Annotated in this window: 46 protein-coding genes, 6 pseudogenes and 1 riboswitch; of the genes and pseudogenes, 27 read left to right on the plus strand and 25 right to left on the minus strand. The window is 41.7% G+C overall.

The window, feature by feature from the left end; translation table 11 throughout:
- Positions 1–196 precede the first annotated feature (196 nt).
- The 5 genes and pseudogenes from V7K21_RS14195 (at position 197) to V7K21_RS14215 (ending at position 6,182) form a co-directional block, all read left to right on the plus strand.
- Positions 197–1,840 (plus strand): AAA-like domain-containing protein, encoded by a 1,644-nt coding sequence (locus tag V7K21_RS14195; protein ID WP_335175223.1) that lies wholly within the window; start codon positions 197–199, stop codon positions 1,838–1,840.
- Between the two features lie 560 nt (positions 1,841–2,400).
- Positions 2,401–3,408, plus strand: a complete 1,008-nt coding sequence (locus V7K21_RS14200; protein ID WP_335175225.1) for a YihY/virulence factor BrkB family protein — start codon at positions 2,401–2,403, stop codon at positions 3,406–3,408.
- A 165-nt stretch (positions 3,409–3,573) separates the two neighbouring features.
- Positions 3,574–4,125: pseudogene (locus V7K21_RS14205) on the plus strand (DUF421 domain-containing protein).
- Between the two features lie 40 nt (positions 4,126–4,165).
- Complete coding sequence (purB, locus tag V7K21_RS14210) at positions 4,166–5,461, plus strand: adenylosuccinate lyase (protein WP_335175227.1); 1,296 nt, start codon at positions 4,166–4,168, stop codon at positions 5,459–5,461.
- Positions 5,462–5,642: 181 nt separating this feature from the next.
- Positions 5,643–6,182: a DUF4126 domain-containing protein gene (locus V7K21_RS14215; protein ID WP_335175229.1), complete on the plus strand. Its 540-nt coding sequence runs from the start codon at positions 5,643–5,645 to the stop codon at positions 6,180–6,182.
- A 282-nt stretch (positions 6,183–6,464) separates the two neighbouring features.
- Here V7K21_RS14215 and hemH read toward each other — a convergent pair whose 3' ends face one another.
- Positions 6,465–7,631, minus strand: coding sequence for a ferrochelatase (gene hemH / locus V7K21_RS14220; protein ID WP_335175231.1), 1,167 nt, complete (start codon positions 7,629–7,631; stop codon positions 6,465–6,467).
- 96 nt (positions 7,632–7,727) lie between these two features.
- Here hemH and V7K21_RS14225 point away from each other — a divergent pair, with 96 nt between their 5' ends.
- The 4 genes and pseudogenes from V7K21_RS14225 (at position 7,728) to V7K21_RS14240 (ending at position 10,657) form a co-directional block, all read left to right on the plus strand.
- Positions 7,728–8,351 carry a class I SAM-dependent methyltransferase gene (locus V7K21_RS14225; RefSeq protein ID WP_335175233.1) on the plus strand — a complete coding sequence of 208 codons (624 nt, stop codon included), beginning with the start codon at positions 7,728–7,730 and terminating at the stop codon, positions 8,349–8,351.
- 270 nt (positions 8,352–8,621) lie between these two features.
- Positions 8,622–9,139 (plus strand): annotated as a pseudogene (locus tag V7K21_RS14230) (hypothetical protein).
- Positions 9,140–9,142: 3 nt separating this feature from the next.
- Positions 9,143–9,658, plus strand: coding sequence for a hypothetical protein (locus tag V7K21_RS14235; protein ID WP_335175235.1), 516 nt, complete (start codon positions 9,143–9,145; stop codon positions 9,656–9,658).
- 168 nt (positions 9,659–9,826) lie between these two features.
- Positions 9,827–10,657, plus strand: a complete 831-nt coding sequence (locus V7K21_RS14240) for a dienelactone hydrolase family protein (RefSeq protein ID WP_335175237.1) — start codon at positions 9,827–9,829, stop codon at positions 10,655–10,657.
- Positions 10,658–10,725: 68 nt separating this feature from the next.
- Here the strand turns inward: V7K21_RS14240 and V7K21_RS14245 are convergent, their stop codons facing one another.
- Positions 10,726–13,842 carry an MFS transporter gene (locus V7K21_RS14245; protein WP_335175239.1) on the minus strand — a complete coding sequence of 1,039 codons (3,117 nt, stop codon included), beginning with the start codon at positions 13,840–13,842 and terminating at the stop codon, positions 10,726–10,728.
- A gap of 422 nt (positions 13,843–14,264) precedes the next feature.
- Positions 14,265–14,411 carry a hypothetical protein gene (locus tag V7K21_RS14250; RefSeq protein WP_335175305.1) on the minus strand — a complete coding sequence of 49 codons (147 nt, stop codon included), beginning with the start codon at positions 14,409–14,411 and terminating at the stop codon, positions 14,265–14,267.
- Between V7K21_RS14250 and V7K21_RS14255 the strand changes: the two are divergent.
- From V7K21_RS14255 to V7K21_RS14275, 5 genes and pseudogenes are all read left to right on the plus strand, one after another.
- Positions 14,348–14,527 (plus strand): annotated as a pseudogene (locus V7K21_RS14255) (high light inducible protein). The gene V7K21_RS14250 and the pseudogene V7K21_RS14255 overlap by 64 nt on opposite strands.
- 45 nt (positions 14,528–14,572) lie before the next feature.
- Complete coding sequence (locus V7K21_RS14260; protein WP_334794158.1) at positions 14,573–14,785, plus strand: high light inducible protein; 213 nt, start codon at positions 14,573–14,575, stop codon at positions 14,783–14,785.
- 45 nt (positions 14,786–14,830) lie between these two features.
- Positions 14,831–15,043 carry a high light inducible protein gene (locus tag V7K21_RS14265; RefSeq protein ID WP_335175242.1) on the plus strand — a complete coding sequence of 71 codons (213 nt, stop codon included), beginning with the start codon at positions 14,831–14,833 and terminating at the stop codon, positions 15,041–15,043.
- A 45-nt stretch (positions 15,044–15,088) separates the two neighbouring features.
- Positions 15,089–15,301 carry a high light inducible protein gene (locus V7K21_RS14270; protein WP_335175244.1) on the plus strand — a complete coding sequence of 71 codons (213 nt, stop codon included), beginning with the start codon at positions 15,089–15,091 and terminating at the stop codon, positions 15,299–15,301.
- An 88-nt stretch (positions 15,302–15,389) separates the two neighbouring features.
- Entirely contained in the window at positions 15,390–15,512 is a 123-nt protein-coding gene (locus tag V7K21_RS14275) for a hypothetical protein (RefSeq protein ID WP_335175246.1), read from the plus strand.
- A 90-nt stretch (positions 15,513–15,602) separates the two neighbouring features.
- Here V7K21_RS14275 and V7K21_RS14280 read toward each other — a convergent pair whose 3' ends face one another.
- From V7K21_RS14280 to V7K21_RS14290, 3 genes and pseudogenes are all read right to left on the minus strand, one after another.
- Positions 15,603–16,223, minus strand: coding sequence for a universal stress protein (locus V7K21_RS14280; RefSeq protein ID WP_335175301.1), 621 nt, complete (start codon positions 16,221–16,223; stop codon positions 15,603–15,605).
- Positions 16,224–16,423: 200 nt separating this feature from the next.
- A riboswitch (cyclic di-AMP (ydaO/yuaA leader) is annotated at positions 16,424–16,538 on the minus strand.
- A gap of 47 nt (positions 16,539–16,585) precedes the next feature.
- Positions 16,586–17,461, minus strand: a pseudogene (locus V7K21_RS14285) (nitrate ABC transporter ATP-binding protein).
- Between the two features lie 53 nt (positions 17,462–17,514).
- A pseudogene (locus V7K21_RS14290) lies at positions 17,515–18,079 on the minus strand (ABC transporter substrate-binding protein).
- 138 nt (positions 18,080–18,217) lie between these two features.
- Between V7K21_RS14290 and V7K21_RS14295 the strand changes: the two are divergent.
- Positions 18,218–19,408 (plus strand): sensor histidine kinase, encoded by a 1,191-nt coding sequence (locus V7K21_RS14295; protein ID WP_335175248.1) that lies wholly within the window; start codon positions 18,218–18,220, stop codon positions 19,406–19,408.
- 58 nt (positions 19,409–19,466) lie between these two features.
- Here the strand turns inward: V7K21_RS14295 and rnc are convergent, their stop codons facing one another.
- From rnc to V7K21_RS14325, 5 genes are all read right to left on the minus strand, one after another.
- Entirely contained in the window at positions 19,467–20,153 is a 687-nt protein-coding gene (gene rnc, locus V7K21_RS14300) for a ribonuclease III (RefSeq protein ID WP_335175250.1), read from the minus strand.
- Between the two features lie 299 nt (positions 20,154–20,452).
- On the minus strand, positions 20,453–20,824 hold the full coding sequence (locus V7K21_RS14305; protein WP_335175252.1) for an acyl carrier protein: 372 nt from the start codon (positions 20,822–20,824) through the stop codon (positions 20,453–20,455).
- 736 nt (positions 20,825–21,560) lie between these two features.
- Positions 21,561–21,893, minus strand: a complete 333-nt coding sequence (locus V7K21_RS14315) for a GlcG/HbpS family heme-binding protein (RefSeq protein WP_335175254.1) — start codon at positions 21,891–21,893, stop codon at positions 21,561–21,563.
- Between the two features lie 108 nt (positions 21,894–22,001).
- Positions 22,002–23,102 (minus strand): LLM class flavin-dependent oxidoreductase, encoded by a 1,101-nt coding sequence (locus V7K21_RS14320; RefSeq protein WP_335175256.1) that lies wholly within the window; start codon positions 23,100–23,102, stop codon positions 22,002–22,004.
- Between the two features lie 192 nt (positions 23,103–23,294).
- Positions 23,295–24,077: a class II aldolase/adducin family protein gene (locus V7K21_RS14325; protein ID WP_335175258.1), complete on the minus strand. Its 783-nt coding sequence runs from the start codon at positions 24,075–24,077 to the stop codon at positions 23,295–23,297.
- A gap of 698 nt (positions 24,078–24,775) precedes the next feature.
- On the opposite strand from V7K21_RS14325, the gene V7K21_RS14330 reads away from it, so the two are divergent.
- On the plus strand, positions 24,776–27,283 hold the full coding sequence (locus tag V7K21_RS14330; RefSeq protein WP_335175260.1) for a BsuBI/PstI family type II restriction endonuclease: 2,508 nt from the start codon (positions 24,776–24,778) through the stop codon (positions 27,281–27,283).
- Positions 27,284–27,407: 124 nt separating this feature from the next.
- On the opposite strand, the gene V7K21_RS14335 is transcribed toward V7K21_RS14330, so the two are convergent.
- Positions 27,408–29,252 carry a tetratricopeptide repeat protein gene (locus tag V7K21_RS14335; RefSeq protein WP_335175262.1) on the minus strand — a complete coding sequence of 615 codons (1,845 nt, stop codon included), beginning with the start codon at positions 29,250–29,252 and terminating at the stop codon, positions 27,408–27,410.
- A gap of 643 nt (positions 29,253–29,895) precedes the next feature.
- Here V7K21_RS14335 and V7K21_RS14340 point away from each other — a divergent pair.
- Positions 29,896–32,295, plus strand: a complete 2,400-nt coding sequence (locus V7K21_RS14340) for an FAD-dependent oxidoreductase (protein WP_335175264.1) — start codon at positions 29,896–29,898, stop codon at positions 32,293–32,295.
- A gap of 253 nt (positions 32,296–32,548) precedes the next feature.
- Here V7K21_RS14340 and V7K21_RS14345 read toward each other — a convergent pair.
- Positions 32,549–32,997, minus strand: a pseudogene (locus V7K21_RS14345) (PAS domain-containing protein).
- A 219-nt stretch (positions 32,998–33,216) separates the two neighbouring features.
- Complete coding sequence (locus V7K21_RS14350) at positions 33,217–33,450, minus strand: Nif11-like leader peptide family natural product precursor (protein WP_335175266.1); 234 nt, start codon at positions 33,448–33,450, stop codon at positions 33,217–33,219.
- Positions 33,451–33,901: 451 nt separating this feature from the next.
- On the opposite strand from V7K21_RS14350, the gene rplU reads away from it, so the two are divergent.
- The 4 genes from rplU to V7K21_RS14375 all read left to right on the plus strand — a co-directional run bounded on the left by rplU (position 33,902) and on the right by V7K21_RS14375 (position 36,531).
- On the plus strand, positions 33,902–34,309 hold the full coding sequence (gene rplU / locus V7K21_RS14355) for a 50S ribosomal protein L21 (protein WP_273763262.1): 408 nt from the start codon (positions 33,902–33,904) through the stop codon (positions 34,307–34,309).
- A 30-nt stretch (positions 34,310–34,339) separates the two neighbouring features.
- On the plus strand, positions 34,340–34,636 hold the full coding sequence (gene rpmA, locus V7K21_RS14360; RefSeq protein ID WP_335175268.1) for a 50S ribosomal protein L27: 297 nt from the start codon (positions 34,340–34,342) through the stop codon (positions 34,634–34,636).
- Positions 34,637–35,144: 508 nt separating this feature from the next.
- Entirely contained in the window at positions 35,145–35,861 is a 717-nt protein-coding gene (locus V7K21_RS14370; protein WP_335175270.1) for a molybdopterin-dependent oxidoreductase, read from the plus strand.
- 376 nt (positions 35,862–36,237) lie between these two features.
- Positions 36,238–36,531: a hypothetical protein gene (locus tag V7K21_RS14375; protein WP_335175272.1), complete on the plus strand. Its 294-nt coding sequence runs from the start codon at positions 36,238–36,240 to the stop codon at positions 36,529–36,531.
- 239 nt (positions 36,532–36,770) lie between these two features.
- Here the strand turns inward: V7K21_RS14375 and V7K21_RS14380 are convergent, their stop codons facing one another.
- The 4 genes from V7K21_RS14380 to V7K21_RS14395 form a co-directional block, all read right to left on the minus strand.
- Positions 36,771–37,460, minus strand: a complete 690-nt coding sequence (locus V7K21_RS14380; RefSeq protein ID WP_335175274.1) for a tetratricopeptide repeat protein — start codon at positions 37,458–37,460, stop codon at positions 36,771–36,773.
- 39 nt (positions 37,461–37,499) lie between these two features.
- Entirely contained in the window at positions 37,500–39,161 is a 1,662-nt protein-coding gene (locus V7K21_RS14385; RefSeq protein WP_335175276.1) for an NB-ARC domain-containing protein, read from the minus strand.
- Positions 39,162–39,315: 154 nt separating this feature from the next.
- The gene (locus tag V7K21_RS14390) at positions 39,316–40,491 is read right to left on the minus strand and encodes a hypothetical protein (protein ID WP_335175278.1); all 1,176 of its coding nucleotides are present in this window, start codon (positions 40,489–40,491) and stop codon (positions 39,316–39,318) included.
- Positions 40,492–40,727: 236 nt separating this feature from the next.
- Positions 40,728–41,159, minus strand: a complete 432-nt coding sequence (locus V7K21_RS14395; protein WP_442948883.1) for a hypothetical protein — start codon at positions 41,157–41,159, stop codon at positions 40,728–40,730.
- Between the two features lie 458 nt (positions 41,160–41,617).
- Here V7K21_RS14395 and V7K21_RS14400 point away from each other — a divergent pair, with 458 nt between their 5' ends.
- Positions 41,618–42,184, plus strand: coding sequence for a PadR family transcriptional regulator (locus tag V7K21_RS14400; protein ID WP_335175282.1), 567 nt, complete (start codon positions 41,618–41,620; stop codon positions 42,182–42,184).
- 139 nt (positions 42,185–42,323) lie between these two features.
- Here the strand turns inward: V7K21_RS14400 and V7K21_RS14405 are convergent, their stop codons facing one another.
- The 3 genes from V7K21_RS14405 to V7K21_RS14415 form a co-directional block, all read right to left on the minus strand.
- On the minus strand, positions 42,324–43,028 hold the full coding sequence (locus V7K21_RS14405) for a CAP domain-containing protein (RefSeq protein WP_335175284.1): 705 nt from the start codon (positions 43,026–43,028) through the stop codon (positions 42,324–42,326).
- A gap of 349 nt (positions 43,029–43,377) precedes the next feature.
- A complete protein-coding gene (locus V7K21_RS14410; protein WP_335175286.1) occupies positions 43,378–44,079 on the minus strand; it encodes a CAP domain-containing protein in 702 nt (233 codons plus the stop codon).
- A 308-nt stretch (positions 44,080–44,387) separates the two neighbouring features.
- Positions 44,388–45,515, minus strand: coding sequence for an acyltransferase family protein (locus tag V7K21_RS14415; protein WP_335175288.1), 1,128 nt, complete (start codon positions 45,513–45,515; stop codon positions 44,388–44,390).
- Positions 45,516–45,632: 117 nt separating this feature from the next.
- On the opposite strand from V7K21_RS14415, the gene V7K21_RS14420 reads away from it, so the two are divergent.
- Entirely contained in the window at positions 45,633–46,094 is a 462-nt protein-coding gene (locus V7K21_RS14420; RefSeq protein WP_335175290.1) for a peroxiredoxin, read from the plus strand.
- Positions 46,095–46,173: 79 nt separating this feature from the next.
- Here the strand turns inward: V7K21_RS14420 and hpf are convergent, their stop codons facing one another.
- Entirely contained in the window at positions 46,174–46,824 is a 651-nt protein-coding gene (gene hpf, locus V7K21_RS14425) for a ribosome hibernation-promoting factor, HPF/YfiA family (protein WP_335175292.1), read from the minus strand.
- Positions 46,825–47,416: 592 nt separating this feature from the next.
- Here hpf and lipB point away from each other — a divergent pair.
- The gene (gene lipB / locus V7K21_RS14430; protein WP_335175294.1) at positions 47,417–48,151 is read left to right on the plus strand and encodes a lipoyl(octanoyl) transferase LipB; all 735 of its coding nucleotides are present in this window, start codon (positions 47,417–47,419) and stop codon (positions 48,149–48,151) included.
- 183 nt (positions 48,152–48,334) lie between these two features.
- Entirely contained in the window at positions 48,335–48,535 is a 201-nt protein-coding gene (locus V7K21_RS14435) for a hypothetical protein (protein ID WP_273763239.1), read from the plus strand.
- Positions 48,536–48,613: 78 nt separating this feature from the next.
- Here V7K21_RS14435 and V7K21_RS14440 read toward each other — a convergent pair whose 3' ends face one another.
- The gene (locus tag V7K21_RS14440) at positions 48,614–49,369 is read right to left on the minus strand and encodes an amino acid ABC transporter ATP-binding protein (RefSeq protein ID WP_335175296.1); all 756 of its coding nucleotides are present in this window, start codon (positions 49,367–49,369) and stop codon (positions 48,614–48,616) included.
- Between the two features lie 262 nt (positions 49,370–49,631).
- On the opposite strand from V7K21_RS14440, the gene V7K21_RS14445 reads away from it, so the two are divergent.
- Positions 49,632–51,149 carry an ABC transporter permease subunit gene (locus V7K21_RS14445; protein ID WP_335175297.1) on the plus strand — a complete coding sequence of 506 codons (1,518 nt, stop codon included), beginning with the start codon at positions 49,632–49,634 and terminating at the stop codon, positions 51,147–51,149.
- Between the two features lie 171 nt (positions 51,150–51,320).
- On the opposite strand, the gene V7K21_RS14450 is transcribed toward V7K21_RS14445, so the two are convergent.
- Both V7K21_RS14450 and V7K21_RS14455 read right to left on the minus strand, forming a co-directional pair.
- On the minus strand, positions 51,321–52,220 hold the full coding sequence (locus tag V7K21_RS14450) for an alpha/beta fold hydrolase (RefSeq protein WP_335175299.1): 900 nt from the start codon (positions 52,218–52,220) through the stop codon (positions 51,321–51,323).
- Positions 52,221–52,360: 140 nt separating this feature from the next.
- Complete coding sequence (locus tag V7K21_RS14455; RefSeq protein ID WP_442948884.1) at positions 52,361–52,531, minus strand: LysR family transcriptional regulator; 171 nt, start codon at positions 52,529–52,531, stop codon at positions 52,361–52,363.
- Between the two features lie 563 nt (positions 52,532–53,094).
- Between V7K21_RS14455 and V7K21_RS14460 the strand changes: the two genes are divergently transcribed.
- A complete protein-coding gene (locus V7K21_RS14460) occupies positions 53,095–53,982 on the plus strand; it encodes a lipid kinase (RefSeq protein ID WP_335175303.1) in 888 nt (295 codons plus the stop codon).
- Positions 53,983–54,051: the final 69 nt, after the last annotated feature.

Here is a 54,051-nt window from a genome sequence, read left to right on the forward strand (position 1 = left end):
CATTGGGAGACCTCAAGCTTTGGTTTCGTTACCTTTATCTTGTGGTTTCCCTTTCTTTTTTGCTACCCCTTCTCACTCACATAAGGCGTACTATAGGAGATATCACTTTCATAAATGGTCGTATCATCGTTGAAAGTTGCGCTGTGATCTTGGCATAAAAAATATAGAATACCAATTATTAATCCACTTAGAGCGTATGAACCGCCAAAAGATTTTAATTCTAACTGCGAATCCTACCAATACCCAACCATTACGTTTAAGTGAAGAAGTCCGAGAAATTAAAAGTGCTTGGGAACGCTCATTAAAACGAGAACAATTTGAAATTCTCGTTGAAGAAGCTGTACGTCCCAAAGAATTACGCCGTGCTTTGTTAACTCATAAACCCCAGATACTTCATTTTTCTGGACATGGTAGCCGTGAACAGGGATTAGCTTTAATGGGAGATTCAGGGAAAGCTGTGTTAGTTACACCTGATGCACTCTCACGTTTTTTTAAAGCTTTAAAAGAGATTTTTACTATAGAAACTGTTTTACTCAATGCTTGTTATTCAGAAGTACAAGCTGAAGGCATTTATCCATATATTAATTATATTATAGGTATGAATACAGCAATAGGAGACGAAGCAGCTACACAATTTTCTATTGGTTTTTACGATACCCTTTTTAATGGAGAATCTATTGAAAATGCCTTTGTTTTGGGTTGCAATGCCATAGAGTTAGAAAACATACCCGAACATTTAACACCTATTTTTTGGAAAAATAGCCTCATCTCAGCCTCTATCAACCCACAGCCTCAAAGTGAAACTAAAGTTATTTTTGATAATAAAATTATTTTTGAGAATATTGATAGTCAAGTTCCCCTTAATTCTCCCTTTTGTATCGAGCGTCCAGAAGTGGAAATTAAATGTTATGAATCTATCCTCCAACCAGGGGCATTAATCCGCATCAAAGCTCCGCGCAAGATGGGCAAAACTTCCTTAATGAGTCGCATCCTCCACCATGCTAAAAAACAAGGCTATTGCACAGCTTTTTTGAATTTATGGAGTAAAGAAAATCTCACAGACCTTAATACGTTTTTACAGGGATTTTGTGTAATTCTGAGTGAAGAATTAGGAGTAGAAGAACAAATAGATAAATATTGGAATAACCGCTTAAGTAGTCAAAGAAACTGCACTAATTATTTTAAAAAATATTTATTAAAAGCTATTGAAAATCCCCTAGTATTAGGCTTAGATGATATTGACCAGATTTTTCCTTATACTGAGATTGCCCAAGAATTCTTTGCCTTACTCCGAGTTTGGCATGAAAATGGGGCAAACGAAGAAGTTTGGCAAAAATTACGCTTAGTAATTGCTCATTCTCAAGAAGTTTATATTTACCTAAAAGTGAATCAATCCCCTTTTAATGTGGGTTTATCTATCGAAATAGGAGAATTTAACTCTACACAAATAAAAGAATTAATCCAACGACATGGATTAAATTGGTCAGAAGCAGAAATCGAACAATTAAAGGGAATGATTGATGGTCATCCTTATTTATTAAGAACTGCTCTTTATCAAATTGCTAAGGGTAATTTAACCTTAGAACAATTTCTAAAAATTGCGCCAACTGACGAAGAATTATTTGGGGATTTTTTATATCACTATCTTTTGCTTTTGGAAGATGATAATTTGTTGAAAACAGCAATGCAACAAGTAATTAATAGTGATGTTCCCATTAAATTAGATTCAAGACAAGCTTTTAAATTACGCAGCATGGGACTAATTAAATCCAAAGGCAATGAAGTCCAATCCCTTTGTAATTTATATCGCCTTTATTTTCAAGAACGCCTAGCGGAATGATTACAGGTCGTGGGATAAAATCTGTTTACAGGTTTTGACTATGAGCTTACTTGGGGGTGCAGAAGAACCAATATTCCTAAGCAATAAGCATCACTCACATAATCAGTCGTTTTCTGCAAAGCGATCGCGACTCACGACCAATTGCCCCAAAAACCCCTTGTTGTTAACACGAGGGGAATTTTAGACTGAAGTACATAAATACCAATTATGACAAATAGTCGCATCTTTGATGTAGACATTAAACTTGTCCGAAAATTGAAAAAGCATTCTTTGCCTAGCTTAAAGATAGTTGAAGTATGATAGACCAAAGGTAGACGCTCAAACCTCAATCGTACCATTTTTTTGTACCAAAATTTATATCTCAGACAGGTCTATTGTCTACCAAAAATGTTTACCAAAAAGCAAATGATTTATAGATATTGCCGTCAAGCAAATTATCGACTCTACTAAATTCCTCCTTCAGGACGCTACACAAACTCCCTTGGGTGGATGCCGTTACTTCAGAAATAAGTATCAAATATATCATGAAGTAAGCGACATCTTCTAAGGAGACTGATTGGATGAATTTACAGGCGATTTGGAAGTTATTACAAGAGACATTCAAAGAATGGAGTGAGGATAAAGCTTCACGGTTAGCGGCAGCGTTAGCTTACTACACAATTTTTTCCATTGCACCGTTACTAATTATTGTAATTGCGATCGCAGGGGTAGTATTTGGAGAAGACGCAGCAAGGGGTCAAATCGTTGGACAAATTCAAGGTTTAGTCGGTAAAGATGGGGCACAATTTATCCAAACAGCCATTCAGAATGCTAATAAACCACAGACAGGAGCGATCGCTTCCATTATTAGTGTTGTAGTTTTGTTAGTGGGTGCTACTGGTTTATTTACCGAGTTGCAAGATTCCCTCAACACGATTTGGGAAGTGAAAGCGAAACCCGGACGCGGCGTAAATAATATGATTCGCCTACGCTTTTTGTCCTTTGCAATGGTGATCGGGATTGGCTTTCTACTTTTAGTTTCTCTGGTAATTAGTACGGGGTTAGCAGCATTAGTAAAATACTTTGGCAACATCCTACCCGGTGTTGATTTCCTCTGGCGAATAGTTAACTTTGCTTTATCTTTTTCGAGCACTACAGCACTATTTGGGTTAATTTTTAAAGTTCTGCCTGATGTCAAAATTACTTGGAATGATGTTTTTATTGGATCTGTTATTACCTCATTTTTGTTCTCTATCGGTAGGTTTTTATTAGGACAATATCTAGGTAATGGCAGTTTTGGTTCAACCTACGGTGCTGCCGGTTCACTGGTGGTGCTTTTAGCTTGGGTTAACTATGCTGCACAGATTCTTTTCTTCGGTGCAGAGTTTACCCAAGTTTATGCCCGAAGGTACGGAAGCGGTATAGTCCCAACAAAGGATGCTATACCTCTGTCTGATAACACTAAAGATAATGGCACAAATACAACGGGACGATCATCCACTAATAAAAAGCCATCTTCTAACTTGATTAACCGCTTATTCCAGTCTTTTAAAAAGCCCAAACGCTTAAAAAATAGAAGAAAAGATTAGCGATTTTAATCTCGCAATATTGGAATTTTATATTTGTAAATCTGATACATCTTGAAGGATTAAACCTTTAAGAAAAATCAGGTTTATGAAATAAGACCACAGATAAATAACCTGATCCTGGATTTTTTCCAGAAATCTATTGAGAAAGGAAGAAAATCAGTGCTAATGGAAAAATGGTTTTTTATCAATTGGCAGTCAATCTTTGTTCCTAGCATTAGCGTCTTGGAGTTGATTATCCGTGGATCGCTGGTATATTTAGCACTATTTTCAGTGCTACGTTTCCTTCCTAGTCGACAACTAGGAACACTAGGAATAAGTGATTTACTAGTAGTTGTGCTATTTGCTGAAGCTGCCCAAAACGCTATGGCAAGTAATTATACATCGATTACTGAGGGCGCTATTCTAGTAGGAACTGTGATTTTTTGGAGCTATTTGCTGAATTGGTTAGGCTAAAAAATACCTCAGTTCCAACGTTTTATGAATCAGCCACCGCTGCTACTGGTAAAAAATGGTTGGATGATTCAGCGTCATTTGCAACGAGAGTTAATTACAGAGGATGAGTTGATGAGCAAGTTACGTCAGCAAGGTGTGGAATTTTTAGCAGATGTGAAGTTTGCATATATAGAGGCTGACGGTAGGATTAGTATCATCACCTTTGATTCAAAAACTCGTTCTGTCCCTGAGCAAAAAGCAGCACTAAAAAGTGATCTACATTAATTAAACTGTAAAATATGACGGTTGTATTCTATGCCTAACTGTGATTGAGCGTTATACTTTGCCCGAAATGGCTAATCTGTGGAGTGAAGCCTATAAGCTAAAAACTTGGCTGCAAGTCGAAATTGCTGTTTGTGAGGCTCAAGCTGAACTGGGTTACATTCCATCTCAGGCGGTTGAGGAAATTAAAGCCAAGGCAGATTTTGACCCGAAACGAGTGCTGGAAATTGAGGCTGTAGTCCGCCACGATGTCATCGCTTTCTTGACAAATGTCAATGAATATGTAGGTGATGCCGGACGCTACATTCATCTGGGTTTAACCAGTTCGGATGTTTTGGATACAGCTTTAGCACTGCAATTGGTTGCCAGCCTGGATATATTATTGCAACGTCTGGAAGATTTGATTCAAGTAATTCGCCAAAAAGCACAAGAACATCGTCATACAGTGATGGCTGGTCGATCGCATGGTATCCACGCTGAACCGATTACTTTTGGTTTCAAGCTAGCTGGCTGGTTAGCAGAAGTGTTGCGACACCAAGAACGCTTGAGAATTCTTCACCAAACTATTGCCGTGGGTAAGATTTCTGGTGCAGTAGGAACCTATGCTAACGTTGAACCGCGTGTAGAAGCGATCGCTTGTGAAAAACTCGGACTCAAACCCGATACGGCCTCAACACAAGTTATTTCCCGCGATCGCCACGCTGACTATGTGCAACAATTAGCTTTGGTAGCGGCATCCATCGAACGTTTTGCTGTAGAAATTCGCAATCTGCAAAAAACAGACGTTCTGGAAGTTGAAGAATTCTTCGCCAAAGGTCAAAAAGGTTCCTCGGCGATGCCACATAAGCGTAATCCCATCCGTTCGGAACGGCTGACAGGAATGGCACGACTTGTCAGAAGTCATGCAGGTGCAGCCTTGGAAAACGTGGCTCTCTGGCATGAAAGGGACATTTCCCACAGTTCTGTAGAACGGGTAATTTTGCCAGATGCTTGCACTTTGACGCACTTTATGTTGATAGAAATAACCGACTTGGTAAAAAACCTATTGGTCTATCCTGAGAACATGGAACGAAATCTCAACTCTTATGGTGGCGTTGTGTTCAGCCAAAAAGTACTACTTGCCTTGATAGACAAGGGAAGCAGCCGTGAAGAAGCTTATGCGATCGTTCAAGAAAACGCTCATGCTGCTTGGAATAAGCCAGAAGGCAATTTTCACGAATTAATTAGCAAAGACTCCCGTGTTACCCAAAAGTTGTCCCCAGCAGAAATTGAGGTGAGTTTTGACCCCCAACAGCATCTCCTGCATTTAGAAGAGGTTTACCAAAGGTTGGGTATTTAGCTTTAATTGCTAATGGGCATGGAAAATTAACCAATCCCCCATGCCCCATGCCCTATGCCCAATCTCAACGAATAAATGTATTGCGTAAGTCGTAAAAATTTTAGTTCAGTGCTGGAATTATTAGTAGCAGTGGGTAGTATAAACAACAAATACTCACTCACCTAGCACTCTGAGTGCCCTAATGATTGAAATCCTAGCCATACTTTCTGCCTCTGCGGCAGCAGGAATGAGAATAGGTACACCTCTGCTGATTATCGGACTGTTGCAGGGTAGTAACTTATGGTCACAAGTTCCAATTTTATCTCACATTTCTCCACCAATCTTATTAGGCTGCCTCAGCTGTTGGTCTTTAATTGAATTATTAGCCTCAAAAAAGCTATGGGGGCAAAGATTGCTACAACTGGTTGAATTATTCATGTCTCCCGTCGTTGGAGCAATTATGGGTTTAGGAGTAGCTTCTGCAACAGCAACGCCAAACTGGCTGATTGCCTTAATTGGGGGTTTGTTAGCTTTAGTACTCCAGCTAGTTCAAGTTGGTTGGTTTTATCGGTTACGCGGCTTACCCTTGTGGGCAGTCTTTCTTCAAGATACCTTGTGTGTAGCTCTAGTACTTTTTGCCTTTGGTGCTCCCTCGCAAGGAGGATTAATTGCTTTAATGCTGCTCTGGTTTGCAGTTCGTAGCGCGAAGCAGTGGTATGACTGGTATTGGCAGAAAAGTTAGGAGTTCAAAGTGAGAAGTTAGGAATGAAGATAAAAGTTAAGAGTGAAAAGTTAGGGAGAAAAACTTAAAACTCCTAACTCCGCCCGTGTGCAACTTTTACTCAAACCTAACCCCCCTGCCCCCTTTCCTATGAGGGAAGGAGGAAAATTCAAAGCCTCTGACGCCACGTGCAACAAGAGTGGCTCGCCACTTAAGGCAGTGGCTCCTCCTTTCAGGAGAGAGGAATGGAAGTGAGGTCAAAATATTAAGTTGCACATCGCGTTAACTCCTAACTCGTTTCATTTACTGCAAAAGCCCGATCATATGCAAGAAGCCGTGACCGGTAATCAGCTCGATGATTAAGGCAATGAAGCCCAGCATAGCAATCCGACCATTCCAGACTTCAGCGCTAGTAGTCAGACCCCATTCCCAACGCTCTTGGGGGTACATTTTCACCCTTTTTTTCATTTGGGCAGCTTGTGAAAGCTTGAAACTGGGGTTTTTCAGCGCATCAATCACCAGGTCTGCAAGTGCATTAATAAACACTGGATGGGTATTGGGAGCAGGAACACGACGGAAGTTGTGAATTCCTGATTCTTCTGCTACTTCCCGATACTCAATATCAATTTCTTGCAGTGTCTCGATGTGTTCTGAGACAAAACTAATTGGCACGACAACTAAATCCTTCACACCTTGTGCGCCTAGTTCTTTGAGGGCATCTTCAGTATAGGGTTGGAGCCATTCTACTGGGCCGACGCGACTTTGGTAAGCTAAGGTGTGGACATTGGGCCGATTGAGGGTCTGCATCATCAGGGCAGTGCATTCCTCAATTTCTTGCTGGTAAGGGTCGCCAGCCTCCTCAACGTAGCTTTTAGGAACGCCGTGAGCACTGAAGAATATATGAACCTTGTCTGGATTAGGAAACTGATCGAGTTCTTGGGCTATGAGTTCCGCCATTGCTTGGAGGTAGCCTGGTTGTTTGTACCAGGAAGGAATGACGGTATAATCAATGTGTTGAAGCTTTGGGTCTTCTTGCCAAAGCTTTTCTAAGAGCCGGAAGCTAGAACCACTGGTGCTGATAGAAAACTGAGGATATAGTGGTAAGATTACCAGGTTTTGTATATTATCTTGGGTAAGCTGTGCGATCGCCTCTTCTGTATAAGGATGCCAATAACGCATTCCCACGTAGATATTGGCTTCTTGCCCCAAATAACCCAACTGTTCTTTTAGAGCTTCCCCTTGCGCTTCTGTAATTCGCCGCAGTGGGGAACCACCACCAATTTGCTTATAATTTTCTTGAGAGGTTTGGAGTCGCCGCGAGGCAATAAACCAGGCTAGGGGCTTTTGCAACCAGCGAAATGGTAGGCGAATAATTTCCGGATCGGAAAATAGGTTGTACAAAAACGGCCCGACATCCTCTAGCTTATCAGGGCCACCGAGATTGAGTAATAAGACGCCTACACGACCCATAGCAGTTACTTTCCCCCAATCTTTTCAGGTTTTTTACTAATGTTAACAATATATATCTTTATTAAATAATAAAGCTTAATAGCAAGGAAATATGCAATGGCAACAATTTTAAGGGATTGGAGTTACCGCTATCAGTGGCTGTATGATGGGATCTCTCGTTTAGCAGCCTTAAGTGTAGGTGGTGAAGCCCGTTTTCGGCAACTTGCTTTGCAAGGCTTAACAATTCACTCAGAAACTCAGGTCTTAGATTTATGTTGCGGCAGTGGTCAAACGACGCAATTTTTGGTAAAATTTTCACAAAATGTAACAGGATTGGACGCCTCACCCAAGTCTTTGCAACGGGCGCGGCAAAATGTACCTGAAGCTTCCTATGTCGAAGCTTTTGCCGAAAAGATGCCATTTGCAGATAATCTGTTTGATGTGGTGCATACCAGCGTTGCATTACATGAGATGCAGCCTCAGCAATTGCGAAAAATTATTAGTGAAGTTTATCGAGTGCTGGAACCAGGAGGGGTGTTTACGCTGGTGGATTTTCATGCTCCTACGAATCCGATATTTTGGCCCGGTGTGTCAGTGTTTTTGCTGTTGTTTGAAACGGAGACAGCTTGGGAATTGTTAAAAACTGATTTGGCTAGATTATTGGCAGAGACGGGGTTTGAAGTGAGTAAACCCACTTTATATTCTGGTGGTAGTTTACAAGTGATACAGGCGAAGAAGTGAAGGATACGCTTTAGTTATATCTTGCATCTGCCCCATATTCCGTCAATAAATTTCTTCTTTTATAACGTAAGTCTACTCAAGTTGACTACAACCTTTACTCAGTCGTTTTCTAGAAAACTTGAGCTATAAGCCTCAGAATGAATTTTGTGGCGGTTTTGGGGACTAATGCAAGTTGTGAGTTTATTAATGGTTAAGATATCTACCTGATCAATGAAACAGGGGTAATTGTTATATTCAAATTAGGATGATGAAATTTTTAGGTTAATAAGAATGACACAGGAATTAATAAACCTCAGAACTTTTATTCAGGAAGGACGTTACGCAGATGCCTTGATAATTGTTGATAAATTAGAGGGGATGAGTAAACAAGCTATTCTGCGAAATATCGAAGCTTATTTAAGGATTTTGCTAATTCATTTGATTAAGAACCAAGGAAAACTGCGATTAACAATTCTTGGGTTGCTTCTATTCGTAATTCACTTAAAGAAATCAAGAAACTCAATCTCAAAGACAATAAAAAATCCTATTATATCAATTTAAACGAATGGGATACTTATATTGAAAATGAAATAGAAGTAGCAGTACCTGATACTAGTGTGGAAGTTTTGAATGGAATTTACAATGAATTTCAACTTACTGAAATGGTAGATAGAAACCAGATTCTTCAGACTACTTTGAAGTTTTTAGCGCTAACTTATTCTTATTCAGTTAAGGAGTTACCCGCAGTTGTGGCTGAAACTTTAACTCAGCTACCCGGTGGAGAAGATTGGAAAGCAGGTAGGCGGTAAAAAATGACTCAGGAACTAATAGACCTCAAAAATAGTATTTTGGAAGGACGTTATGCAGATGCCTTAACAATTGTTGATGAATTAGAAGGCATGAGTAAACAAGCTATTCTGCGAAATACCCAAGCTTATTTAAGGATTCTGCTGATTCATTTGATTAAAAACCAAGTAGAGCAACAATTAACTGGTTCATGGGCAAATTCTATTCGTAATTCAATCCGAGAAATTAAAAAACTGAATATCAAAGATAATAAAACATCTTACTATATTAATTTAGATGAATGGGAAAATTTGATAGAAGAGGAAGTTATTGAAGATGCGATCGCTGATGCTAGTGAGGAAGTGATGAACGGCAAATTTAGTCGCTCTCAGTTGTCAGCAATGCTAGATAAAAGCCAGATTTTAACTACAGCCACTAGTTTACTGGCTTTAACATATACTTATTCGCCAAAGGAATTACCAGCGATTATGGATGATTATCTTACTCAGTTAGCTGGTGGAGAAGATTGGATAAATCGGTAAAAATAAGGCGATCGCTCTTTGTATACAGGCAAAGCAATAGAATGAATTACAGGGAACGATGAGGTAGCAAACAAAGTCAATATTACGGCAAAACGATTGCTAACCCGTAGTATTTACATTATAGTGCTGTACGGATAACCAACAATAAAGTTTTCGCCAATTTTGATCATGAAAGAAATAACACGCCGCAAATTTATTACAACAGCCAGCGTGGCGACGGGTTTTGCCTTGGCTGTGCAACCCATTTCTGCCGAAGTTATCACCACTGAAGCCAAGGGGTTGGTAGCTGGTGCAGTGAAAATTCCTGTTAAAGATGGGGAAATTCCTGCTTATAGAGCAGAACCTACCACTGGTGAAAATTTCCCCATTGTCCTGGTGATCCAAGAAATCTTTGGAGTCCACGAGCATATTCAGGATATTACTCGTCGCTTTGCTCAGTTGGGGTATTTGGCGATCGCACCTGAATTATTCATCCGTCAGGGGGATGTCTCGAAATTAAGCAGTACAGACGAAATTCGCCCAATTGTAGCCAAAGTGCCAGATGCCCAGGTGTTATCGGATCTCGATGCCACGGTAGACTGGGCGGTGAAATCAGCTAAGGGTAATGCCGATAAATTGGCGATTACAGGCTTCTGTTGGGGGGGTCGCATTACCTGGTTGTATGCAGCACACAATCCGAAGCTGAAGGCAGGTGTGGCGTGGTATGGGCGACTGGTGGGTGATGCTACTGAACTTCAGCCGAAGTATCCCATTGATATTGCATCAAAACTGACAGTCCCCATTCTCGGACTCTATGGTGGTAAGGATACGGGTATTCCTTTAGATACAGTAGAGCAGATGCGCGATCGCCTAAAGTCCAGCAGTAGCAAATCTGAAATTATCGTCTACCCCGATGCACCCCATGCTTTTTTTGCCGATTATCGCCCCTCTTACCGCAAGAAAGAAGCTAAGGAAGGTTGGAAACGTCTTTTGGCATGGTTTAAAGAGCATGGCGTGTAAGTCTGCAAAATACAAAAAAAGCCTCCCATACCAGGAGGCTGAAAAGTTAGCGGAGAAAACTTGTTAAACTACGGCTTTGCAGCGATCGCTCCTCCTAATGCAGAGAAAATCGCGGAAACCGATGCTGTGGCAAATAGCCACCAAGCTGCTGTAGCTGCGGCTTTGCGGGTTTCTTCTGCTTGCCGCTGTGCTTGATGCTTCACCTGTTCTAGGCGGCGTTGTGCTTCTTGCTGTATGCGTTCTGCACGTTGCAATACTGTGTTACGGGCGCGTTCAATTTGGTCGATGATGCCGTTGGCATCTTCCTCAGAGATGTCCTCACGAGAACTCATAATTGCCACTAGGGTCTCACGATCAAAAGAAGATAGGCGATCGCGCAGGGCATCAAACCCCGCCTGGGGATCGTCAAAAACTGTGCGAATATCGCGCTTGATACTATCATAGTTAAGTTCTGGACGATCCAAGGAGTTAAGATAGTTACGGATGCGGCCGAAAACCCCATCAATTGCATCTTGAATGCCTCGTTGGATGTTCCGCACTTGTTCTACAAATTGATCCCTTACGGACACCATGTTATCGGCAATCCGTGCCGCTTCCTCATCAGAAATATCTTCCCGAATTTTTAGCAGGGCGATAATCGTAGAACGGTCAAAATGGGAAAGGCGATCGCTAAAAGTTTCTACCCCAACTCGCGGATCGTGCAACAATAGTTGCAAGTCGCGCTTGATACCTTCTGGGTTAAGTTCTTCTTTACCAGTATTCCGCAGATACTCTTCCACATTACCTGTGAATGTTTCTATTCTTTGCTGTGTGCGGGTAGCTAGGCGACGAGGCGCACGCACAAAGTTGCGAATCGAATTTTGTGTAGAATCAATGATTTCATTGACTTGTTCTTCACTTAAGTCTTGGCGTTGACTAAGCAACTTCACTAGTGTATCTCGGTCTACCTGCGACAACCGACGGCGCAGTGCGACAGCTCCCTCCTTGGGATTTTCAAATAATCTGGTTAAATCTCGTTGAATACCTTCTGGGTTGAGTTCTTGTTTACCAGTATTCCGCAGATAATCTGCGATCGTGGTGGTAACAGAGTCGTATTGCTCTTTGGCTTTTTCCACAACAGCTTGCGGTGTGTGGCGAATACTATGCCACGACTCCTCAGCAGCATTGATGGCTTGATTAACTTGATCTTCACTCAAATCTTGCCGCTGACTCAACAATTGCACTAAGGTATCGCGGTCAAAGCGAGACAAGCGGGCCCGAATGGAGGTAATTCCAGCTTGAGGATCTTCCAGTAGCTTTTTGAACTCCGCGCGGATGGCATCAGGATTCAGTTCTGATTTCCCTGTATTACGCAGATATGATTCTACATTCAGCCACAGGGTTTCTGCTTGATATTGTGCCTGTTCTGCTAGTCCTTTGGATTCTACCAAGACGCGATCGCGTTGTTTTTCAAACTCATCCAGAATGCTGTCTACTTCATATAGCTGGACATCATTACGTTGCAGCAATATCTCCCGAATCTCCTGACGTGTAACCAGCGCCAGTCGCAATGTCAGGGTTTCATAATCTGCCTCTGGGTCTTGCAACAGTGGTTTAAAATTCTGCTCAATGCCTTCGGCTGTCAAATCTGCTTTCGGGGTAACGAGCAGATAACTTTCCACTGCGCGTTGCAAGTCTTGAACTATGTCTCTTTCTTCGACAGCTCTCACTGTCACTAGCACCTCTTGGCGGACAGTTTCTAGCTGATTTGCAATCCGCTGAATTTGGGCTTGGGTAAGTAGTCCTCGTTGTTCCAAGATATTGGCAAAATCGTTGCGGGATAGTCGTTCTACTTCCCTGCGGACTATTCCTGGGTCAGCTGCTGGGTCGTAGATGACATCACGAAATTCTTGGGCAATTTTTTCCTGACTTAGTTGCCAAGCATAAGTGTTGTGCAGGTAATTTTCGACATCAGCACGAATTGGGCTATAGGGTTCTGAAGGTGTTGGCAACCCTAGCTTATCTGCTTGTTGAGTGACTTTATCTTTAGCAGTGGTGAGGCTACGCAAGATTTTTTCCACATCCAAATCAGGCAAATCTGTCCGTCCCAACACAGTGGCGCTTAAGGCAGATAGTCCTTGCTGGAGTGTACTTTGAATTAGCCCTGGAGCCGCTTTTTGGTCAGCTTGTTTGGAATCACGCTTTTCTGCTACTAACCGATCCAGTTTGGCGTTAAGTTCATCTGTCTTGCTTTGTCCTGCTGGAACTGATTTTAGATAATCCATTAACTCAGCCAGACCGTCTGGGGTGGGTGATTGCTGACTTACCACTTGCTGCCAAACTTTATACAACGTATCAGCAATGCGGCTAACGTCTTTTTTGGAAAGGTCGGTGCGACTGCTGACTAACTCGATGAACTTTTCGCGGTTGATGTTGCGAATGTGTGAAGTCCCAGCGATCGCTTTTAATTGCGGATCGTTGAGTAAATTTTCAAAGTCACCCCGAATTTTCGACAAATCTAGCTCTGGGGGACGCAGCTTTTCTAAGTAATCTTCTATGTTTTCCCGGATACTTGTAGGGTCGATGGCGCTTCCTAGTTCCCGACGGATAGCGCTAGCCGCAGCTTCAGCCGTCGCTACAACTTGGTTATTCACAGCTTTAGCGCCCAGTGCAGCTGTGGCTGTCCCCATAATCGCCTGAAACCCAGAAGTTGCCGTATTGACGACTGAGCCAATTAAGGAACCTACAGTGGTGGAACTTACCCAAACCAGGATCAAAAAGTAAGCACCCCAAATTACCAAGCCGAGAATCGCTCCCAATGCTGGGTCTAAAATTACCAGGCTCAATTTCACCGCCAGAAAAGAAGCGATTAATAAGGCGATCGTCACAGTGACTAATGTCCAAATCCCCACTGCGGTGCCGATTTTGCGAATGCTGCCGCCCAAACTTCCGACTTCCCCAGAATCGGAATCCGAATCAGATGAGTGCCCCAGGTAGGAAATACCGGCTGCAAGGGAGAGATTAGTTAGAACTAATTGGAAAGCAAAGGCTAAAATCACGCCGGAGATTAAAGCCACAAAAAAGCGTGGCCCAGAAGTGAGAACCGATGCCTGTGCTGGCGTGACGTTTGAGGATTCTACTGGAACCTGTGCTAACCACAATAGTGGTTTGTAGAGTCCCAGCATAATTTCCGTACTTTGGAACATTGTATTTCCTTCTACTAAGTTGAAATTTGGGGAATTAAGATTTTCTTGAGAAGCAACTATTAGTATCGATTATGTCTGTATCTATTGCAATACCTAACTCTGTTTAGCTCAGAATCGTAGACTTTAGCTGTTTCAAGCATCTCTCCAAAGGCTGAAAACCATATCCAGCAAAAGATATAAATTTTATTAGCTAACTATGAAAATGTTCACTATGAGTTAAAAAGCTGGCTAATTCTTGACCGCCACTTTTTAATTTTAATTGCTTAATCACAACGATTGATTTTTCTGCAATTATAATTTAATTACTGAAAAGTTACATTTCTTTACATTTTGATTTTTATCACCCTCTTAGGGTGGATTTATCTATACCAATATGTAGTTGATTATGTGCTTGTAGTTTGTGTCTACAGGCAGAAAGCAATTTAGTTATTAATAGCTACATTAAAGTTAACAAACGAATTGTTAAGGATAACGAAGATGGCAACTTGTTCTTCCAGACAGAGATTTGTCAGTAATTGCAACAGAAGGTAATGGTTGCGATCGCAATTATTTTCTGTTTGGCTGGACACATCAAGCCTAAATCTGGAACTGTCGTTTAGCAATCATTGGCTTTCTTGCCTATTTACTTTGGGATTTAGCCGGCTATAGCGTCCTGCGTGACGTCCTACATCTGATTGGCTACTAGATAGAAATTAAACACCTAAAAAGCTACTAAATTTTGGAGAAACAAATGGCAACTAAAGAAACTCGTCCTTCTACTGATTTACCACCTGTTGCAACAGAATACAACGGCGTAGATCGCAATGCTTTTCTGTTTGGCTTTACTCCTCAAGCGGAAATTTGGAATGGTCGCTTGGCAGCCATTGGCTTTCTTGCTTATTTACTTTGGGACTTAGCCGGTTATAGTGTCCTGCGCGACGTCCTACATCTGATTGGCTACTAGATAGAAATTAAACACCTAAAAAGTTACTAAATTTTGGAGAAAAAAATGGCAATTAAAGAAACTCGTCCTTCTACTGATTTACCACCTGTTGCAGCATCATACAACGGCGTAGATCGCAATGCTTTTCTTTTTGGCTTTACTCCTCAAGCGGAAATTTGGAACGGTCGCTTGGCAGCTATTGGCTTTCTTGCCTATTTACTGTGGGACTTAGCCGGCTATAGTGTCTTGCGCGATGTTTTACATCTGATTGGCTACTAGATAGAAATTAAACACCTAAAAAGCTACTAAATTTTGGAGAAACAAATGGCAATTAAAGAAACTCGTCCTTCTACTGATTTACCACCTGTTGCAACAGAATACAACGGCGTAGATCGCAATGCTTTTCTGTTTGGCTTTACTCCTCAAGCGGAAATTTGGAATGGTCGCTTGGCAGCCATTGGCTTTCTTGCTTATTTACTTTGGGACTTAGCCGGTTATAGTGTCCTGCGCGATGTGCTACACCTCATTCAACATTAATGATAACTGAGGAGTTACACTGATTACCTCTGAGGTAGCTCCAGAACAAGGGGATTTTGCCCCTTGTTCGTCTCACCAAGCTTGTTTTGTGCAGTTATCACAAAGAATTGGTACTACTCGTCCTTATAACAATTTACCACCTGTTGCTAAAGCTTACAACCGTGTCGCTTGTAATGCTTTTCTATTTGGTTGGACTCCTCCCGAAATTTAATTGGTTACATAATAGTAAAAAGCCACCTAGTTATAGGTGACTTATATATGATTACAATTTGATAAAAATTACTGAAATTATAAACAGCGATTATTCATCAATACAACTGGGAATACCCAAAACAGCGCAGGGGAAATTAGAACTTAATGCCTCAATCATCGGATGATTAATAGATTGGCAACCGAGAAACAGAATATCGGCAGTTTCTGAGTCAACAACTTTCTTAAGTTCTGTGGAAATGCAGCCAAACCGCAAATGAGATTTAAAAGAACCCTGCCATTCTTCAGCCAGACTCCGGGCTTGCCAAAGAATTATATCTGCTTGTTGCAGGGGAGTTACCACTGTCTGCAATTGGGGTTGAGTTAATACCAATGTGACAGACTTTGATACTTCACTAACTTGACACTCTAATGAAGTCTGTTGTATTGGAAAACTCAAGATATTTGGATACTGGCTGCTTTGATTGTCTTCTAGCACATAAACGGCTTGAACTGTAACTTGTGCATTAGTGGCTAAACGCGTTTGATGGGCAATCCAGAAAGCAATATCTAGTGCCGTATGACTGTTAGGAGATGCGTCATAGGCAACAATTAAATTAACTGCTTTTGCTTGTTGAGGTTTTTTAGAAAAAGATTTTTTTGGTTCTGGCAGTAGTACCATTTGTTCAATTAAGTCATTTCGACCTGTGGCACTTTGCAGACGTGCTAACATTGGCTTGATTTGCACAGCTTTACTTCTCCCAATGAAATGAATTAACAATTGAGAAGCAGGGCGACAAATTTTGGATTTTGGACTTCGGCTACGCTCAGTCGAACGATTTTGGATTTTAGATTGAGTGACGATAACCAAAATCTCAAATCTGAAATCAGTCAAGGAAACCCCAATAATAACTGTATTACAGCCAAGGTCTTGGGGGTTCCTTCCATTGCCTACGGAGTTAGCTGACGGGCTAAGACTGGAAGGTGTCTCTCGTAAGATTAGCCCCAAACATTGGTTCCTCCGTTCCAAATCCAGCTTTCATGAATTTGAATTAGGCTACCCACTGAAAAAAATGATAATCTAATTTACTCGTCTTAGGCAAAATGTCGATCAAGGAAATTTAAGGCGTAGTTGCGGAATTCAAAATATTTTTTTGAGTTTCGCATGGCGACGCGAGCCTCTTTCAAAGCAGCTTCTCCTAACGGAGACGCTTTGCGAACGCTAACGCGTGGACGCTTAAAAGGAACTTCCAATATCTCCCCTATACTAGCAGCCGGGCCATTGGTCATCAATAGGATGCGATCGGACATATAAATTGCTTCATCTACATCGTGGGTAATCATCATCACTGCTTGCCGATTATTTTCCCAAATATCTAATGCTTGCCGCTCCAATTTGCCACGAGTTAGTGCATCTAGTGCCCCAAAAGGTTCATCCATCAGTAACATTTTCGGACGAATTGCTAAAGCTCTGGCAACACCTACTCGTTGTTTCATACCTCCAGAAATTTCATCAGGATATTTGTCAGCCGCCGCCGTCAAGTTTACCATTGCCAAGTGCTGATTTACAATGCTAATTTTTTCAGCCCGATTAGCATTTTTTAACACTTCATCCACGGCTAAACGGATATTTTCTCGTACTGTGAACTAAGGTAACAGCGAATAGTTCTGAAATACCACCATCCTTTGAGCTCCTGGCTGACGAATTTCTTGTCCATCTAGCCTTACTGAGCCGGAAGTGGCTTTTTTTAACCCAGCTACTATCTTTAGTAGAGCTGATTTTCCATAACCTGAGTGACCAATTACAGAAATATATTCATCTTCACCAATCGTCAGATTAACCCCATCTAAAACGACAAAGTTATCTTTATCAGGTGTCGGATAAGACTTGACTAAATTTTAAATTTCTAAAAATCCAGGGCGGGACAGAACTTCGCTCTGGGTATTAATAGGTAATGAGGTATATTCCATCATCAAATGCTCCGGAAATAATTTAGTCATCAGTCAATATTTGAACTTGTAATTTAAGACGTGAAAAAGTTAGTAGGAGCGTTAGCCCTGATGGCAAAACTATTCAGATAGCCCACAGGATCACTGGGGTCGAAGCCTTTCTTATCTAGAAATACCTCTGGTGGTTCGACCTTGTAATCATCCTTGGGACATTTGATGCCCATTTGAGATGCTATCTCCCGATATAAATCTGTTCTCCAACCTTGTGCAGCTAGTTTTTCAGCATTTTTAGAGAATTTCTTAATTTGTCCCCACCGCGCTGCTTGTGTCATCAACCAGATACTACGGGTGAAGCATCTAGGCGACCAAAAATTAGACCGTCGCGGGAGGTAGCCCAACTGGCTTCGCGGTTGAGTGTGACTTCAAACCATATTTGCGGAAGAAGCCTTTTTTCCAGGCGATCGCAAATGGCGCACAATCATTAACAGGAACGTAACCAACGGTAAGATCGGATTTTTCTAAGTCTTGGGATCTAATTACTGGTTGAACAGCTAAGGCTTCTTCAGTTAGTCCTTTGGCGGATCTATCTCCTGAAATTCCACAGGAGGACAGCGTTATTCCCGTTGTGGTTGTTCCTATTCCTTAAATAGAAAAAAAATAAAATCTATTTCTTTTGGTAGGTGAACTAAATTGCTTAATTTGGTTAAAGACACTGCACTAGCTAAACTAATTGCATATCGAAGTTTACTCATCTATCTCTTAGCTGAATTTAACAAAATGGATTTTAGTCAAGTACTGGCTGAAAAAACGGACACCATCATAGATAAATGGATTGCAGCAGTTCGCAAGGATAGACGGATTGAAAGTGCTGATGACCTATCTTATACAGCGGTAAAGGATCATATCCCTGATGTTTTAAAAGCAATGGTAACGGTGCTTTCAAAATCTCAAGATAATGATATTGAGTCAATAGTTACTGCTAGTTTTCAGCATGGGATTATTCGAGCGGAACAAGGTTTTGATCCAGCAGAAATTGCTAGAGAATATCATTTGCTGCGAACAGTAATATTTGATACTATACAACCAGATTTATTGAACGGAACACCTGTAGAGATAATTCGTTCTATGCGTTTGATTGACGCTATTATAGACGAAGCGATCGCCCGGTGTTTCAAAAGTTATGTTGAGGAGCGGTTGCGAGAATTACAGCAGTTGCAGTCATCACTAACACTCCATAATCAGGAACTCACACGCTTGATTAGCGCTAATCAAGAATATCTTTCGCAATTAGCCCACGAATTGAAACATCCTCTAACTTCCATTATTGGTTACTCGGATCTGTTTTTACGCCAACAACGACGAAAGACACAGGTGAAGGACACCTCTGCCAATTTAGAACATATTGAGCGGGTACTACGCAATGGTAGACAATTACTCCACCTAATTAATGATGTATTAGAACTTTCGCGGTATGACGCAGGTCAGATAAAACTCCGCCTAGCATCCACCGATGTGCGTGAATTAATCAATAATGTGTGTGAAATGTTGGAACCTTTAGCTGCTGGGAAAAATTTAAAAATCGTAGTAGATTGCGATCGCGCTCCCAAAAAATTAATCACAGATTCTTTTCAATTCCAACAAATTGCTACAAATCTTATCAGTAATGCGATTCGCTATACAGAGTTGGGGACTGTTATTATAATGTGTCAGGTGTTGGAGAACCAGAGATGGGCGATCGCAGTTTGTGACACTGGAATTGGCATTGCACCTGAAAACCAATCCCAGATATTTGAACCCTACTTTCGCGTCAGTTTTAGCGATCGTCCCTATCTTCCTGATAGCACAGGATTGGGATTAGCGATCGTTTCCCGCTTGGTGAAACTACTACAAGGTACAATTAACCTAGTATCTGAAGTGGGAGTTGGTTCTACCTTTACCGTAATTTTGCCTTTAGAAATAGAGAGTTGATTTCGCGCCAAGACGTAAAATTTTTCTCTGCACCTCTGCGTGAAATCAAAAAACATTTTTACAATAAACCTTGTTTTTTTAACTTAGCTAGCGCATCCTCAGCAGCAGCTTTCTCTGCATCTTTCTTATTGCGTCCTTTACCTTCCCCGTAAATTGTTCCATCTACCAATACTTTTGCTATGAATTCTGGCGCGTGAGAAGGGCCTCCTATATGTTCTGTGAAATATTTAGGAGGAGTTGGGGTAACGTTACGTTGCACCCATTCTTGAAAGCGATTTTTTGAGTCTACATTAGAACGAGACACAACTATATGCTTAGGATCTACAGAATCAAATAGCGGTTCTATGATTGCGCGAACTGCATCAATATCTGAATTTTTATCCAAATAGTAAGCACCAAGGACAGCTTCAAAGGTGCTACTGAGCAAATTAGGATTTTGGTAGCCTCCGTCTCGAATTGCGCCTTTTCCTAACCGCATCCTAAAGTCTAAACCTACTTCCTCTGCGAACTTTGCCAATTGCTTCTCATCTACCAGCGCCGAACGCCGCCGCGTTAATTCATCTTCTCCCATTTCTGCGTGACAATTATATAGATACTCGCCACTTAAGAAATTCAGCAAAGCATCACCAAGAAACTCTAAGCGTTCGTTATGTTCGCCTTCTCCAGGGTTTTCATGGACATAAGAACGGTGGGTAAGCGAACGGCGGAGAAGTTTTTCATCATGGAATATTAGAACTTTGTGCATTTTATCTCGGGAATTGCTGCGTAAATTGACTGTTGGGAAACTTTACAAATGTACTTTTATTCAGATATGAAAAAACCGCAAACTGTGATGTATTGATAAAACCCAGTTTTATACTCAACTGGGTTTTTCAAACATCCTCTAATGGTCAGCGCTTACACTGTCATGGAATCAAATTTATCTTCATCGCCCTCATTAACTGTCAATAAAATTACAATTACTCCCTAAACCCCACACGTCAAGGCACTAGGACATAGTGCGACAATATCTCTTTTTTCACACTATGAGCCACTGCGGGAGATTTAATGCATAGCATTTCCAAGTTTTAAATAAATAAAGTCAACAAGCTCCTTAATAGTCATAGATGTTTTGCCATTGAATTCTTCATCGGCAATTTCAATGTCAAATTCTTCTTCTAAAGCCATTGATAACTCTACCCCATCTAAGGGTTTCATTCCAAGCGAATTTTCTGGATATGAACATTGACTAAAATCTAAAACAGAGCCATAGACTGTAGTGACATGATCATATTCCTGTCCTAAAAAAAGAGTATCATCTAGGTTTATATCTTCATCCTGTATTGATAAGGTCTCCAAGATGAGTTTCTCAACTCTTTTAAAAATCTCTTCATTTGATAATTGAACTTTGTTATCCTGCTTATCTGGAATTTGCATATCTTCAGGCAAGCTTACTTAATAAGCATAAAGTTCTCTACCGTCGCTTTCGTTTGGTTTAAGTCTCAGCCGTAGAATTCCTGGCTTCCTACCAGGTTTCGCGTCATCCTTTCCCCTGAAAATCTACCCAAACATCTTGTCTTCCCGTTGAAAGTCTAGTCAATCAGTTGACTTGACATTGGGCTGAATATTCAGCCGAAGGGATGACACGAAGCTCGGCAGGAAACTAGGAATTCTGCTGCTGAGACAACACCAAAAACCTACGCTTTAGAGTGCGGTTATTTTGCTGTCGTTAAATATACATTGCCATAGTTTATACTAGATGTCAAGAAGTTATTCATGAAGATTCGTCAAAGCGATCGTCCATATCTATCAAGTTTTAAAATCATCTATGCAAAAGTGTTGAATGTTATGAAATCTGCTATCAAAATAGCCGAAAATATTTTGAAATTTGGGCTAACTTTTAAAATATAATGATTATAAATTAATTTTTCCAGATTGTAAAAGATATCCTTAGCCCTTTGCTTAAAAATGATTATCCAGTTTTGAATAGCCATCTTATTGTTGAGTGTTGGTTAGTTTATGCACTGGATAATAGTTGAACGAGTATGCATGATTTTTTAAAAAAATCGAATTAGATATCTGGTGAAAAAAGAGACGTAGCACTGCTACGTCTCTACAAGGGTTCTGGATAAGCTATATTTAATTTCTGGAGATTGTCTATTCGACTCTATGGTTAATCAATGGGGTCAGCACCGATCGCACCAAGAGCTACTTTAGCGCTCGCGATATCCTGCTCAACAGTGCCACCACCGACGCCAATGGCTCCCACATCCACGCCACCAAAACGGATAGGCAGACCACCCCCAAGATTGGTTAACAAATTTCCAGATGCTAAGGGTAATGCCACTGCTAGGTTATCTGAGAATGTCCCAGTGGGGCGGCGGATTGAAGCAGCGGTTTGGGCTTTGCGTTTGCTGGTTTCGATGCTATGGGGAGTTGCCCCATCACCATGCACAAAGGCAATCAGAGTCAAAAACGAGTTGTAAACAGCAATAGATACAGCCAACTCCCAGACTGCGGCTTTCTTTTAAAGCAGCTTTAGCAGCTGCTAATGCCGTATCAACTGTGATTAATTCAACAGTTCTAGTAGACGCAGATGTTTGTACCATGATTATTAACTCGCGACTCCAACCGTTTGCCGTTCTCGCCGTGCGACTTCTGCATGTACTAAAGGAATGACATCACGCCCATAAGCGATCGCATCCTCTAGGGGATCAAAGCCCCGGATTAACAAGGTAGTCACACCCGCATCATAGTAATCAACTAAAGCCTCTGCTACTTGTTCTGGTGTACCCACTAGAGCTGTAGTGTTTCCTGCCGCACCAGTAGCTGCTGCGATCGGTGTCCATAGACGCTTATCGTAAACTTCATTTTTGGCTGCAAAATCCAGCAGACGTTGTGACCCTACCGCCTGGGGTCTAGCTGGGGTAGCTATTTTCGCCCCTCCTCGCAAGTCTTGAATTCGCGCTAAAATGCTATGTGCTTTCTCCCAAGCCTGTTGTTCTGTAGCACCAAGAATAGGTCGCAGGGAGACGCTGAAGCGAACGGAACGACCGAGTGGTAAGGCAGCACGTACCTGTGCTATTCGTTCTTTAACTGCGGCAATTGGCTCACCCCACAAGGCGTAGACATTACTGTGTTTAGCTCCTACCTGTACGGCTGGGCCAGATGCACCACCAAAGTAAAGCGGGATGTGGGGCTTTTGCAGCGGCTTAATCGCCGAGAAAGCATCCTTGAGGCGGTAAAATTCTCCTTCGTAATCAAAGGGAGTGTCGCTTGTCCAGATGCGACGAAGGATTTCTAAATATTCATCGGTGCGGCGGTAGCGGCTGTCATGATCCAGCCAGTCGCCATCTTTCTGCTGGTCAGCATCACTGCCACCAGTAATGATATGTATTGCTATCCGACCGTTGGTAAAATGGTCAAGGGTAGCTGCCTTGCGAGCTGCCAAAGTTGGAGCCACAAAACCCGGACGATGAGCAATCAAAAAGCCCAGGCGCTCGGTTGCTGAAGCTGCGAAACTAGCAATAGTCAAACCATCAGGGCTACTAGAACTATAGCCAATCAATACTTTGTCAAAACCTCCTTCTTCATGGGCTTTGGCAAATTCACGAACATAAGCTGGATCAATGATGTCATCGCCCAGACTACCTGCTGCACTATTTAATTCCGAAGCTGGTTTTGTCCGGATCAATCCAATAAATTCAACTGGCATAATTAATTCTCCTGAAAATGTTGGGGACAAGGGGACTGGGGAGTAAGAATTTTAGATTCTAGACTTTCCTGCGGAACGCTACGCGAACGGCTACGCTCAGTCGAACGATTTTGGGTTAAAAAATTGAAATTTAATCTAAAATCATCAATCCAAAATCCAAAATTGAATTGCCCAATGCTCAATACCTAATACCTAATCAAATAAATCTGGTTGGTCGTGGGTAATTTCATCCCACAAATATTGGAATCCACCCCAGCCTGCTTGGTGAGTACCACCGCGTTGTTGTATTTTTAAGGCGATGTCGTGGTCAATCAGGATGGGTTTTCCTACGGCTTCTGCTAGCAATTGCGCCTTAGCAGTATCCTCTAACCTGATGTACCACCAAGCGGCTTCATCCACACTGTGTCCCACGGTCAATATTCCGTGGTTGCGTAAAATCGCAGCTTTGCTTTTGCCTAGTCCCTGAGCAATGCGTTTTCCTTCACTTGTCTCCAATACAATGCCTGTAAAATCATCAAATAGAGCATGATCTTGGTAGAAAGCACAGGAATCTTGGGTAATTGGGTCAAGCAACCGACCTAAAGTTGACCAAGTTTTGCCGTAGAAGGAATGGGCATGAGCCGCTGCGATGACATCAGGGCGGGCTTCATGGATTTGAGAGTGAATGGCAAACGCTGCTTGACTAACTTTGCCTTCACCTTGGACTACCTGACCTTCACTATTCACTAGTATCAGGTCTGATACCCGAATGCGACTGAAATGTATCCCAAAGGGATTGACCCAAAAGTGATCCGTAAGTTCGGGATCACGGGCAGTTATGTGTCCTGCCAATCCTTGAGCAAAACCTAAACGTGCAAATACCCGAAAGGCTGCTGCCAAGCGTTCTTGGCGATGGCGACGCTCCGATTCAATGGAGACGAAGGTCGGTGGTTGAAAGGGATTGCTGCTGGGGCGGACGAGAGAAGTTTGCACCATAATTTTCAACTCCTACGTATGAATTAGGTAGACGGTGCTGCCTCACTGCTGGTGAAAGCGTCAAGGTTTGTCGTATAGACATCGCTTCACCATTAAACTAGCGAGACAACAAATGATTTATGGTTATGGCTCAATAGGCGATCGCAGTTTTTACCGCTGCAAATACGTATTGTTCAATCAATGTCCAGTGGACAACGCTACAAATAACTTTTAGCTGATAACCGTAAATACGTTACTAATTACCTGATATCAGATTTTAAACTACCTAGTAACAACAAATTTATTAACTAGAATAGTGATACTATCAAATTAACTACGGTAAGTCAATCTACTTGCAGTAGTTTAAACTACAATGAAGTTATCACAGTTCATTTAAATAAGCAAGCTCAATATGGAGTTTTGCTGGAAAATATACTTGAGGGGAATGTTATCTCTGTTGTATGGAGACTGTTGCGATTCGTTAAGCTGTGGAGCGATCGCTGAAATTTGCGATGCCTACGGCGGTAAACTAGGCACGGTTTTTTCGATTATTACTAGGACTAATCCTATTTAAGGTTTTGCACAAGGCGATCGCAAATGTGATCTGCTTCAGGTATAAGGATGCTGTAAAGTTGTTGTAAATTTGATAGCAATTAAAAAAACAGACCGTGATCGTCCCATCAAGCAGTAGAGCGTTCGTAGCAAGTCATAACAGTAATTTGAGCTTTACCAGCCTCGCAGAACTATTAAGTGGAAACTTGCTTGCAGAAGTGGATCTTCGTCGGGCTGTAGTAAGTTTAAAGCTAAGGCAAGACCAAAAAGGGTCGATGGGTCAGTTTCTGACTCCCGCTTCAGTAGCCCAATTGATGGCTGAAATGTTTAATAGGCTGGATTTGCCTGAAATATCCTTGCTTGATGCTGGAGCAGGAATCGGTTCATTACTAGCCGCTTTTGTGTCAAAAGTATGCCAGCATCGACAACACACGTCAAGTTTGCGCGTTGTAGCATACGAAATTGACCCTCTTCTAATTGGATATTTGCATCAGACTCTAAAGCTATGTGAGAGAGAATGTAAGCATGTGGGTATTTCCTTCAATTACGAAATTCGTGAGACTGATTTTATCGAAGATACAGTCAAGTTGCTTCAGATTGGTTTATTGAATAGTGCAAACGCAACAGAATTTACTCATGCTATTCTCAACCCGCCTTATTTGAAAATCAATGCTCATTCCCAGGTGCGCGAATTGCTGCGTTCCATCGGTTTGGAAACTAGCAATCTTTACACTGGTTTTATGGCTGCTACAGCACAACTTCTAAAACCAAATGGAGAGTTTGTAGCAATTACCCCGCGCAGTTTTTGCAATGGGCCCTATTTCCGTGACTTTCGCAAGATGTTTTTAGAGATGATGGCTTTACAACAAGTACATCTTTTTGAGTCGCGGCAAGAAGCATTTAGTGACGATGATATTTTGCAGGAAACTATCATTATCCAAGCTACAAAACAAAGCCAAAAGTCTAACAGCGTCATCATCAATACCAGTTATGGTGCTAATGATGATTTGATAATGTCACACTCTGTACCATATGCGGACTTAGTTCATCCCGATGATTTAGAGCAGTTTATTCATATTATTCCAGATAAGATTAGCCAACAAATCGTTCAGCGAATGGAACTTTTAACCTGTACGTTGAAAGACTTAGGGCTAACAGTTTCAACTGGACGGGTAGTAGATTTCCGAGCAAAAGATTACTTAAAGACAAATCCAGAAAACAATACCGTTCCTTTAATTTATCCGGTGAATTTATCGAATGGATATGTAGAGTATCCAAAAATCACAAAAAAGCCTCAAGCGATAGTGCATATAGAAGAAACAGCGAATCTTCTAATACCAAATGAACATTATGTCTTATGCAAAAGATTTTCATCGAAAGAAGAGAAAAGGCGTGTTGTTGCAGTGGTTTATAATGCCGACCAATTTAATTATGCCTATGTTGGCTTTGAAAATCACTTGAATTACTTTCATAAAAATGGGCGTGGACTTAGCCTTACTTTGGCTCGTGGGCTTGCTGTTTATCTCAATTCAACCCTAGTTGATTCTTTTTTTAGGTTGTTCAATGGGCATACTCAGGTCAATGCAACAGATTTGCGAAAATTAAAGTACCCTAATTTGTCACAGCTATTATTCTTTGGGACGGCGATTAAAGAGCAGTTTCCTTCCTTGCAAGAAATTGATGAACTTATGGAAAATAAGCTACTGAGTATGTCGAATCAGTCAGATAATAATCCAATTGCAACTAAGTCTCGAATTGATGAAGCGCTGCAAATCTTGACAAAATTGGGCTTTCCACGAGCACAGCTTAACGAACGGTCAGCTTTAAACCTTCTGGCATTGCTTGACTTAAAACCGATAGACTCTTGGGAATTAGCAACTTCCCCTTTTATGGGAATTACGCCGATGATGGGCTTTATGGCTCAACATTATGGCAAAACCTATAAGCCCAATACACGGGAAACAGTTCGCCGCCAGACAGTGCATCAATTTCTGGATGCAGGTTTGATAGTTGCTAATCCAGATGATTTAAGTCGCCCTATCAACAGTCCCAAAACTGTATATCAAATTGAAAACAGTGCGCTCGAACTATTACGAGCCTACGGTACTGACGAATGGGAAAAGAGCATTTGCACCTACCTTGCTTCGGTTGAAACTCTGAAAAAGCAGTATGCTCAAGAACGTGAAATATCCCGTATTCCTATAGTGATTGCAGGGGAAATTAAAACTTTATCGCCAGGTGGTCAGAATATTCTGATTGAAAAAATTATTAATGATTTTGCCCCTCGTTTTACTCCTAGTGGAAAGCTCATCTATGTTGGCGATACAGATGAAAAGTTCGCCCACTTCGATAAAGCAGCATTGCTAGATTTGGGGGTTAACATCGATTCCCACGGCAAAATGCCAGATGTGATCATTCACTTCACAACAAATAACTGGTTGGTGCTGATTGAAGCTGTAACCTCACATGGCCCAATTAATCCCAAACGGAAGAAGGAACTTGAAGTCTTATTCAGAGGTGCCCAAATACCTCTGGTGATGGTAACAACATTTCTCAGTCGTAAGGCAATGGTGGCATATCTGGCAGAGATTGCTTGGGAAACGGATGTTTGGGTTGCTGAAGATTCAACTCACCTGATTCATTTCAATGGTGAATATCTATTGCAGGCTTACTAAATAGAAAAGAAGCAAACTTTTTGAATCTACAACAGAATTCAGGTGTATGCGTAACAATACTCTTGGGTTCAGGCTTGACTCTTTATCAACGTCTCATTTCTTAAACCTGAATCAAATTACTAGTTTACATATCTTGTTTATATTCTTCTAACAATTGCGGAATGTGATCATACCCATCTACACCAATAATCGCAATGATTTTAGGGCGATGTTGCTGTAAGAACTTTTGGAAAGCTTCTGCCCCTATTTGTCCTTGCAAAATTGTCAGTAACCCTGCCGGTTGATGCCACTCACTAGAAGCAATTTGCTCTAAAAGATACATTCCCAAGCAGCCTGTGTAAACAGTTTTTTCAGAATTTTGTAGATGATAATAAGCTTCTGCCAAATAAGCTAAGTTACGCCCTTGCAGATACAAATCGCCGGAAAATTGCGCTGTTTTAAAGCCATCTTCGAGATATTTAATTGCCGTTTGGTGTTGTCCAATTACTAGATAGGCAATTCCTAAGCTGCTGACACACAGGGCTTTACTTTGAATATCGCCTAATTTTTCTGATAATTTTAAACCTTGTTCCAAATAATTAATTGCGGCTTCATAGGTTTCTGGTTCTAAGTTTTCCAATTCTTGAGCCTGCATGACTTCGCTATAACCTAAATTTACCAGCGCGTTGGCTTCTCCTGTGCGATCGCCTGCTTGCCGACTCAATATTAATGCTCGTTGACTGTAGTTGATTGCCTCAGCATAATTTTGCTCTTGCACGTAGGTACGGCTGAGGTGGTTGAGATTGGCAATTTCACAGGGGCGATCGCCTGCATTCCTGGCTATCTCTAGCGCCTGCTGATGAAAATCAAGTGAGCGCTGATATTGTCCCAAAGCACGCTGAGAATAGCCTAAAAGTGTTAAAATTCGCGCCTTTTCCTGGGTTCCCTCACCTTGTCGCAGGGGTTCATCCAAATAATCGAGGGCATCTCGCAAATAAGTGCCAGTAAAAGAGGCAAAAATCCCGCCGTAAAAGGGAAAATACGGACGTTGGGCAAAGGTTCGCAAAATCTGGAGCATAATTTGAGAACAGGCATCGCCGTACACTGTCCCAATGCTGCCAAAACCACTTGCTAACTGACTCCAAATCACTGCAAAGGTCAAAAAAGTTGAAATGGACAACTTTGGCCCGGCTTTAACATTGTAAGCTTGTTGATCAAACCAGTTAATTAGTCCCCGTTGCAAGTACTGTAAAATCAATGCCATTTCCACCCAATCTCTGAGGGTGATTCCCCGTTGTCGCTGGGCAAACTCAATTGCCGATTCTTCCATAGCCAAGGTGCGAAGCAGTGCTTGGGATAATTCACTATTGAGTTGTTTAGCCCAAGTTGCCCAAGGGCCACGTTCTCCGGGTACGCCGCCAAATCCCAAAGATTCTTTTTGCTCGTACATCCAACTGAGCAAGTTGTCTTGCAATCGCTGCCAAGAAGCTAAACCACGGGTAATACCTTCAGAAAATTGTTCTAAATCAGAATCTACCTGAGCAAATTGCTGTAATGCTTTTGACAATTGCTGTAACTGTTGCAAATTTAGCGGATACTTCTGATTGGGGTCAGTAACCCGTAAAAATACCGCCAGCCGATCCTCTGCCGCAGATGTGGTAATTTCTCTAACTGCGGAGGCGATCGCTTCTGTGGCTTTGTTTTGCTCTTGCCAGCGTTGCCATTGACTTTGAATGGTTTTAATGGCTCTTAAACTCCGAGTCGCCTTGCCTTTCTTGAGTTCGTCTTTTTCACTATCTACTTGGCTTTGGAAGGCATTCAGGCGATCGCTCAAAGCTAGCTCAAAGACTTCCCCTGTACCGGAAGTGATTCCTTTAAGCAGCATTTGATACACCATATCAACAGAGCTAATTTTGCCCTTGAGGGTGGTTTCGACAATTTCATCGATTAAGGCAAGATAGCGATCGCGCAATGGCAGAGATTCTGACACTTTGGCTATTAGAGAACGTCACATCAATTCTAATTTTAGTCTTGACAGAGGCAAAGGAGTGGGAAAAATCGGGAATTTCAGTAGTTCAAAAGTTTTCCAGAAGCTTTATCAGCCCTTCATTTGAACTAGGAAACGCAATCCGCCGAAATCAACTGGTGATTTGCCGCTCATTTACCTCGGTTCTGGATGGACTTTCCTGTGAGCGCGACTACTCACGATCTCCAGCCTCAAAAATATTGGCTGAAACCCTTATTTTTCCAGCTAATTTTTCGAGATACTGAAGTTTTTTAAGTATCTTAACTGTTTTATTCGTAATTCATTTATTTATAAATAATATATTCAAAAATCATTATCTTTAACAATAACTTTTAAAACTCAATAAGTATCAAAAAAGATTATTTAACACCCAAGGAGTAGCTTGATAACCCTATTAAGCATGAGTTAAATTGACTATTAATATGATAGGTTACATTTTTATGTTAATAAAGATACTTTTAAAATACTTGATAAGTAATGTTTGTAACAAATGCCAAATAATAAGAAGTTCTTAACCTACGCCAAGCCCCAAAGCAGCCGATTTAATATCATTAATGGGCAAGTTAATGCATTTTTTTTGTACTGCAAAAAATCGAGAGAATCTTTAATGAGTAACCTATTGCCGGACAATGATGTAAAAATTTTAGTAATTGGGGCGGGAGTAAGTGGTCTAACAACCGCGATATGTCTGAGAGAGCTAGGTTTTAGAGTTGTAATTGTTGCAGATCGTTTTGCCGCAGATTTAACCTCTATTGTGGCAGGTGCATTGTGGGAATGGCCACCAGCAGTCTGTGGTAGTCATGGTGCTCCCAGATCCCTAGAACGCTCTAAAGACTGGTGTATGACTACCTATAATAAATTCAAGAAAATACACGCAGAGTTTGGTTCAGAAGAAACAGGACTTTATTTGAAGGATGCGTATTTCTATTTCAAGGATGTTTTGGAAAATCGACCTACTGAACTTCGTAAAATGAATGAGTTGAAGGATAAGGTTGATGGATTTGAAAGAGGCTTACAGATTGTCAAAGAAACGATTGATTTGAGTTTTAAAGGAGGTATAAAAGATGCTTATAAACACATGGCTCCGACGACAAACACTGATGTCTACATGAAGTGGTTACTTCAACAGGTAAAGGATATTGGATGTGAGATCATTCAGGAAAAAATCACTGTCAATGTAGTTCAAAATGAACAGGAACTACTTCGTCGTTTTAATGCAAAGGCAATTGTTAACTGTGCTGGACTAGGTTCGATAGCAACTACAGGGGATACTTCCATGTATCCCTTGAGGGGCGCACTTGTCAGGGTTAAGAATCTAGGTAAAGTTGTAACAGACGCTCATTGTATTTCCCACGAAGAATCTTCTTTAAATGAGCAAGACATCGTTTACATAGTTCCTAGAGGGGATGATTTGGTGGTCTTGGGAGGATTAACACAGCAAGACCAATGGAATACAGACCTATCTCTTGAGGTTCCAATTATCCGACAGATGTATGATGGCTGCTTGGAGTTTCTACAGGAATTAAGAGAACTCCCACTAGATGAAAAGGAGCCTGTTAGAATTGGTTTACGACCATTAACAGAGGAAAATGTTTGTGTAGAAAGGGTTTTAAACACACACGTATTTTATAATTATGGACATGGAGGGTCTGGAGTAACTCTGTCGTGGGGATGTTCACAAGAAATTGTCCAGTTGGTACAAGAAATGCTCCGTGAGGAGGCAAATCCAGTTGCATTGAACAGTAGTAAAATAGATAGCAATAAGCAGACTGTCTTTGTGCTGGATGATATGCTATCCAGCAAAACTGATTTTAGCCATATCCGATCAGATAATAGAAATCTAGTTTTACTCTGTAGTAGGGAAGGACTCAGTAAGGTTGTACCCTCCCAGTATCAACACTTGGATCTTGTGCGGATTGTAGAACCTTATAATTTGCAAAATCTGCTCCAAACCTATCAACAGATTAAGACTGAGTATAAACTTTTGGGTGACAACTGTCAGATTGTCACCAATGATCAGTATTCAGTGCTGTTAGCTGCACAGTTGCGTGAAGCTCTAAATCTTACAGGCGATCGCCCAACGATGATCCGCCAGTTTACCGATAAGAGTTACCTCAAATCTACCCTCAAAAATTCCCTGATTCGGGTGCCAAAGTATCTAATTTTTGCTCAAGACCAATACCGTAAAGAGCCAGTTTCATACTTAAAGTTTGTTCTAGAAGAACTAGGTAATCACATCTTTATCAAACCAGTTACTGGAGCCGGAAGTGAAAAAACCAGAAGAATTCATACTATTGATGAATTGAAAGCCTGGTGTGACAGCAATGTAGATTCAGATGAAGAATTTGAATTCAATGAATTGATTACAGGTCAACTATACAATACAAGTGTTGTCATCAAAAACGGTCAACCTTGTTATTTTGCTGCTTGCAAGCAGTATCGACCTAATGATGAGTTCATTTATGGTCATCAAATCGGCAATATTATTGTTAGAGAAGAAGATCCAGAATTTCATAAACTTTGGCAATTTTCAAGTGATACGTTACAAAGTTTAGAACACGGTTACCCCAAAAATGGTGTACTCAATATTGATTTATTCCTCCAAGAAGGTAGCGAAGAACCGATTCTGATGGAAGTAGCTGCACGCACCCCTGGAGGGCTTGTATCGAGAATGTTTGACATATATCAAGGGGTACGTTTAAACGAGTTACATCTCCAATTACAGATTGGTGATTCTCCTGACATAATTCTTAAGGATAGGAATGAGTGGAAGTACAGTGCTTCCTCGATTCATCCCAAGCAGGACGGCGTTGTTACAGCAATTGAGAAGCCAATTCTCGAAAGTGATGTAGAAATTTCTTGGCAGATTTATTTGGAACAGAGACTGAAAGGATCACAAAGTACGAGGGATGTTGCCATTGCCATTCTTTTGAGCAATCATGACTATTCAACCCTTCAAGGGGATTATGAGGTAGCCAATTCTACCAATTTCTACAATACTAAGTAATAATTTTTTCGCAGGCTGAAGCTAATTCTCTAAGCTCGACTTTATCCATTTTTTCGCAACAGGCTCACTATCGCTAAAACCTTTGTAGGACAGTAGTTTTACTTTATTAACTTCATCGATAATCTGTGACGGGAAAAAAGTATTTGCCAAAAAGCCAGGGTTTTGGCCGGATAAAGAAAACTGAGTTCTTAATTTTGGATAAAGTCGAGCTAAAATTACAGCTAGAAATTATTTTCCCCTGCTCCCATCCTCTTCAAGTACGTCCAGTGAGGTTGGCAACTACAGCTGCTAACTCGCCCGCATTAACTGGCTTGGGGACATGGAGTTGAAAGCCTGCCAACAGGGCTTGCGGTCTTCAGCCCTAGCATAGGCTGTCAGCGCCACTGCTGGAATTTGTCCTCCTTGGTCTTTTGGCAGCGCCCTAACTTGACGAATTAGTGTGTAGCCATCTTCTTGTGGCATACCAATATCGCTCACCATGTCATCTTTGCGGATGTATTCGTTCTCAAAAGGCTGACACACACCTTTGGTTTCGAGTTGTACGATCGCACTGTTGCTTGCTTCAATATATTCTGGTGCTATCATGTCGCGCCATCGAAGCCCTGCTAGTAAATCCTCTTGCGAATAACCTACCATTCTTAAAAAAGCATCATTAGCCTCTGCGATCGCTCCGTCCATATTGGCTACAATTACCCCAATAATGTTGGACTATAACGACCTGCGATCGCCGCTTAATTCTGTACAGGGTATTGTTAAAATACAGTTATCCTAACTTATGAGTTAAGCAGCTGGGGAAATGGAAAGCATAGTTGCTTCGTTTAACAGGAATGCCCCTAAAGGAGATGATGCAACGATATCCCCTTGAGGAGCAAAACTTGTCAATTCAGTTGTTCCTAAACTTTCGGATTCCTAGAACAGGAATTATCTAGGATTAATGTGGCGTCTAATCCCCCATCCTGGATTGACAATGGCGGCTAAATCTTCTTCAGACAATTTGCTGATTTCACTGTCCAATTCTTCGAGGGTGAAATCATAGCCTTGCTCTTGAGCAATCTTGATAAAGGCTTCAGGGTCAGCTGTTACTTTGAGTCTTTGTTGTAATGCTTGATCTTGTTTTACGGCTTGAAAAAGTCGGGTAGCATTTTGCTGTGTCATGATAGTCTATCTCCTGTTTTAAATATCAGGTTTGAATGTAGTAATTTTACTCCTGTGGATTCACTAAATTCTGTGAACAACTTTTAGATTAAGCTTGTAAGTTTAATTTTAAAACAAAGAATAAAAATGTGTTGATTCTGATAAGAAAATATAAGTTTTAGTCTAAATATTTCTCCTACTTTGTAAAAGTCAGTCCTAAGATGGAAGCAGTCTTTAACTAAAAAGCATTAATTCTGAATTTTAAATGCACTTTAGATTTTTTGGATGGGTGAGCAGCCATGACGGCTTTTGGTAAATGAAAGCTTGACTTGACACCTGTTAATAAAATAGGATATTAGATTGTCTGTCTAATTCCTGCTCGGATCAGGTAGACATATTACAAAAGCTGGTAAAGGCGTCTTTATAGGAGATAAAGACCAGCTACCTGTACGGCAACCTCAAGGACAATTCCATGACCTACGCAATTATTGAAACTGGCGGTAAACAAATACGAGTAGAGCCAGGGCGGTTTTACGATATTGAACTGCTTACGACAGAACCAGATGAAAAAGTTACAATAGACTCCGTATTACTCGTGCAGCACGATGGCGAAGTCAGCATTGGACAGCCACTAGTGACAGGTGCGACTGTAGAAGGGACTGTACTGCGACATTTCAGGGGTCGTAAAGTCCTGGTATACAAAATGAAGCCGAAAAAGAAAACCCGCAAAAAGCGGGGGCATCGTCAAGAAATTACCAGACTTATGATTGACTCCATCACTCTTAACGGTGCAGTGTTTGCTGCCCAAGGAGAACCGGAGAAGGAAACCCCTGTTGCAGATGATACTCCTGCCGAAGAAGTTGAAACCGCTGCTGAATAATAAAAAGAAGTAGATACACAAGAGGAAATCATGGCTCATAAGAAAGGAACAGGTAGTACACGCAACGGTCGTGATTCTAATGCCCAACGTCTGGGTGTCAAGCGTTATGGCGGTCAAGTTGTACGTGCAGGAAACATTCTCGTGCGTCAGCGCGGCACCAAATTTCACCCTGGTAATAACGTCGGTATTGGTAGCGATGACACTCTGTTTGCCTTAATCGACGGTGTTGTAACGTTTGAGAGAAAGGGCAAAACCCGTAAAAAAGTTAGTGTTTATTTACCCGTAGCTGCTGCTGAGGCAGCCCCTGCTGAGACAGTAGCAAGTTAGAGTCGTTTGGGTGGGTAATAGTGCCCACCTTAACCCTCTTTTGTCACTTTGGGAAAATAATAATCGAAGCAAGATTTTGAAACTTTGATTTAGTCGAGCTTTGAGCCAATATTATCTAACAGTAACTAAAGTTTGTATCCAAAACTGGAAAACTGAAACTCTGAAAGGCTTTCAACGATTGGCTTCTCCCAGAGTGACGAAAGAGGGTTAATCGCTAAGTTAGCGCTCACATGATGGTCAGATTTGCATAAATATTTCCAATACTTCTTTAAAAGCCGCTTTGTTCCTTTGTTGCCCATAGATTACTATCAGAAGCATCAAAGCGCACAGGTTATTCACCAACAAAATATTACACAAAGAAATTGGATTGCGTAGCTGGCGTAGCGATCGCAGCCACAACAATCGTTATTCTTCTCGGTTGAGATGTGCAGATACAACTTTGGCTGGCTCCATGCCCTGAAGGTAGGAAGCATCCGTCTAATTAAGTCTATGTTCGTGTAGAGGTTCCATGAGTCTGATTCTTCCCAAACGCACCCTATCCCGTCGGCGGTTACTGCAACTATCTGGACTTTCAGGCGTAGGCTTTCTTTTAGGTGGCTGTGGGACAAATTTGCTCTCAGATAATGTGTGGCAAATATCTGAGCCACTGAATGAACGTTTTGAAGCACTCCTGCTAAGTCAGAAACCAGTACCGGAATTTCCTGTCAGTGCCATAGAAGCAGACAAATTGCTGATTAATACCTTTGACTTCACCCCGCAAATTGATCCGGCGCAGTTTCGGCTGAGGATTGATGGCGAGGTTAGTAATCCGATGCAATTGAGCATGGCAGATATTCAAAAACTTCCCTTGACTTCAATGGTAATTCGCCATATCTGTGTTGAAGGCTGGGCTGCAATCGTTGAATGGGGAGGCGTGCGATTACGAGACTTAGTAGCGCTGGTACAGCCTAAGTCAAACGTCCGCTATGTCTACTTCAAATCTGCTGATGGCTATTATGAAAGCTGGGATCTTGCCTCTGCTGTACATCCGCAAACTCTCATGGCTTATCAAAAGAATGGACAACCTTTATCAGTTGATAATGGTGCGCCGATGCGCCTAGCATCCCCAATTAAACTAGGCTACAAGCAAAGCAAGTGGGTGACTCAAATTACCTTCGTCAGCAATTTGTCACCTACTAAAGGCTATTGGGAGGATCAGGGCTATGAGTGGTTTGCAGGGTTATAGTCACGCGATATGCGACTTATTCTTGTAATATGTCATTGCGATCGCAACGAAGTCGAGTTACAGCTATTTTCAGGGTTTGAGATTGCCACGCTCTGATCGCAATTGATTTGTGTTTAACCGCAGATGATATTATGGCGATCGCCTCAAGAAAAGCGATCTGTTTTCACCAAAAAAGGCTACAGCAGTAATCTGGTAGCCTTTTCAAGGTATTTTGTATTCCTGCAAAAGTCGAATGAACTGATGCTCATTAATTTGCTCAGGGTTTTTCAATGAGAACATCAAAGACTCATTAGCCTGTGATTGCGATCGCAACGCAGGGGAGCAAAGCAATCACAAGGACTCAGAGATTGCTTCATTTTGCTTTGCTCCATTCGCAATGACAATTGGGCATTTTTATTACTTAGACTACTCTAACGGAGTTAAAAGCCTCGTTAACGGAGCTAAAAGCCTCGTTAACGGAGCTAAAATACTCGTTAACGGAGCTAAAATACTCGTTGACGGAGATAAAATACTCGTTGACGGAGCTAAAATACTCGTTGACGGAGATAAAATACTCGTTAACGGAAATAAAATACTCGTTAACGGAAATAAAATACTCGTGGACGGAGATAAAATACTCGTTAACGGAGATAAGATACTCGTTAACGGAGTTCAAAGGCTCATTAAGTAGGTAAACAAAAATATTTACAGTAATTGCGATCGCACCCTTGGCAAAGCATATCCTAGAGAAGTAGTTCTAGGTTGTGCGATCGCATTATTTTGCTTCACTGCATTTGCAATGATATTGTGTAATTAATTATGTTGCCTACTTATTAGACTGGGATTTGAATCCCAGGCGGGTAATGCAGCCGATGCAGATTACCTAAATTGCTGAAACCAACGCCAGACAAAAGCAACCATTTTCCTGAATCAAGACTGACGATTCTGCCGCAAGTATTCCAGATTCTTACGAATGGTTATTGTATTGGGATGATTTGCCCCCAACCGTTGTTGTGCGATCTCTAAAGCTTCGATATACAAAGGTTCGGCATCGCTGTACCTTCCCTGTGATTTGTAGAAAAGTGCCAAATTGTTCAGGCTAGTTGCCACATCCGGGTGTTCATCCCCCAGCAGGCGTTTTGTCATCGCCAAAGCTTCGATGTACAAAGGTTCGGCATCGCTGTACCTTCCCTGTGAATTGTAGAGGAGTGCCAAATTGTTCAGGCTAGCTCCCACAGATGGGTGTTCATCCCCAAAACGTTTTCTAGTAACTGATAAACTTTGTTCATGCCAAGGTAAAGCTTGTTCATAGGCTCCTTGACCTTGGTAAAATCTACTCAAGCCCAAAAAAGGCGAAATTAAATCATCATCGCTTAACCAAGCCTGGTAAACTGTAGCAGTTTCTGCAAGGTGTGGGATAGCCAGGGTTGCTTGAGCAATGTCTCTCAATGTGGGTGTCTCAGGAATATCCTGTGCTACGGCTACCATTGCTTGACAATAGCCACGCTTGAGTTCATCTGCTTCAGCTAACTCTTCTAACTTGTCACTCAAGAATTCTCGAATCAGCTGATGCAGTTGGTAAGTTTGTTCTCCAGTGCGCTGAAGTAAACTCAGATTCACTAGGTAATCATCTCTAACATCTTCTAAATCTTCTGAGTCTTAGTTGGGTAAACACCTTTCCACTAAATACCAAGGAATGGGAGCTAGAGCAAAAATACTGAGCAAACACCCCAATTTTTGGGCTTGGTTATGTAGTTCCTGCCAACTTAATTCAAAAGCAGCAACAACTCCTAGTCGTGCTGTCATTTCTGCCGATGGCTCTTGCATTGAACGATGTGTTAGCAGCTTATCTGCTAATCTTTGCCGCATTTTAGCTAGAGATACATCTGGTTTGCGTTCCAAATATCGCCCTACTAACTCTAAACCTAAAGGCAGAAATCCTAAATCAGCACAGAGTTGTTTTGCCTCGTTTAGTTCCCTTTGTACACGCTTATCCCCAACAAAAGAAATCAGCAATTCCAAAGCGGCTACTTCCTCCAAAACCTCTAAGCATAACCGCTCAAAGGACTGCCCCAACCACTGTTGGCGTGTAGTAATGAGTATTTTAAACCTTGGCTCGGTTGGTGGTAGGTAGAGTTTTACCTGTTCATATTTATTAACATCATCGAATAGTAACAGAACATCGCCTGCTTGCCATTGCCGCCAGATGTAATTAATCTGAGTTTGTAAATCGCAATCTTCCGGTAGCTGCAAACCTAACTTTGCTTTAGCAAACACCACAATCTGAGTTCCCAAATCTTCATCCCTCACCCGCAACCAGCAAACGCCGCCAGGGTATGTGTTTTCCTGCCAATGATGTTGAGCATATTGCAGCGCTAGTTCAGTTTTGCCGATACCACCCACACCAGTAACAGTGGTAATGGCGACTCGTTGCGTTTGCTGCAACTGTTGGTGTAGCGTTGCAAGTGCTTGTTCTCGTCCGACAAACTTTTTAACGCCACTGCGGAGAAGATTTTGTGGTGAAGTGAGCGTTCCTACACGATACTCTTCTCTATCTCCATCCCAATTTTGCTTATATAAATAGATGGGAGCTTGGTTTTTGTTTAATTGCTCCAAACGCTGTTTAACTTGTTCCGCAATTATTTTCATATTCGGCGGAAAAATCTCAGTAGATGCTTGCTCTAAAGCCTCCCGCACAGCTTGAGAAAAGTATCCTGTTTTATTGTCAGAATTTACCTTAGCTGTCTCTCCTTCCCGCGTAGCCAGTAACACAAATTGTTGACTATCTTTCCTTGGCTGACCATTCAAAAAAGTTTTCCCAGGTAATTCACCTGATTGACACCGTAGCAATAAAGGAAAATTAGCACAGGCATCAACAATACAAATATGATTACGAATCTGAAATTTATCTGAAGCCAAATAAACTAATAAAGAATTCAAATTTAAGTTCTGGTAATTCCGTTTATTTGCATCAGCACAAAGCAACCTTCGCTCTCGTCCTGGCGTAATTAAACCATGTCCCGCCCAAAAAATGTAGAGCAAATCCCCCGACTTTGGGGATAAAAAGTTAGTCACAATGTCGGAGATATTTTGCTCTGTTGCTAACTCTATAGTTAACCCACATTCCCCAATTAACTGATGATTTTCTTCCAGCGCAGATAAACATAACCGAATATTCTCCCTCGGTACACCGCGCCGATGCAGCCAATCAGCAAATTTCAGCGCGTCGTCGGCTGGCCCTCCACCCGTCACATTCCAAGCAGATTCGTAGTACTTTTCAATACCCACAATTAAGCCAAAAGTCCGCTCAGGTTTAGCCATCAACTGCATGATGACCTAGCCTCTGATGTTATCTGGAAAATACCTAACGCCCTAACCCCCTTCCCTAGTAAGGAAGGGGGAAAATTTAAAGCCTCTCTCCTTTTAGGGGAGAGGTTTGGAGAGGGGTTTTCTAGATACCGTAAAAAGTAAACCATTATGGCAACCTCGAAATAATCGCCTCCCAGGTTTTGGCATTTGTCCAATAAGCACCGTGAGAACGAGGAAATGGTTGTCTGCTATCCACCACCACATCCTGCACACGCTTAGGGAAAATTCTATTACCCACATAACTGAGAAAATCCCGTAAATCGTAGATATTCAACCATTGAGGGAAATGCTCTGGCAATAACTGCCCATATTCTAAGCTGTAGAGGGCGTTAATCTCATATAAAAATGGTGCTTGGGAACCAACTGTTACCAATAATTTCACCTGAGATAACTGCTGCTTTACTAGCAAATCTACACAAGCGATACCTCCCAAGCTATGGGCGAGTAAAACCACAGGCGGTTCTGCTTGTTCTATTTGTTGCTGGATAAACGCCCTAATTTTTTCACCCCGCGTCTGATACAACAAAATATCACCAGGCATAGGCGAAATTTCATCAGTTAGTTCAAGGCGTTTTCCTCGGACATAATTTGTTCCGCCGTACTGTGCTAGTGCAACAAATGGCTTTAATAACCAGCCACCTAATCCTAACTCCGCCTCTGTCAAAGCCAGAGTCAGCAATTCCACAACTTTATCGCGCAATTGGGCATCGGTGAGTATGGGGGGAAATTTTTCTTGCTGTTCGCTAAGAAACATTGCTTGAGCCACAACTGCTCTAGCTATTGGTGCATAATATTCACTCAAATCAGATTCTGAAACTGTGAGCAACGCCCGTTTATACGGTTCACTGTGGATAACCGCCTCTCGTGCTGGCTCAAATACCTCTGCAATTCCCGCCTCTTGTAACTTAGCTTCCAGTTGAGATGCTGGTGTGAGACTAGCTACACGAGATTGTAAAACATCCCCTGGTTCTTCCCCAAAGGGATTTCCTGCCTCAATCGGTTTCAAAGACAACAGCCGTAATTCATAGAGAGGGTCACGGTATAATTGCCCCCACAACACAATATCTGCGTCTTCTTCTGGTTGAGATAAAGCCAGTGTGGCATCTTCCAAGGGTACAGATGCCAGATTATCATTGAACTTTGCACCTAATTCACCCCAAAGACAAGGAGAAACTTTGATGTCAGGACGTTGGGCGTGAATCTTTTGCTCTATTATCTCAAAGGTTTCGTTATATTCTCGTTCTCTAATGCCAGTGCCATGTACAAATATTACCGTGGTCATTGTGATAAGGATGGCTAGCGATGCCTGGGTTGGGCTATGCCTACGCAAAGCTTCTCCTCTGTATTATTCATGACCATGTTATCTGATACAAGATAACTTTCCGTAAAAATTGAAGAAAAAGACAAGGGGACAAAGTGAGAAATCATAGGGTGGGCATTGCAATGCCCACCCTAGTTACTGGAGTTAATTCAGATAAAATCCACTGTGTGGCTACTGAAAATCGCTCTAAGTTACCCTTAAACCTTAGTCATGAGAAATCTTGATATCTCCGCATGTGCCAACACAGCACCAGGTTCGCGCTGAAGAGCGTTGTAATACTTTCTCTCGAAGGTATTGCCTGTCTCTAACGGTACAATCAACGTGCGGACATCAGCAATCAACTTTTCAAAATCATCCATTGATATCGGTTCATCTGCTTCGAGCATTTCATCAACTTGCACAACCATCTCAGAAATGCGATGTAGCCAAGCAAATTGTTCATGAGCGATAACTAGCTGAAGTAATTCTCCGCTTGATACTCGTCCACTAACCTGTTCGTAGGCAATGCGTTCTGTCTCCAGCAACGTCTTGTGAAGGTGGAGTAATTTGTTTCGTAAATCACGTAAATATTGATGTTGACGTATTCTTTGTGAAAGTGTGTTAGAAGTCAATGTTACCCATCCTCTCATTACAATAGTCTTCAAATGGCTTAAATAATTTCTGCGTCAATATTTTTATCACGAATAGACTGTAGCGAACAACTGGTTTGTTGAGTGATACACTAGCGATGAGTAGCATATCCAATGGTGGCATAGAGGCTCACCAGGAGGCTTGCCGCTCTGATCAGAACTTCTCACTTCCCTTCTGTTGACTGATGCTCCACGTAGCAAGATCCCCATAGGGGTACGGAAGCGGCACTCAAAATACATCGCTACTTCATCACTCTCTTGTGCAAACAGCATCATTAGCCATCTGCCCAACCTCAGTTCATGTATTCGGTTTCTTTGTTAGGACGCATGACAATCAACATATCTTTTTATAGCCGTTATATCTTATACTTGATTAATCATATATTAGCATAAACTTATAAGAAGTACATAGTCATAGAATCTATCGAGAAAATGTCAATTATGGGAAAACCGTCTTAATGTCGCTAGCATATGTAATTCTAGGTCTTCTTCAGCAGCAAGAAATGACGGGCTACGACCTGAAAACGAGCTGCTTTGATCAATGCATTGCCCATTTGTGGCCAGCAGACCAGGCACAAATTTACAGAACTCTCGATAAACTAGTTGAGCAAGGCTGGATTACCTGTAAGATTGAGATTCAGCACGATCGCCCCAACCGCAAAGTTTACAGTGTGACGGAGCCAGGGAAAGCCGAATTCGCCCGATGGCTTGGGACTCATCAGCTCTTACCAACTATCCGAGAACCAATGCTAATTCAGTTGCATTTTGCAGATCAGTTGTCAAATGAAACCATTATTCACCTACTGGAGCAACAACTGGCAGCTCGAAGCGAAAAGCTTGCTGAATGTGAAACCATCGATTTACCATCACTCAGTGATCAGTCTGCCAACCGTGAGCAAGTAATGCAAAGGCTCGTGCTGGAGTTGGTGATCCGAAGAGAACAGACTTATATTGATTGGTTGAAGATAGCGATCAGTGTTATCAATCACCAAAAGCCATATGCATCACATTATCAGATTCTATAAATCAAGACAATGGTAACAATAGCAGTTAATCCTTATCTTGATCGCAATTTTGCTCCAATCCGTGAAGAAATCACCACCGACAAATTGCCACTCATCGGTGAATTACCCCTTGACTTATCGGGGATGTTTGTGCGGAATATTATTTTTCACTATACCCCCCAGCGTAGTCAATTACGCAGATTGTTCTATATGATTTGTGAGTTCCATAAGCAACGCCAGAGACTTTAAAAGCGCCGTTAAAAATGTTTTTTCTATGACCGCGATCGCTCACACCATCATCAATAATTAACTGCATGACGATATCTTTAGCAGTCTTGGAACCATAACTGATATTTTCGCCTGCGGTTGTTTGCCATGTACCATAGCGGTTGATGCGAGTAAAGGGGTTGCTACCATCGCTACCATCATGACCTACAGCACCCTTTGGACCTTGGTCTTTAGCGTGGTCTTTTGCTCCTAAAGACATACCTTTAGATGCAGTCAACGCTCCCACAGGCCGTGCTGATTTCAGAAATGCGATCGCCTCTTCGACTGCTTTGACTCCTTCTTGAGTCTGTAAATAAAAATTCTTAGAAATTTTGACTCGGTTACCTTGGAAGCGCTTTTTATAGTTTTCCAGAATCGGGAGGTATGCTTTGGGATTTGTTCGTACCTTATTTGTTTCAACAATTACCTGTTGTTCCAGTGGTGAAAGATAACTCGCTTTTGCTAATAAAGTCGGACTGGCTGGTTGAACTACTGCTGGGTTAGAGTTTGTCACAGATGGGTTAGATTGAAACATTTGATTTGAGCAGCCGAATATCAGGGAAAGTGGCAAAAATACCCAAAATCTAATGCGATGCATTAATTACCTCACAATTTTTTCTATGAATTAATTTAGTGAATTAGAATAAGTAAGAATTTTCAACACATAGAGAAATTTGTAGACACTTCTTTATTCAGAATTTTAGAAGCGGCTTATTATCAGACATTAGAATTTCGATCAGTTTCCTAAGAAGAACAGAAATAAGTTGATCAAGAGTATAGATAACGCTGCTATTGTCTTTGTTCCTTAAGTATTAAAAAAAGATTACTTCATACATGTTGGAACCTAGCTAACAGTAGAACGTAAAACACAAAAAAATATTTTTCCGCCTGTTTTTCAGTACAATAACTCATAAACTTTGGTATTTTTCCCTACTTCCCAACTCCAATTATTTATCCCTATAGCCATCAGCGTACTCAATTACACAAATTGTTCTATATAATTTGTGATTTCCATAAGCAACACCAGACACTTTAAAAGCACCGTTAAAAATATTTTTTCTATGACTGCGATCGGCAACACTATCATCAATAATTAATTGCATGACGATATCTTGAGCAGTGTTATAGCCATAAATAATATTTTCGCCTGCGGTTGTTTGCCATTTACCATAGCGGTCGAGCCGAGTATAGTAGGTGCTACCATCGCTACCATCATGACCTGTGGCACCTTTTGGACCTTGGTCTTTAACATGGTCTTTTGCTGCTAAAGACATACCCTTAGATACACTTAATGCTCCCACAGGAGGTACTGATTTCAAAAATGCGATCGCCTCATCAACTGCTTTAACTCCTTCTTGAGTTTGCCAATAGGTATTATTAGAAATGTTGACTAGGTTTCCGTCAAAGCGCTTTCTATAGTTTTCTAGAATCGGGAGGTATGACTGGGGATTTGTTCGTACCTTATTTGTTTCAACAATTACCTCTTGTTCCAACGATGAAAGGTAACTCACTTTTGATAAAGTCGGACTAGTTTGTGAAACTACTGCTAGGTTAGAGTTGGCTACAGACAGGTTAGATTGAAACAGTTGATCTGAGTAGCCAAATATCAACCCAATTGGCAAAAATACCCAAAATTTAAGGCGACGCATCCATTACCTCACAATTTTTATATGGATTAGACATCTTCAAAAAAGAATCTAAAACCCTTATTCTGTCTAGGTGAAAACCTAGTTTCTGAAGATGTCTATTAATAGTTTAAGTGAATTAAAAAAAATAAATCTGCAAACGCTTCTATGGCTTCTTGTAACCTTGATAACATTAAAATATAAATAAGTAAGTCGGCGTAAAAATTTGTTGTTGGTATAAAACAGGAGGCAGGAGGGAAGGGGGTTTTAGTCTAGTTTATCTTTCTTCACATAGTTTGGTTTTTTTCATTTTCTTCCACCTGCTTTCAAATTTACACCTTGAGAAACCAACGTTGCCGATACATCAGAACACCAACAACCCACCACAACAACACGGTGACTGTGGCAAACAACAGGGAACCATTCAGGACTCCCGCCCAAGATGCGAAAAAATTCTGGTAAATCCAATTATAGGTACTAGGAGCGTCTTTTCCTGTACCGATAGTGGTTTTCACTAAGATTTTAATCAACAAAACGGATGGAACGAAAAGAGCGATCGCATTTAAGCCCATAATTTCAAAAGGTTTACTCCAGCGACGATTCAGCCGGACTTCGATGAGTTCATAACAAGCTGCTAGCAAAAGTAACGCCCAACCGCTAGTGAAGATTACATAGGAACTTGTCCACAGCTTTTTGTTGATGGGGAATGTCCACCCCCACGCCCAACCGATAATTAAGCAACCAATTCCAAATAATCCTAACCCTAGACTTGTGCGTGACTGTACAGGTTGGCTGCGTATCCATTGACCAGTGAAGTAGCCAGCAAGGACGCTTACTATCGCAGGAATAGTACTGAACAGTCCTTCTGGATCTCCCATAAAGTTGAAACCATCACCCTTGTATAAATGTGCTTTGGGAATAATTAGGCGGTCAATATAAGCGCCGAAATTACCTTCCCGTGTCAGAACTCCTGCACCATAATCGGGTACTGGTAGATACATCATCGTTAGCCAGTAGCCGATGAGTAGCGCTGCTGCTAGTATCCATTGACCTTTACGCGGCAGGTTGAGAACTGCCAAAGAAGCCAGCAGATAGGTAAGGCTGATGCGCTGCAACACTCCCAGAATGCGGATGCTATTCAAATCAAAAGTCCAAACACCCTGATTCCAAAAGCCATTTAGTAGCAATCCCAAGGCAAAGAGAATGGCAGCGCGGCGTAAGATGCGCCTGTAAATAGTTGAGGTTGGTTTATTACCTTCAGTGTACTTTGACAGCGAGAAAGTCATCGCTACACCGACAATGAAGAGAAAGAAGGGGAATACCAAGTCAGTTGGTGTGCAACCGTGCCAATCGGCGTGGGCTAAGGGAGGATATACATCATCAGCGACTCCCGCCATATTGACAAGAATCATCCCAGCGATCGTAATGCCGCGAAAAACATCTAGTGAAGTCAGGCGCATAAGCGAAATTTTATCTTAGATGAGTATCTAATACTCTGCTTGATGCACTTAATCAAGCAAAATTTATAGACTTAGGATACAAGGTAAAATTTTATTAAGTAATTACCACCACTCGCTATGCCAATCAAAGTTGGAGATACCGCTCCTAATTTCACTCTACCTGCCCAAAACGGCTCAACAATTAACCTCCAAGATTTTCGTGGCAAAAAAGCTGTTGTCCTATATTTCTACCCCAAGGACGACACACCCGGATGTACATCTGAATCCTGCGCCTTTCGTGATCAGTATGAAGTGTTCAAAGCTGCTGGCGCTGAAGTTGTCGGCGTGAGTGCTGACTCTAGCGAATCTCATCAGCGATTTGCTACAAAGTACAATCTACCTTTTACCCTGTTAACTGACAAAGGCGACCAAGTGCGGAAACTATATGGCGCGACAGCGGCTTTTGGCTTATTCCCTGGTCGCGTTACTTACGTCATTGATGAACAAGGAATTGTGCAATACGTGTTTGACTCAATGTTTAACTTTAAAGGACATGTTGAGGAAGCACTGAAAACTTTGCAACAGCTTGCGGCCAAGTAAAAAGTTTTTAAACGCAAAGGTTAATGCAAAGAATACTCTGCGAACCTTTGCGTTAACTTTGCGCCCCTTTGCGTTTTAATTAGACTTTATTTGAATGCGATTTTTCCGGCATGACAATATTAGCGTGGGTTGACTTGCCATTCTTGCCGTTAGTATGACCGTTACTATTGCGGGGATGGATCACACCATAACCGCCGTGGTTACGTTCGTAAATTACATTAATTTCTCCAGTTTCAGAATTGTAGAACATATAAAAGTCGTGTCCTACGAGTTGCAGTTGTTCTAAGGCTTCTGCAAGGGTCATCGGCGGCATGGAAAAATATTTTGTACGCACAACTTCGTTGGGTAATTCGGGGGTGCGATCGCCAATTAAATCTGTGACTAACGACTCCGCAACAACTACTTCTGTTGGTTGGGCTTGAGTTTTCTGGTCTTGACGCCGTTCTTTGTATTTCCGCAGTTGACGAGCAATTTTATCTGCAACTAAGTCAATGCTGGCATATAGGCTTTCGCTACTTTCCTCCGCACGGATAACGTTACCATTTGCATAAATAGTTACTTCAGCCGCTTGTCTAGGACTAATTCGGGGATTACGGGCTACGCTAAGATGCACATCCACTTCATTTGTAATGCTCTGAAAGTGACTAACTGCTTTTTCAATTTTTTGATGTACATATTCACGAATTGCATCGGTGATTTCAATATTTTTGCCGTGGATGACAAGCTTCATGTAAACTCTCCCGGTGAATATTTGGATGTGTGAATTTGCTTTGTATGAAAAGAAGTTGCGGTAAGGTCTATTACTACCGCCAAAACAAATTGTGAACTCTTTGTATGTACTGCTCTGAGTTGTTGTCAAGTATACTCTTGATTTCTCTCCTCATCTCTGCACTGATATCAAAATTGGATTTCCACACAGAACTCTTTTGTGAGCAAATTTGAGTGGTAGCTCCCGTGACTACCTTCTCTTTTCAAGGAACGCTCACAGAACTGTTGATAGTTGCTCCTTCTGTGTTCGATTGAGGTTTGCTCACTGTTGAGCAAGAACACGAGTTTTTGTGGAAGTTTAATTCTGTTTTAAATGCAAACAATATAATTAGAGTCATCAGCCAGTACATTCGTTCTTGTTGTCTTGGCGTGATGATTATTGCAGAGAATTCCTCCTAAAACCTATTGAGGTTAATATTCAAGCTAGCACTTTGTATTTTCTAATGCAGCTTCCCTTGACTTTCCTTTAAAATCCTTTGCAAAGCTTGACAATTGTTGACTCAAATCTTCTAACTTGAAATATAGTTCGTTCCCAATCTCAGTTTATTTTTGACATGATCCATAGTGTAGAACCACACCAAAACCGTTGTTTGCTGTATAACCAAGGATTAATGCCTTACTTAGATGCTCATGGATGGCAGCGATCGCTCCTGACTGAGCGTATCCATGACCCCAGTCTAGATGACGTGTTAATTTTGCTAGAACATCCACCTGTCTACACTCTGGGACAAGGAGCCAACTCAGATTTTATCAAATTTGATATTGACCCTTCGGCTTCTGTGCGAGACGCTACGCGAACGCTCAGGGTAAACAGTCAGTATGATGTGCATCGAGTTGAACGTGGCGGTGAGGTTACTTACCATTGTCCCGGTCAACTGGTAGGGTATCCAATTTTAAATCTGCAACGTTATCGTAAAGACCTTCATTGGTACTTACGGCAACTCGAAGAAGTCATAATTCGCCTATTAGCAGTTTATGGATTGCAGGGAGAAAGAATTCCGGCTTTTACTGGCGTTTGGTTACAAGGGCGAAAAGTTGCGGCTATTGGGATTAAAGTTAGCCGTTGGATTACCATGCATGGCTTTGCATTAAATGTTTGTCCTGATATGACAGGCTTTGAGCGCATTGTACCCTGCGGTATTTCTGATAAACCTGTAGGCAGTTTAGCTGAATGGATTCCAGGAATCACTTGCCAAGAAGTGCGTTTTTATCTAGCCCAGTCCTTTGCCGAAGTCTTTAACGTGAAATTAGTCGAGTCGCAGCCTCAAGAATTTTTCCGGTTTGAGTAAATTCAGCTTGTAATTCTGTAATAAATACTATAGCAGTCCTATTTAAATTGTGAGACACTCATGAAAGTAGTCAATGTTTAATAATATCAAAATAACTATTTAACTACGGTTGTAAAAGCTATAATCTGATTATTTACAAATTTTTATACTAACTTTTTACGGCTCTCAAGCACAAATTTGCGCGTGAATTACTCAAATAATCTCCAGGTATATGCCCCATCGTTAACGTTTCTGAGAGAAGGTGATTGGATAGCTTTGATAGAACTATTTGATAGAGACGACGGTGATGAAATTGAAGCCGATATCAACAGTAGTTTATTTTGGCTGATACCTGAACCTTGTTGGGAAGACGATCCCTTTGATTTCTTGCGCGAGTACCTTTAAACAGTTATGACTGAACAGTTATGAAAAAACCTTTAATTGACAACTCCCAACTCCTAATTCCGAACTCCTAACTGCTAACTATCTAACATTGAGGCGACTGAGGAAAATACGTAGGCGATCGCTTTGGGGATTGGTCAGTACTTCATAGGCTGGGCCTTGTTCTGTCACAATACCTTGGTCTAAAAATATCACCTGATGGGCTACTTCCCGCGCAAATTGCATTTCATGGGTAACAACCACCATTGTCATCCCTTCTGCTGCCAATTGCTGCATCACTTGCAGAACTTCGCCGACGAGTTCAGGATCTAAAGCGCTGGTGGGTTCGTCAAATAGCATGATTTGGGGATTCATACATAAGCTACGGGCGATCGCTACTCGTTGCTTTTGTCCGCCAGAAAGTTGTTCGGGATAAGCAGAGGCTTTGTCATGTAAGCCGACTTTTTCTAAATATAATCTCGCTAATTGGGCACTTTCCTTCGGTGTTTTTCCCAAGACTTTCCGAGGGGCAAGTGTCATATTTTCTAGGACACTGAGATGAGGAAACAGGTTGAACTGTTGGAAAACCATACCTACCTGTGTTCGTAGTTGCCGCAGTTGGTTATAGTTGACAGTGGGTCGCGATAAGTTGATCCCGTTGATTATTAAACGCCCCTTGTCAATGGTTTCTAGGCGGTTAAAGCAGCGTAGTAGGGTACTTTTACCACAGCCGGAGGAACCGATAACTGCAACAACTTCTCCCCGGTTGATTTCGCCTGTGATTCCTTTAAGGACTTTTAGGGAACCAAAGTTTTTTTCGATATTGTCAAAAATAATGGCGGGGATGGTATTGTTCATTACTTATGTCAAGCTGTTCTACAGTTGATTGTAAGGTTTTTCATGTATACGTGCAGCAGTCCTAAAAAACGCCTTAGAATTCATTTTGAGGCTAATAACTAAAGTCTTCTAAAGAAGACTTAGTAAGGGTTTTAGTCTACTGAGGTAGACTTGAGCTAAAAGCCTGTGAAATTTATTTTTTGGCGGGAGATTGGACAGTTGCAAGATATAACTTGAACGAACCGCAGAGGCGCAGAGAGCGCAGAGGGGGAGAGAAAATAATATGGCTAAATTTAGTTTTATCTGTTGGCTGCGCTGGTGTGTGGTTGTAGGTTTTAGCTGTTTGTTACTGGCTGGCTGTGGGGTGAATTCTACTGCGGGGAAAACTCTACGGGTTGCTACGGAACCGGCGTTTCCACCTTTTGAGTTTCAAGGACAAGGTGGTAAGTTACAGGGTTTTTCCATTGATTTGATGAATGCGATCGCAGTTGCAGCTAACTTTAAGGTGGATTTTCAAAGTCTGCCTTTTGATGGCATTATCCCAGCTTTGGGAGCCAAAACGGTAGATGCGGCGATTAGTTCGATCACGATTACAGAGGAGAGGGCGAAGACGATTTCTTTTTCCCGCCCTTATTTTAAAGCTGGGTTAGCGATCGCAATCCGCGCAGATAATCAAAATATTACTGGCTTTGACAGTCTCAAAAATAAAAAAATTGCGGTACAAGTTGGTACAACTGGGGCTGCAAAGGCTAAGAGTATTCCTGGAGTGCAAATTCGCAGTTTTGATTCAGCACCTTTAGCCCTGCAAGAATTGCTTAATGCTAATGTGGATGCGGTAATTAATGATGCACCAGTGACTTTGTATGCTATTAATACGGGTAATCTCAAGGGAATTAAAATAGTACAGCAATTGCTGACGGAGGAATTTTATGGGATTGCTACAGCTAAAAATTCGCCGAATTTGGCATTAATAAACAACGGTTTCGATAGGGTGCTGAAAAATGGCACTTATTCCCAAATTTATCGAAAATGGTTTAAAGCCGAGCCGCCATCATTACCAGTTAAATCACCATTTGAGAACCATACTAGCGCTGGCGCACCTAAAATATTAACCTCAATTGGCGTGATTTTGCAGGCTTTTCCGACTTTATTACAGGGAGCTTTGGTAACGTTGCAATTGACAATGCTTTCTGTAGTGTTTGGTTTAATTGGGGGTTCCTTGATTGGTATTGTCCGCCTTTCTCATGTTGCACCTTTGCGTTGGGTGGCGAGGGCGTATGTGGATTTTTTCCGGGGAACGCCTTTGTTAGTGCAAATTTTTATGATTTACTTCGGTTTACCAGCAATTTTACAAGAACTTGCTTTGACATTTACTTTTGATCGTTTGGTAGCTGGAGTAATTGCCTTAAGTTTGAATAGTGCTGCATACATTGCCGAAGTTGTCCGTGCTGGGATTCAATCAATTGAAACAGGACAAGCAGAAGCAGCACAATCGTTAGGTTTGAGTTCTATGCAAACCATGAGTTATGTAATTTTTCCCCAAGCTTTCCGCCGGATGATCCCACCGTTAGGTAATGAGTTTATCAGTTTGTTGAAAGATACAAGTTTAGTTGCAGTGATTGGTTTTGAAGAATTGTTTCGCAAAGGACAGCTAATTGTCGCCGATAATTATCGCGCTTTTGAAATTTACGCGGCTGTAGCTTTGGTGTATCTGTGTTTAACGTTACTTTCTTCACAAGCATTTAGTCGCTTAGAAGTGTGGATGAATCCGGTTAAACGGCGGAGGAAGTACGATACTTAATAATTCTTAAGTGATTTTTAAGACTTACTTTAATTTAAGATTGCTAATGACCTCTTTGCCAGCCGGGCACGTGGGTGGTGGCTACTGGTTGTCTTGCTGGTTTGATGCCGACTCTTTCTAGGTGGATTTCTTCCTGTTTGCCGACAATCGGGATTTTTTGTGACCCTACATCTATGAATGAGCGATATCTTCGATAGCTTGTTTCACCGCGTCAGGCTCCTCTGCGGGTAGGCAGTGGCCGATGTTATGCAAAACCCTGCGTTCGTAGCGATTTATGAACTGGCGCTCCTGCCCTTCGGAAGTCGAGGGTGGATCTACAGGGTCGCTATCTCCGTGCAGCACGATGGTTGGACATGAGATCACGGGTTTTTCCGCTAAACGCGTCTCGAACTCTTCCAACGCCGGATCACCTGGAGCATATGCATTACGGTGACGATAGGAGTGGATGGCTGTCGGTACGAAGTCGGGACTCTGGAAGGATTTTGCAGTCGTCGCGAACAGATCCTCATCAAACTGCCAAGTAGGAGACCATGCGCTCCACATTAGTTTGCAAAGTTCGTTTCGATTTTCCTCAAGACCTCGCTGCCCTCGCTCCGTTTGGAAATACCACTGATACCAGAGTTGCTTCTCCTGTTCTGCGGTTTGAGGGGTGGTCGCTGACTTTGCAATATCCTGGACGGTATATCCGCCAACCGACACCAGAGCGCGAACCCGTTTCGGCCAAAGTGCCGCTGCAACGCATGCGGCACGTCCACCCCAGTCATAGCCGACGAGCGTAGCGCGTTCAATGCCTAGAGCATCAAGCAGATCAACAACGTCTTTTCCTAGTGCAGCTTGTTGTCCCGAACAAAACACCTCTTTCGAGAGATACCGGGTTGGGCCGAAGCCGCGCAGGTAAGGCACAATCACCCGGCGATGGTTGCTCATGATGCGATCGCGCACGCCGTCATACTCGCGCACATTGTAGGGAAAGCCGTGAAGCAGAAGAATCGGCTCCCCAGAATCCGGGCCAGTCTGCTCATAGGCCACACTGAGTGCCGAGGTTTTCGCCGTATGACAAGTAGTCTCCATCAATATGATCCTCCTAGCTACTCAGATGCATTGGCAATTTTCTTGTCCAAATACGAATTCTCACTCTTCCTAGTTTGACATCATCTCTAGATACTGCATAGCCTGACGAGCATGATATAAAATGCGCTCTCCAGCAGGTGTCAGCACCGCACCATGACGCCCTCTAGCAAATAAAGGACACCTAGTTCTTCTTCTAAGGTAGTGATCGCATGACTAATCGTAGGCTGGGAAAGCTGCAATTCTAAGGCTGCCTCACTAAAGTTACCACGATCTGCTACTGCAACTATAGCTCGAAGTTGGAAGATTTTCATGGTCAATTGACAAGAACAAGATTATACATATCCTGACTTTATTGTGGCAAAAAGGTAATACCTAACCTTGTTCAAAATTAAACCGGATTCCTCTAGAAGGAATTAGTATAAATAGTCCCTTCCGAGTCGTAGACAATTTCCAATCTGCCACAGCATGAATTGATATATAAATAAATGTCTTCTCAGCCAAAAGTTAAATAATTATAACTATTAATAGTATTTATACAAACATGTATCTATACCAAGAAAAAATATCCTATTGTTTAGCATTATTTTCTGGGTATTATAATATTGGCAAAAATATTTATCTTATAAATAAAAATACTTAAATCTAGTCATTTAGTGAGTAATAATTATGTTGAATGAATATTAACACACCGAGGGCTAATAAAGATAAACTAGATAAAATAGAAGTTAAAAATTAGTAATCATAACATTATAAGTATTGACGAAATGAATTGTTAATAACGGTCATAACAACTTAAACACTTTTTTATAGTCAACTTAAAACAGAATACATGGATGCGGATAATTTAACCTATCAACTACAAAAGTTACTACCCATGAGTTCCCGCGCACTGCTATTAGTAAATCGTCATGCCCGCCAAGGGCAAAAGGGTCTGTTGGAAGCAATTCAATATCTGAAGACACTCGGCTTTGATTTAATTGAGGAGTTTACAGAAGACCCCAAACATGTTGCGGAAGTTATATTTCGCTATCAGTATCAAGTTGACTTAGTAATCATTGGTGGAGGAGATGGGACTCTCAATGCCGCAGTAGATGCTTTAATTGATACTCAGTTGCCCTTAGGAATCTTGCCTCTGGGAACTGCCAACGACCTAGTTAAGACTTTGGGAATCCCGAATTCCCTCAGCAAAGCTTGCAAAATTATTGCCTATGGAAATTTACGCCGCATCGACTTGGGTTGGGTGAACGGCAAGCACTTTTTTAACGTTGCCAGTATGGGATTGAGTGTAAAAATTACCCAGCGACTTACCAAAGAAGTCAAACGCCGTTGGGGAATATTTGCTTATGCTGCCACTGCATTGCAAGTGATTTGGGAAGCTAGGCCTTTTACTGCGGAGATTGTGAGCAATGGTGAATCAGTTCGTGTGAAAACAGTGCAAATTGCTGTGGGTAACGGTCGCTATTACGGGGGTGGCATGGCAGTGGCTCACGATGCCACAATAGATGACCAAAGGCTAGATCTCTATAGCTTGGAGATAAAACATTGGTTGCATATTATACCAATATTCCCGGCAATCCGAGAAGGGCGACATATACATTGGCAAAGTGTACGCTCTCTTCAAGGTAAAGAAATAGAGGTGCATACTCACAAACCACGCCCTATCAATACAGATGGTGAAATCACTACCTACACACCTGCTCATTTTCGCGTTATACCTAAAGCTATAGCTGTTTTAGTGTATCCCCTCAATACTTCGGGGTAGAAAATTATTCTGGCATCCACGACCCACCAAATAGATTAGAAGAAGATTTCTCCTGAATAATGGTTGCTA

This window comes from Nostoc sp. (assembly GCF_036919595.1).
Lineage (GTDB): Bacteria > Cyanobacteriota > Cyanobacteriia > Cyanobacteriales > Nostocaceae > Nostoc.

Bases quoted from the DNA above. Each gene is read 5' to 3' on its own strand.
- V7K21_RS14195 (WP_335175223.1), top strand. From the start codon at position 197: ATGAACCGCCAAAAGATTTTAATTCTAACTGCGAATCCTACCAATACC.
- V7K21_RS14200 (WP_335175225.1), top strand. From the start codon at position 2,401: ATGAATTTACAGGCGATTTGGAAGTTATTACAAGAGACATTCAAAGAA.
- V7K21_RS14215 (WP_335175229.1), top strand. From the start codon at position 5,643: ATGATTGAAATCCTAGCCATACTTTCTGCCTCTGCGGCAGCAGGAATG.
- hemH (WP_335175231.1), bottom strand. From the start codon at position 7,631: ATGGGTCGTGTAGGCGTCTTATTACTCAATCTCGGTGGCCCTGATAAG.
- V7K21_RS14225 (WP_335175233.1), top strand. From the start codon at position 7,728: ATGGCAACAATTTTAAGGGATTGGAGTTACCGCTATCAGTGGCTGTAT.
- V7K21_RS14235 (WP_335175235.1), top strand. From the start codon at position 9,143: ATGACTCAGGAACTAATAGACCTCAAAAATAGTATTTTGGAAGGACGT.
- V7K21_RS14240 (WP_335175237.1), top strand. From the start codon at position 9,827: ATGAAAGAAATAACACGCCGCAAATTTATTACAACAGCCAGCGTGGCG.
- V7K21_RS14245 (WP_335175239.1), bottom strand. From the start codon at position 13,842: ATGTTCCAAAGTACGGAAATTATGCTGGGACTCTACAAACCACTATTG.
- V7K21_RS14260 (WP_334794158.1), top strand. From the start codon at position 14,573: ATGGCAACTAAAGAAACTCGTCCTTCTACTGATTTACCACCTGTTGCA.
- V7K21_RS14265 (WP_335175242.1), top strand. From the start codon at position 14,831: ATGGCAATTAAAGAAACTCGTCCTTCTACTGATTTACCACCTGTTGCA.
- V7K21_RS14270 (WP_335175244.1), top strand. From the start codon at position 15,089: ATGGCAATTAAAGAAACTCGTCCTTCTACTGATTTACCACCTGTTGCA.
- V7K21_RS14280 (WP_335175301.1), bottom strand. From the start codon at position 16,223: ATGTTAGCACGTCTGCAAAGTGCCACAGGTCGAAATGACTTAATTGAA.
- V7K21_RS14295 (WP_335175248.1), top strand. From the start codon at position 18,218: ATGGATTTTAGTCAAGTACTGGCTGAAAAAACGGACACCATCATAGAT.
- rnc (WP_335175250.1), bottom strand. From the start codon at position 20,153: ATGCACAAAGTTCTAATATTCCATGATGAAAAACTTCTCCGCCGTTCG.
- V7K21_RS14305 (WP_335175252.1), bottom strand. From the start codon at position 20,824: ATGCAAATTCCAGATAAGCAGGATAACAAAGTTCAATTATCAAATGAA.
- V7K21_RS14320 (WP_335175256.1), bottom strand. From the start codon at position 23,102: ATGCCAGTTGAATTTATTGGATTGATCCGGACAAAACCAGCTTCGGAA.
- V7K21_RS14325 (WP_335175258.1), bottom strand. From the start codon at position 24,077: ATGGTGCAAACTTCTCTCGTCCGCCCCAGCAGCAATCCCTTTCAACCA.
- V7K21_RS14340 (WP_335175264.1), top strand. From the start codon at position 29,896: ATGAGTAACCTATTGCCGGACAATGATGTAAAAATTTTAGTAATTGGG.
- V7K21_RS14350 (WP_335175266.1), bottom strand. From the start codon at position 33,450: ATGACACAGCAAAATGCTACCCGACTTTTTCAAGCCGTAAAACAAGAT.
- rplU (WP_273763262.1), top strand. From the start codon at position 33,902: ATGACCTACGCAATTATTGAAACTGGCGGTAAACAAATACGAGTAGAG.
- rpmA (WP_335175268.1), top strand. From the start codon at position 34,340: ATGGCTCATAAGAAAGGAACAGGTAGTACACGCAACGGTCGTGATTCT.
- V7K21_RS14370 (WP_335175270.1), top strand. From the start codon at position 35,145: ATGAGTCTGATTCTTCCCAAACGCACCCTATCCCGTCGGCGGTTACTG.
- V7K21_RS14375 (WP_335175272.1), top strand. From the start codon at position 36,238: ATGACAATTGGGCATTTTTATTACTTAGACTACTCTAACGGAGTTAAA.
- V7K21_RS14385 (WP_335175276.1), bottom strand. From the start codon at position 39,161: ATGGCTAAACCTGAGCGGACTTTTGGCTTAATTGTGGGTATTGAAAAG.
- V7K21_RS14390 (WP_335175278.1), bottom strand. From the start codon at position 40,491: ATGACCACGGTAATATTTGTACATGGCACTGGCATTAGAGAACGAGAA.
- V7K21_RS14395 (WP_442948883.1), bottom strand. From the start codon at position 41,159: ATGAGAGGATGGGTAACATTGACTTCTAACACACTTTCACAAAGAATA.
- V7K21_RS14400 (WP_335175282.1), top strand. From the start codon at position 41,618: ATGTCGCTAGCATATGTAATTCTAGGTCTTCTTCAGCAGCAAGAAATG.
- V7K21_RS14405 (WP_335175284.1), bottom strand. From the start codon at position 43,028: ATGCATCGCATTAGATTTTGGGTATTTTTGCCACTTTCCCTGATATTC.
- V7K21_RS14410 (WP_335175286.1), bottom strand. From the start codon at position 44,079: ATGCGTCGCCTTAAATTTTGGGTATTTTTGCCAATTGGGTTGATATTT.
- V7K21_RS14415 (WP_335175288.1), bottom strand. From the start codon at position 45,515: ATGCGCCTGACTTCACTAGATGTTTTTCGCGGCATTACGATCGCTGGG.
- V7K21_RS14420 (WP_335175290.1), top strand. From the start codon at position 45,633: ATGCCAATCAAAGTTGGAGATACCGCTCCTAATTTCACTCTACCTGCC.
- hpf (WP_335175292.1), bottom strand. From the start codon at position 46,824: ATGAAGCTTGTCATCCACGGCAAAAATATTGAAATCACCGATGCAATT.
- lipB (WP_335175294.1), top strand. From the start codon at position 47,417: ATGATCCATAGTGTAGAACCACACCAAAACCGTTGTTTGCTGTATAAC.
- V7K21_RS14440 (WP_335175296.1), bottom strand. From the start codon at position 49,369: ATGAACAATACCATCCCCGCCATTATTTTTGACAATATCGAAAAAAAC.
- V7K21_RS14445 (WP_335175297.1), top strand. From the start codon at position 49,632: ATGGCTAAATTTAGTTTTATCTGTTGGCTGCGCTGGTGTGTGGTTGTA.
- V7K21_RS14450 (WP_335175299.1), bottom strand. From the start codon at position 52,220: ATGGAGACTACTTGTCATACGGCGAAAACCTCGGCACTCAGTGTGGCC.
- V7K21_RS14455 (WP_442948884.1), bottom strand. From the start codon at position 52,531: ATGAAAATCTTCCAACTTCGAGCTATAGTTGCAGTAGCAGATCGTGGT.
- V7K21_RS14460 (WP_335175303.1), top strand. From the start codon at position 53,095: ATGAGTTCCCGCGCACTGCTATTAGTAAATCGTCATGCCCGCCAAGGG.